43 protein-coding genes (1 of these 43 running past the window's edge) are annotated in these 57,671 nt (G+C 36.8%); 24 read left to right on the forward strand and 19 right to left on the reverse strand.

From position 1 onward, the window contains the following. Positions 1-212: 212 nt before the first annotated feature. The 3 genes from M0051_RS15805 to M0051_RS15815 all read left to right on the forward strand — a co-directional run bounded on the left by M0051_RS15805 (position 213) and on the right by M0051_RS15815 (position 3,296). Positions 213-407, forward strand: a complete 195-nt coding sequence (locus M0051_RS15805; protein WP_306742481.1) for a DUF1289 domain-containing protein — start codon at positions 213-215, stop codon at positions 405-407. Between the two features lie 87 nt (positions 408-494). Then, positions 495-2,228 carry a bifunctional UDP-sugar hydrolase/5'-nucleotidase gene (locus M0051_RS15810; protein ID WP_306742482.1) on the forward strand — a complete coding sequence of 578 codons (1,734 nt, stop codon included), beginning with the start codon at positions 495-497 and terminating at the stop codon, positions 2,226-2,228. 504 nt (positions 2,229-2,732) lie between these two features. After that, positions 2,733-3,296 carry an outer membrane beta-barrel protein gene (locus M0051_RS15815; protein ID WP_306742483.1) on the forward strand — a complete coding sequence of 188 codons (564 nt, stop codon included), beginning with the start codon at positions 2,733-2,735 and terminating at the stop codon, positions 3,294-3,296. Positions 3,297-3,363: 67 nt separating this feature from the next. On the opposite strand, the gene M0051_RS15820 is transcribed toward M0051_RS15815, so the two are convergent. Next, positions 3,364-4,155, reverse strand: coding sequence for an alpha/beta fold hydrolase (locus M0051_RS15820; RefSeq protein ID WP_306742484.1), 792 nt, complete (start codon positions 4,153-4,155; stop codon positions 3,364-3,366). A gap of 388 nt (positions 4,156-4,543) precedes the next feature. Here M0051_RS15820 and M0051_RS15825 point away from each other — a divergent pair, with 388 nt between their 5' ends. From M0051_RS15825 to M0051_RS15835, 3 genes are read left to right on the forward strand one after another with little or no spacing between them, the layout of a single operon-like run. Next, positions 4,544-5,200, forward strand: a complete 657-nt coding sequence (locus M0051_RS15825) for a succinate dehydrogenase cytochrome b subunit (RefSeq protein ID WP_306742485.1) — start codon at positions 4,544-4,546, stop codon at positions 5,198-5,200. Positions 5,201-5,220: 20 nt separating this feature from the next. Further along, complete coding sequence (locus tag M0051_RS15830; RefSeq protein WP_306742486.1) at positions 5,221-7,161, forward strand: fumarate reductase/succinate dehydrogenase flavoprotein subunit; 1,941 nt, start codon at positions 5,221-5,223, stop codon at positions 7,159-7,161. Between the two features lie 3 nt (positions 7,162-7,164). Continuing rightward, on the forward strand, positions 7,165-7,926 hold the full coding sequence (locus M0051_RS15835; RefSeq protein ID WP_306742488.1) for a succinate dehydrogenase/fumarate reductase iron-sulfur subunit: 762 nt from the start codon (positions 7,165-7,167) through the stop codon (positions 7,924-7,926). A gap of 118 nt (positions 7,927-8,044) precedes the next feature. On the opposite strand, the gene M0051_RS15840 is transcribed toward M0051_RS15835, so the two are convergent. From M0051_RS15840 to M0051_RS15850, 3 genes are all read right to left on the reverse strand, one after another. Next, entirely contained in the window at positions 8,045-8,482 is a 438-nt protein-coding gene (locus M0051_RS15840; RefSeq protein WP_306742489.1) for a septal ring lytic transglycosylase RlpA family protein, read from the reverse strand. 85 nt (positions 8,483-8,567) lie between these two features. Beyond that, a complete protein-coding gene (locus tag M0051_RS15845) occupies positions 8,568-9,734 on the reverse strand; it encodes a hypothetical protein (RefSeq protein WP_306742490.1) in 1,167 nt (388 codons plus the stop codon). Positions 9,735-10,104: 370 nt separating this feature from the next. Next, on the reverse strand, positions 10,105-10,908 hold the full coding sequence (locus M0051_RS15850; protein WP_306742491.1) for an energy transducer TonB: 804 nt from the start codon (positions 10,906-10,908) through the stop codon (positions 10,105-10,107). Positions 10,909-11,070: 162 nt separating this feature from the next. Between M0051_RS15850 and M0051_RS15855 the strand changes: the two genes are divergently transcribed. After that, positions 11,071-11,835: a hypothetical protein gene (locus M0051_RS15855; protein ID WP_306742492.1), complete on the forward strand. Its 765-nt coding sequence runs from the start codon at positions 11,071-11,073 to the stop codon at positions 11,833-11,835. Here M0051_RS15855 and M0051_RS15860 read toward each other — a convergent pair. Beyond that, positions 11,797-12,717, reverse strand: coding sequence for a CPBP family intramembrane glutamic endopeptidase (locus M0051_RS15860; RefSeq protein WP_306742493.1), 921 nt, complete (start codon positions 12,715-12,717; stop codon positions 11,797-11,799). The two genes, M0051_RS15855 and M0051_RS15860, sit on opposite strands and share 39 nt — an antisense overlap. Positions 12,718-12,896: 179 nt before the next feature. Between M0051_RS15860 and dusB the strand changes: the two genes are divergently transcribed. Further along, positions 12,897-13,892 (forward strand): tRNA dihydrouridine synthase DusB, encoded by a 996-nt coding sequence (gene dusB / locus M0051_RS15865; protein ID WP_306742494.1) that lies wholly within the window; start codon positions 12,897-12,899, stop codon positions 13,890-13,892. An 84-nt stretch (positions 13,893-13,976) separates the two neighbouring features. Here dusB and M0051_RS15870 read toward each other — a convergent pair whose 3' ends face one another. The 4 genes from M0051_RS15870 to rbfA all read right to left on the reverse strand — a co-directional run bounded on the left by M0051_RS15870 (position 13,977) and on the right by rbfA (position 16,951). Continuing rightward, positions 13,977-14,627: a hypothetical protein gene (locus tag M0051_RS15870; RefSeq protein WP_306742495.1), complete on the reverse strand. Its 651-nt coding sequence runs from the start codon at positions 14,625-14,627 to the stop codon at positions 13,977-13,979. Further along, positions 14,627-15,307 carry a hypothetical protein gene (locus M0051_RS15875; RefSeq protein WP_306742496.1) on the reverse strand — a complete coding sequence of 227 codons (681 nt, stop codon included), beginning with the start codon at positions 15,305-15,307 and terminating at the stop codon, positions 14,627-14,629. The genes M0051_RS15870 and M0051_RS15875 overlap by 1 nt, the downstream gene beginning before the upstream one ends. Positions 15,308-15,385: 78 nt before the next feature. Further along, a complete protein-coding gene (locus M0051_RS15880; RefSeq protein WP_306742497.1) occupies positions 15,386-16,600 on the reverse strand; it encodes an FtsX-like permease family protein in 1,215 nt (404 codons plus the stop codon). A 15-nt stretch (positions 16,601-16,615) separates the two neighbouring features. After that, complete coding sequence (gene rbfA, locus M0051_RS15885; protein ID WP_054715409.1) at positions 16,616-16,951, reverse strand: 30S ribosome-binding factor RbfA; 336 nt, start codon at positions 16,949-16,951, stop codon at positions 16,616-16,618. A gap of 119 nt (positions 16,952-17,070) precedes the next feature. On the opposite strand from rbfA, the gene M0051_RS15890 reads away from it, so the two are divergent. After that, positions 17,071-17,514, forward strand: a complete 444-nt coding sequence (locus tag M0051_RS15890) for a YqaA family protein (RefSeq protein ID WP_306742499.1) — start codon at positions 17,071-17,073, stop codon at positions 17,512-17,514. 155 nt (positions 17,515-17,669) lie between these two features. Further along, positions 17,670-18,659, forward strand: coding sequence for a tryptophan--tRNA ligase (gene trpS, locus M0051_RS15895; RefSeq protein ID WP_306742500.1), 990 nt, complete (start codon positions 17,670-17,672; stop codon positions 18,657-18,659). Between the two features lie 47 nt (positions 18,660-18,706). Here trpS and M0051_RS15900 read toward each other — a convergent pair whose 3' ends face one another. From M0051_RS15900 to M0051_RS15910, 3 genes are read right to left on the reverse strand one after another with little or no spacing between them, the layout of a single operon-like run. After that, entirely contained in the window at positions 18,707-19,204 is a 498-nt protein-coding gene (locus M0051_RS15900; protein WP_306742501.1) for a YqiA/YcfP family alpha/beta fold hydrolase, read from the reverse strand. 24 nt (positions 19,205-19,228) lie between these two features. After that, positions 19,229-20,302 (reverse strand): butyrate kinase, encoded by a 1,074-nt coding sequence (buk, locus tag M0051_RS15905; protein ID WP_306742502.1) that lies wholly within the window; start codon positions 20,300-20,302, stop codon positions 19,229-19,231. Positions 20,303-20,312: 10 nt separating this feature from the next. Then, complete coding sequence (locus tag M0051_RS15910; protein ID WP_306742503.1) at positions 20,313-21,041, reverse strand: DUF169 domain-containing protein; 729 nt, start codon at positions 21,039-21,041, stop codon at positions 20,313-20,315. A gap of 107 nt (positions 21,042-21,148) precedes the next feature. Here M0051_RS15910 and hemN point away from each other — a divergent pair, with 107 nt between their 5' ends. Beyond that, on the forward strand, positions 21,149-22,537 hold the full coding sequence (gene hemN / locus M0051_RS15915) for an oxygen-independent coproporphyrinogen III oxidase (protein WP_306742504.1): 1,389 nt from the start codon (positions 21,149-21,151) through the stop codon (positions 22,535-22,537). Between the two features lie 152 nt (positions 22,538-22,689). Here hemN and M0051_RS15920 read toward each other — a convergent pair whose 3' ends face one another. The 3 genes from M0051_RS15920 to M0051_RS15930 form a co-directional block, all read right to left on the reverse strand. Further along, positions 22,690-23,550 carry a Spy/CpxP family protein refolding chaperone gene (locus M0051_RS15920; protein ID WP_306742505.1) on the reverse strand — a complete coding sequence of 287 codons (861 nt, stop codon included), beginning with the start codon at positions 23,548-23,550 and terminating at the stop codon, positions 22,690-22,692. Positions 23,551-23,742: 192 nt separating this feature from the next. Further along, the gene (locus M0051_RS15925; protein WP_306742506.1) at positions 23,743-25,344 is read right to left on the reverse strand and encodes a S41 family peptidase; all 1,602 of its coding nucleotides are present in this window, start codon (positions 25,342-25,344) and stop codon (positions 23,743-23,745) included. 10 nt (positions 25,345-25,354) lie between these two features. Continuing rightward, positions 25,355-25,810, reverse strand: coding sequence for a dCMP deaminase family protein (locus tag M0051_RS15930; RefSeq protein WP_306742507.1), 456 nt, complete (start codon positions 25,808-25,810; stop codon positions 25,355-25,357). Between the two features lie 432 nt (positions 25,811-26,242). Here M0051_RS15930 and M0051_RS15935 point away from each other — a divergent pair, with 432 nt between their 5' ends. Further along, positions 26,243-30,148: a gliding motility-associated C-terminal domain-containing protein gene (locus tag M0051_RS15935; protein WP_306742508.1), complete on the forward strand. Its 3,906-nt coding sequence runs from the start codon at positions 26,243-26,245 to the stop codon at positions 30,146-30,148. 11 nt (positions 30,149-30,159) lie between these two features. Continuing rightward, on the forward strand, positions 30,160-31,746 hold the full coding sequence (locus M0051_RS15940; protein ID WP_306742509.1) for a PorP/SprF family type IX secretion system membrane protein: 1,587 nt from the start codon (positions 30,160-30,162) through the stop codon (positions 31,744-31,746). Between the two features lie 66 nt (positions 31,747-31,812). Here the strand turns inward: M0051_RS15940 and M0051_RS15945 are convergent, their stop codons facing one another. Both M0051_RS15945 and M0051_RS15950 read right to left on the reverse strand, forming a co-directional pair. Beyond that, a complete protein-coding gene (locus M0051_RS15945) occupies positions 31,813-32,259 on the reverse strand; it encodes a hypothetical protein (RefSeq protein ID WP_306742510.1) in 447 nt (148 codons plus the stop codon). 531 nt (positions 32,260-32,790) lie between these two features. Beyond that, the gene (locus tag M0051_RS15950) at positions 32,791-33,468 is read right to left on the reverse strand and encodes a hypothetical protein (RefSeq protein ID WP_306742511.1); all 678 of its coding nucleotides are present in this window, start codon (positions 33,466-33,468) and stop codon (positions 32,791-32,793) included. Positions 33,469-33,823: 355 nt separating this feature from the next. On the opposite strand from M0051_RS15950, the gene M0051_RS15955 reads away from it, so the two are divergent. Both M0051_RS15955 and M0051_RS15960 read left to right on the forward strand, forming a co-directional pair. Then, the gene (locus tag M0051_RS15955) at positions 33,824-34,360 is read left to right on the forward strand and encodes a TetR/AcrR family transcriptional regulator (protein ID WP_306742512.1); all 537 of its coding nucleotides are present in this window, start codon (positions 33,824-33,826) and stop codon (positions 34,358-34,360) included. Continuing rightward, positions 34,357-34,866, forward strand: coding sequence for an HPP family protein (locus M0051_RS15960; protein ID WP_306742513.1), 510 nt, complete (start codon positions 34,357-34,359; stop codon positions 34,864-34,866). Before M0051_RS15955 ends, M0051_RS15960 begins: the two co-directional genes overlap by 4 nt. A gap of 602 nt (positions 34,867-35,468) precedes the next feature. Here the strand turns inward: M0051_RS15960 and M0051_RS15965 are convergent. Then, a complete protein-coding gene (locus M0051_RS15965; protein ID WP_306742514.1) occupies positions 35,469-36,314 on the reverse strand; it encodes a S24 family peptidase in 846 nt (281 codons plus the stop codon). A 744-nt stretch (positions 36,315-37,058) separates the two neighbouring features. Here M0051_RS15965 and M0051_RS15970 point away from each other — a divergent pair. Then, positions 37,059-37,289 carry a hypothetical protein gene (locus M0051_RS15970; protein ID WP_306742515.1) on the forward strand — a complete coding sequence of 77 codons (231 nt, stop codon included), beginning with the start codon at positions 37,059-37,061 and terminating at the stop codon, positions 37,287-37,289. A gap of 169 nt (positions 37,290-37,458) precedes the next feature. On the opposite strand, the gene M0051_RS15975 is transcribed toward M0051_RS15970, so the two are convergent. After that, on the reverse strand, positions 37,459-37,884 hold the full coding sequence (locus M0051_RS15975; RefSeq protein WP_306742516.1) for a hypothetical protein: 426 nt from the start codon (positions 37,882-37,884) through the stop codon (positions 37,459-37,461). Positions 37,885-38,372: 488 nt separating this feature from the next. Between M0051_RS15975 and M0051_RS15980 the strand changes: the two genes are divergently transcribed. The 8 genes from M0051_RS15980 to M0051_RS16015 form a co-directional block, all read left to right on the forward strand. Next, positions 38,373-38,621 carry a hypothetical protein gene (locus tag M0051_RS15980; protein WP_306742517.1) on the forward strand — a complete coding sequence of 83 codons (249 nt, stop codon included), beginning with the start codon at positions 38,373-38,375 and terminating at the stop codon, positions 38,619-38,621. An 11-nt stretch (positions 38,622-38,632) separates the two neighbouring features. Next, the gene (locus M0051_RS15985; RefSeq protein ID WP_054715353.1) at positions 38,633-38,878 is read left to right on the forward strand and encodes a hypothetical protein; all 246 of its coding nucleotides are present in this window, start codon (positions 38,633-38,635) and stop codon (positions 38,876-38,878) included. 2 nt (positions 38,879-38,880) lie between these two features. Next, positions 38,881-39,285: a M15 family metallopeptidase gene (locus M0051_RS15990; protein WP_306742518.1), complete on the forward strand. Its 405-nt coding sequence runs from the start codon at positions 38,881-38,883 to the stop codon at positions 39,283-39,285. Positions 39,286-39,295: 10 nt separating this feature from the next. Then, the gene (locus M0051_RS15995) at positions 39,296-39,688 is read left to right on the forward strand and encodes a hypothetical protein (protein WP_306742519.1); all 393 of its coding nucleotides are present in this window, start codon (positions 39,296-39,298) and stop codon (positions 39,686-39,688) included. A gap of 346 nt (positions 39,689-40,034) precedes the next feature. Then, on the forward strand, positions 40,035-45,152 hold the full coding sequence (locus M0051_RS16000) for a hypothetical protein (RefSeq protein ID WP_306742520.1): 5,118 nt from the start codon (positions 40,035-40,037) through the stop codon (positions 45,150-45,152). A gap of 252 nt (positions 45,153-45,404) precedes the next feature. After that, entirely contained in the window at positions 45,405-45,911 is a 507-nt protein-coding gene (locus tag M0051_RS16005) for a hypothetical protein (RefSeq protein ID WP_306742522.1), read from the forward strand. 317 nt (positions 45,912-46,228) lie between these two features. Further along, entirely contained in the window at positions 46,229-55,705 is a 9,477-nt protein-coding gene (locus M0051_RS16010; RefSeq protein WP_306742523.1) for a neuraminidase-like domain-containing protein, read from the forward strand. Positions 55,706-55,942: 237 nt separating this feature from the next. Continuing rightward, positions 55,943-57,671 carry the 5' end (the start) of a SpvB/TcaC N-terminal domain-containing protein gene (locus M0051_RS16015; protein ID WP_306742524.1) on the forward strand. It continues 2,549 nt past the right edge of the window, so 1,729 of the gene's 4,278 nt are visible here — the first part of the coding sequence; the start codon lies at positions 55,943-55,945; the stop codon falls past the right edge of the window.

A 57,671-nucleotide genomic window follows, 5' to 3' on the forward strand; every position in this document is an offset into this window, starting at 1 on the left:
AAGCATTTAGCACATTTCTACCCTACATTTGTAATGTACAAAACAGAGAAAGTTTTTTCATAGAATTAGATTTAGGTTAGTAAATAGTGGTTAGAAGAAAATCCCGAACTTGCGAGTTCGGGATTTTTCTTTGGGATAAATTCAAGTTCAGATTTTGAAAAAAAGACTTTTTAATCTTTATTTGTAATGAATTTAAATAAACAAACTAAACTATGGAAGAAGTAAAATCACCATGTATTAAAATCTGTCGCCAAGACAGCAACGGCGTATGTTTTGGATGTCAGCGAACTACAGAAGAAATAGGAAACTGGTCGCTATACAACGATGAAGAGAAAAAAGATGTACTAGAGAAAGCCAGAAAAAGAACCAATGCTCCAGATACATCTTCAGGCGTATTCTTTAGATAGATCCTTATCATACATAAAACATTTTGTTCTTTTTTATAACTTTACGGTCCTTTTCAAATCACATTATCAGAAAATAAGCCAAAACGGATGAAACTAAAATCAATCTTTTATGCTATGATTATCATGCTGATATTTTCGGCATGTGGACCTCAAAAAGCAGAACAGTTACAATTAAAAATATACGGAACCAGTGATGTTCACGGAGCATTGTTTCCATACGATTTGGTAAACGAACAGGAAACTTCCAGCTCGCTGGCTCAGGTATACGAATATGTTAGCAAGCAGAGAAAAAAAGCCGATTCGGAAGTAATCTTGCTGGACAATGGCGACATCCTACAGGGCGATCCTTTGGTTTACTATTCGAACTTCGAAAAAACGGAAACCAAACACATTTGTGCTGATGTAATGAATTACATGGGATACGATGCAGCTACGGTTGGGAATCATGACATTGAGCCAGGACATGCGGTATACGATAAAGTGGTAAATGAGTTGAATTTCCCATGGATGGCTGCTAATGCGGTAAAGAACTCCGATGGCAAACCATATTTCCAACCCTATACCATAATCGAGAAACAAGGTGTAAAAATTGCAGTTTTGGGTTTGATTACTCCTGCAATTCCGAAATGGTTGCCAGAGAAAATTTGGTCGGGAATGCATTTCGAACCTATGGTTGAATCAGCTCAAAAGTGGATAAAAACCATTCAGGAAAAAGAACAGCCTGATTTTGTGATTGGATTATTCCACTCTGGTGCCGGCGAAGAACATGAAAATGAAATGAGCCATGAAAATGCTTCTATTCTGGTGGCCAAACAAGTTCCAGGTATCGATATGGTGATTTGTGGGCACGATCATCATGAGCAAATTGCGTGGTTCGAAAATACGGATAAAGAAAAAGTTTTGGTGATCAATCCTAAAAGTAGAGCTCAATTTTTGGCTGAAGTTGTGGTTGATTTAAAATGGAACAACGAGAAGAACTCCTACGACAAAACTTTAAAACCAAATTTGGTACAAATTTCCGATGTTCAAAAATCGAAAGCATACGTTGAACATTTTACGCCTTTGTTTAAAGAAGTAGAGGCTTATGTATCGCGAAAAGTAGGAAGCTTTAAAACAAGCATATCCACAAAGGATGCCATGTTTGGTGATTCTCCTTTTATCGATTTGATTCAGAACATTCAAATGGATTTGGCTGATGCAGACATTTCTTTTGCTGCTCCCCTATCCTACAATGCTACTATCGATTCGGGTGAACTTCAGGTTCGTGATCTGTTTAAGCTATATCGATTTGAGAATTTGTTGTACACCATGAACCTAACCGGAAAAGAAGTTAAAGATTTCCTGGAGTTTAGTTACAACAACTGGTTTCAGCAAATGAAATCGGCAAATGATCCGATGCTATACATTTCAACAACTGAAAAAGGCAGCCGATTGACCACCATGTTCTTCAATTATGATTCGGCAGAAGGAATTGATTATACTGTTGATGTTTCGAAACCATATGGCAATCGAATCAAGATCTTGGGAATGAGTTCGGGTGAAAAATTCGATGAAAACAAAACCTACCGCGTTGCTCTAAATTCTTATCGTGGAAATGGCGGCGGTAATCACCTGACCGAAGGTTCTGGCTTAACGAAAGAAGAATTAACCAGTCGATTGATTAACTCAACCACCAAAGATCTTCGCTACTACCTAATGAAGTGGATAGAGGAAAAAGGAATGGTTAACATTAAATGTGACAACAACTGGAAAGTAGTTCCTGAAAAATGGCATGCTACAGCAAGTAAAAGGGAATATGAATTGCTTTATGGGAAAAGATAGATTTTAACCACACCCTACTTCGTTAAAACTTCGGAGGGCAAAGAGAAGTACAATAAGGATATCACAAAGTCTCACAAAGGAAGAATTAAATCTTTTGTGAGACTTTTTTATTTTGTGTTTGCATGTCAAGCAACTTGAAAATGCTAGATATGTAATTTACTTCTAGGCCTTGGAGTTCAACATTCGAAATATCTTTCAATATGAAAGTATTATTTTTAAAATAAGATATTAAATGCCAATTAATAAAGCATGCAATACATAGCATGAAAATTTAAAATAATAACTTTACACAAACTCACTAAATAATTATTAATAAAGTTTTTTTGTTATAAAACATTAAATACCATCAATATACACTAAACAATAGTACAATAGCCAATTATACCATTATAACAATCCCAAAATCCTTAACATTCTTATAACTTATAGATAATTTTTTATTTAACTTGTTAATGTTATAAATTTTATTACATTTGATCTTTTAAACAATTAACATATTTGAAAATGAAAAAATTTTTTACTCTAATTTTAGCCTGCCTTACATTTGCAGGTGTTGCTACAGCACAATCAGATTCGTTTAAATCCTTCAGAGTTGATGCAGGTTTACTTTATGCTATGCCAGGTGGTGATGCATTAGATGCTGGAGTTGGTTATTATTTAAATCCAAAGTATCATATTACTGATAACGTATTGTTAGGTGCAAAATTAGAAGGTGCTGTTATGGGTGCTGCTAATGACGATGCTTTTGATGTTTCAGCAGTAGTATCTTACGCTGCTACATTTGATTATTACTTCAACACCAATTCTTTCCGTCCATTTGTAGGTGCAGATGCTGGTATTTATAGCTTAGGTAATGTTGAGTTCAATGGTTCAAATGAATTTGCTACTGTTGAAGGTGAAATTGATCTTGGAACAAAATTTGGTTTTGCTCCGAAAGTAGGGTTTTCATACGGACATTTTGACCTTGCTCTTCAATATAACCTAATCATGGGTCAGGAAGATGGATATGACGAGTATAACTATTTCTCTATTAAAATGGGATTCCATTTTGGTGGTGGAAAAAAATAGTAACAACTTATAGAAACGATAAAGGATGTCATATTATGACATCCTTTTTTATACTACAAAAAGTGAATCAACACTCATAAATAATGCGGAAAATCTCACGCAAGCATTCTTGTCTTTGCTCAATAAAGCCCATGTGTCCTGATGTTTGCAATACAAAAGGAGTTAAATTATTCTCTTTGGCAATTTGCCCAGCTACCTGTAGTGGAATAAAATTGTCCATTTTTCCAATGATACTCACTTTGGGCATATCCAGAGCTTTTACCACATGATTTCGATCAGGACGATTCATCATGGCTTCCAAGGCAGCTATAATTCCTTTATCAGAAGTATTACAAGCAATTTTGGTGATTCTTTCTATTTCGTGTTCAAACTTTTTCAGGTTGTTATTCGAAAAGGTGTTAGGAATGCTGGTTTTACAAATCAGTTCCTTTTTTCCACTTTTCACCAGTTCAATTTCCTTCTTTCTATTGGCTTTTTTCTCTTCGGTATCAGGATTCGGTGTTGAATGAAACAAGCAAAAACTTTCCAGTTTTTCCTTAAATAAATCGGCGTAAGCCAATGCTACATATCCTCCCATGGAGTGTCCTATGATATTAATTCGCTTCAAATTCAAATGCTCAGCCAATTGGTCAACAGCTTCTGCCATCTGATCAATACTGCAAGAATCGCTTTTTAATTCAGAATATCCATGCCCTGGTAAATCAACCGTAATTACTCTGGCCAATCGGGAAAGATCATTGGCAAAAGTTTCGAATGTTTCTACGGATTCAAGATATCCATGAAGAAGAACTACCGTATTTCCCCTCCCATTATCTCTGTATCGTAATCGACAATTTTCCAGTTCTAAATACTGATCCATATGCAAATTTGATATTTTAACAAGTAACACACAGCAAAAGAGCAAATTGTATTCTTATCGGATAAAACAATTTTTTACAAGTTTTAATGACATTCTAAATTAGTAGAATATCAAAAAAGCTTGTTCTATAACATACAAATATTTAATAAATTGCATCGTTTTGAAAAAATACATTACAGAAAATATTCCTTAATTGGTTTATAGTTAGAATTATACCTAGTTTTATGATTCTAATTTTCTAAAAATCTGAATTATAGGATTATCCTAGAATCAATCTAAATAAATTGTATATGTTCCTAAATATTGTTTCAGCCATAGGGAGCGTCTACATTTGCAATGAATTATAGTAAAAGCTTATAATAAACAGTCTAATTAAATCTTTAAACTTATGAGCAGTTTTTTAAGTTCATCTATTGGAAAGAAGTTGATAATGAGTTTATCAGGTCTTTTCCTTGTACTATTTTTATTGGTGCACTTGATCTTGAACTCCTTCTTGATGTTTGATAACACAGGAGAGTTATTTAATGCAGGAGCACACTTTATGGCAATGCCGGTAATCCGCTTTGGTTTACAGCCAGTTTTATTTGGTGGTTTTATCGTGCACATCATCTATGCAATCATCTTGACTTTGCAAAACCAGAAAGCTCGTCCTCAAAAGTATGCTTCGCAGAACTTGAGTAACAGCAGTACTTGGTCTTCAAGAAACATGTTTGTTTTAGGTGGTCTTGTATTGGTTTTCATTGCAATGCACTTGATGCATTTCTTCGTGCCAATTCAGATTCAAGGAAATGTACATGACGATTATCAATTGGTAAAGAACCTATTTACTAATGGATCAACAGGCCTGGTATACACTGGTCTTTATGTAGTTGGTGCAATCTTATTGGGATTACACTTAGCTCACGGTTTCTGGTCAGCATTCCAGTCTATCGGAATGAGTAATATTATTTGGAGAGCTCGTTTGGAAAAAGCGGGTTACATCTACGCAATTATTATTTCTGGCGGATTCATTATTATTCCTTTGTATTTACACTTTTTTGCTTAATTGTTAATATTTAAACGGTTATGACAGTATTAAATTCGAAAATTCCAGCCGGACCATTAGCTGAAAAGTGGTCGAAACACAAAGCTGCTATTAAAGTAGTTAGTCCTGCGAATAAGAGAAAATTAGATATTATCGTTGTAGGAACCGGTTTGGCCGGTGGATCTGCTGCCGCTTCTTTGGCAGAAATGGGATACAACGTAAAAGCATTTTGCTACCAGGATTCAGGCCGTAGAGCTCACTCTATTGCTGCTCAGGGTGGTATTAACGCTGCTAAAAACTATCAAAACGATAATGACTCTATTTATCGTTTGTTCTATGATACAATTAAAGGTGGTGACTACCGTGCACGTGAGGCAAACGTATACCGTTTGGCTGAGGTAAGTGGTGACATCATCGACCAATGTGTTGCTCAAGGTGTACCTTTTGCACGTGAGTATGGTGGAACTCTATCTAACCGTTCATTCGGTGGTGTATTGGTAAGCCGTACTTTCTATGCTCGCGGTCAAACCGGACAGCAGCTATTATTAGGTTGTTACGCTTCTATGAACCGCATGATCGGACAAGGTAAGATCGAAATGCACGAGCGTAACGAAATGTTAGATCTTGTGATTGTTGACGGAAAAGCTCGTGGTATCATCACTCGTAACTTGGTTACTGGTGAAATTGAACGTCACGGTGCACATGCAGTTGTAATTGCAACTGGTGGTTACGGTAACGTATTCTTCCTATCAACCAACGCAATGGGATGTAACGGTGGTGCTGCTTGGCAAGCATACAAAAACGGAGCATTCTTCGGAAACCCATGTTTCGTGCAGATTCACCCAACTTGTATTCCTGTTCACGGTGAGCAGCAATCTAAGTTGACTTTGATGTCTGAATCTCTTCGTAACGATGGACGTGTATGGGTTCCTAAGAAGAAGGAAGACGCAATTAAATTGCAGAAAGGTGAAATGGGACCAAATGATATCGCTGATGAAGATCGTGATTTCTATTTGGAAAGAAGATACCCATCATACGGTAACTTAGTACCACGTGACGTTGCTTCTCGTGCTGCTAAAGAGCGTTGCGATGCTGGATTCGGTGTTAACGCTGAAGGAAAAGCTGTTTACCTTGATTTTAAATATTCAATCGAAAGATTAGGACAGGATGTAATCGAAGCTCGTTATGGAAACTTATTCCAGATGTACGAAAAGATTACTGACGTAGATCCTTACAAAGAGCCAATGCAGATTTATCCTGCAATCCACTATTCAATGGGTGGAACTTGGGTTGATTATAACTTGATGACTTCCGTTCCAGGTTTGTATGCAATTGGTGAGGCTAACTTCTCTGATCATGGTGGTAACCGTCTTGGTGCTTCTGCTTTGATGCAAGGTTTGGCTGATGGTTACTTCGTATTGCCATACACAATTGGTGATTACTTAGCTGACGAAATTCAGACTCCACGTATCGACTTGAATCACCCAGAATTCGACAAGAAAGAGAAAGCTGTTAACGAACGTCTACAGAGACTATACAACGTAAAAGGTAGCAAATCTGTTGACTCATTCCACAAGCGTTTAGGAAACATCATGTGGGATTACGTGGGTATGGCTCGTAACGAAGAAGGTTTGAAATATGCAATTACTGAGATTGCTAAGATCAAAGAAGACTTCTATAAGGATGTTCGCATCCCAGGTGATTTCGATGCAATGAATATCGAACTTGAGAAAGCAGGTCGTGTAGCAGATTTCCTTGAATTGGGTGATTTGATGGCTCGTGATGCTTTGAATCGTAACGAATCTTGTGGTGGTCACTATCGTGAAGAATCAGTAACTGAAGAAGGCGAAGCTAAACGTGACGATGACAACTTTACTTATGTGTCATGCTGGGAGTACAAAGGTGAAAACCAAGAGCCAGTATTGCATAAGGAAGATTTAGTGTTTGAAACTGTAGAATTGACACAACGTTCATACAAGTAAACCATGGCAGATAAAGTAATTAAAGAATTAACTATAAAGGTTTGGCGTCAAAAAAACGCTAAAACTGCAGGTAAGTTTGAAACTTACAAAATCAATGACATTTCTGGAGGTACTTCTTTCCTTGAAATGTTGGATATTTTGAATGAGCAATTGATTAACGATGGACAAGAGCCTATCGCATTTGATCACGATTGTCGTGAGGGTATCTGCGGTATGTGTAGCTTGTTTATCAACGGACGTGCTCATGGACCAGACGATGACATTACAACATGTCAGTTGCACATGCGTAAATTCAACGAAGGCGAAACAATCACTATTGAGCCATGGAGAGCCGGTGCTTTCCCTGTAATCAAAGACTTGATTGTTGACCGTACTGCTTTTGAAAAAGTATTACAAGCTGGTGGTTACATTTCAGTAAATACTGGTGGTGTACCTGATGGTAATGCAATTCCAATCTCACAAGATGATGCAGAAGAAGCAATGGATGCTGCTGCTTGTATCGGTTGTGGTGCTTGTGTTGCAACTTGTAAGAACTCTTCAGCTATGTTGTTCGTTTCTGCTAAAGTTTCTCACTTGGCTAAATTGCCACAAGGACGTGTTGAAGCTTCTCGTCGTGCGAAGAACATGGTAGCGAAAATGGATGAGCTAGGTTTTGGTAACTGTACCAACACTGGTGCTTGTGAGGTGGAATGTCCTAAGGGAATTTCTATCGCAAACATCGCTCGTTTGAATCGCGAATTCTTATCAGCTAAGATTAAAGACTAATTAGACTGAAATCCAAATATGGTGAGCGCTGCCCTTAGGTAGCGCTCTTTTTTTTATTGCACTAATGCATATGATTTTCTCAGACCGAGAATAAGTCTGGATGAAATCGTATTTTTTCCTAATGCAAACTTGAAGATAGAGATTGGTTGGAAACAGGTTTCAAAACTTGTTTGACCTTAATGTAATCCTCATCCTTTGTATAGATTGAAATCCGAACGCGAAAAATTCCCTCATTTAAATTTCCGACTTGTTTTGCTGCTTCTTTGGATAAATCTATAATACGTCCTTTTGCAAAGGGACCTCTATCATTAATTAAGACGATTACAGAGCGTTTATTTTCCAAATTGACCACTTTCACCCAAGTTCCAAAAGGAAGGCTCCTGTGAGCTGCTGTGTACTTCCATTGGTGAAATATCTCGCCAGAACTCGTTTTTCTTCCTTCAAAATAGTCAGAGTAAAAGCTAGCTTTACCTTCTTCAGAATAATCTACTTTCTCCTGAGATTTTACCGAGGAGAAAAAGATACTCAAAAATAAAGCGATACAAATTATCTTCATCTGTCTTTTAATGTGATGATGAAATAAAGATGCATAAAAAAATCCGGCCTATTGACCGGATCTTAATCTATATTTTTAGCCGAATTTATTCTCCAGTATCTTGTTGCATATTCATTTGGTATGCTTCTCTTGCTACTCTGTCAACCAAATTCTTAACAAAGTACATATCGTGCATCGAGCTAAAGATCTCATTAAGTTGTTCTAAGGTTTCTTCTCCAATCAATTCTGATAGGATCACTTCCTCTTGCGTACCGTCTTCATTTGTAAAAGTAATTTGGATATCAAATCCATGACGACAGAATGCATCATCTGATTCATCTTCCTCACCCTCTTCAGTGTTTGCTTTTGGAAGAACTGTAATTACAGCATCCTCTTCCAATTCACCATCACGATATACCATATACTCTTCGCTTGAAGAATTCTTCACAATCTTGATATTGCCTATTGTCAAAGCATATTCGTATTCTGCTTCAGCTTCTTCTGTAGAACGAATATATTCCACTTCTTCCATGAATAATACTTCACCATCTTTCTTCAAATTGTAAGCGAATTCGGTTGTATCGCCAAACTGAAACTCATGACCCACTGAATATCCATTAGGGAAGCTAAACTCTGATTCATAATCCCAGCTCATATTTGTTGACATGTTCATGTTCCAATCAACAAAAATTGCTCCTGCAGCTTCTTCTTCAATTGTAATATCAGCATCTAATAAGTAGTCAAACTCAAACCCTTCGCTATTCATTACTGTTGAAGAGTTGTATTGTGAAGCGGTAATATTAAAATCATTATCTAATTCTGAATCACCATCTTCCCCTACATACAGTTTCCAAGGTCTTGTAGCCTTTTCCTGAGGTAAATTGATTACGAAAAAATCACTATCTCCCACTCTTTCAAATGCTGAATTCCAATAACCATTACCCATTTTAGTACTAGTTCCTTCATCTGGTACAGGAAGAATATAATCATAAACACCTTTAATATCTTCAAGAGTAATGGTGTGACCATATGAAAATCTTTCGTCCGATTCTTCTTCTGTTCCTTCTTTTGTATTATCACTCATGGTGATCAGTCCATATCCTTCTGAGGCAGTAATTTCATCAACAGCAACTGCTAATGATTGAGTCTCTGAAGTAAGATTCTGTTCTAATGATTGATTCTGTTCTGGTGTTTTATCATCAGAACTTGAACAACTCCAAAGTGCGGCTGAAAAAGCCAACAACATTCCTACAGCAACAATGTTTCTTTTCATATCCTTAAATTTTAGTTGATAATCTTTCGAATGTGATTTTCCAGTATTTTACAACTGGTTTCGATTAAAAATTTCGTTTAATTTCTCATCTTAAATCCTTTACAATTAAAATACCGAAATCAAGCGAATATACCCTACTCTATTTCACAATTAAACTAACAATCTATAAACGTAGCAGTTATGCTTTTTATTACAGATGGTCAAAAATACTTGTAAAAGAAAAAGAATTATCAATTGTGGAATTTAATGGACAAGTTCTGTGGAATTGTTCTACAATAATGAAAATCAACAAAAAACCACCTCCAAATAGAGATAGTTTTAAAATTTTAAGCCTAATCAGGTCATTTCTTGTGGACCATTGTATGAAAATTTATCGCAGCAGGAAATTCACAGGAGCTATATTATATAATTTCACTGGTTTTCCATCCTTTATCGCAGGTCTCCATTTATTGCAGGCTTTAATGGCTTCAATTGCTGCTTCATCAAGATAAGGGTCTACTTTTTTCAAAATTTGAATATCAGCAAGCATGCCTGATTCATCAACTGCAAACAAAACCAAAACACATCCAGATATTCCATTTTCCTGACAAATTCTTGGATATTCAATATTGTGTGCCAAATCTTTAGCAAATCCATCATCTCCTCCTTTATATTCGGCAATAGTATCTGCATTTGCATAAATATTGTTAGGCAGATTTCTACCTTTAAAAATAGTGTATGATTGAACCATTAATTCTTCATTAAATACCTCAATACCTACTACATTATTGTCGTATAGGCTCTGCCATTGTCCAACTCTATGCAAAGGAAACATCTTTTTGCTTAAACCCTTTTTCCTTAATTTTCCTTCATAATTATACTCCTCTACCTGATAACCTCCATTTATCTTTTTATAAGATCTGATAATATTATTGGTACCACCACCGATAGCATAACGTCCATTTCTCATTCGCTTTATGATCTCTGTTTTTTCAAGCTTCCATTGGTTGTTTTTTAACTCAAAAGTCATCATAACGGACTTCTTATCATTCTTCCTTTGGAATACCACTTGTCTATCGGCACCATGTATTGTATCGCATGGAGCATGACCTTTGTAATAAACTATTGTGTCGCTCTGGGAATATAAGGTTTGAGTGAAAAACAGAGCAACAATTAAAATCAATGTATATTTCATAATTACAATTTTATTATTGCATAAAAGTATGCATAATTATTCTATGATTCACTTATAATTTTCATTTATATAAAATCTTAACTGCGAACGGTAAAATAGAAACATATATTTTTTGTATATTCGCAAATCACAATACCATTATTGCTTAAACCATATTAATTAATGCCTTACCGCAGATTACCAAATACCGACACGGCACGTGTACGTGCTCTTAAAGCAGCCTTAAGTATCAGTATGAGAGTCAATCGTTTTGACTTGGCTTTCTCCTACTCTTTGTACCAAAGAATCGAAACTTTTGTTCCTCATTACGAGCTTGCCATAAGAAATCACAGGCAGGCATTAAGTCAGCAATCGAGTAAAAGCAAAGAGTACAACGAGAAACTGAGAAAAGCTCGCTTGTATGTATCTCATTTTATACAAGTTTTAAACTTTTGCATCATTCGAGGTGAAATGAAACCTGAGGTACGTGAATTTTACGGCATTCGCAAAAATTCGAAAGCCACTCCTTCCCTATTAAAAGATTCGAAAGTAATTGAGTGGGGAGAAAAATTGATTAAAGGTGAGCAGGAAAGAACCAGAATGGGGGGAAATCCAATTTACAGTCCTTCCATTGCACTGGTGCGCGTTAATTGTGACAATTTTAAACAAGCATTCAATTATCAAAAAACACTACAAAATAATACCCATCGTTTCTCCGAAAAAGTTGCCGAATTTAGGGAAGATGCTGATAAGCTTATTCTTGATCTTTGGAATCAAGTTGAAAAGAAGTTTGGATCGCTAAGTGATGAAGAAAAGCGTGCAAAATGTTCAGAATATGGTGTTGTATATGTTTGGAGAAAAGGTGAACTTGAAAAGTTAGAACAAGTTAAAATAGCCGAGAAAGCATCACTAAGCCTTCCTTTTACAGATGCTTCTGAAAACTCGTAGCAACAACAAAACAATTATCATCGAAATTAAACCTGTGAACCAATAATTTTCGTTGGCTCCTATGGTTTCCATTTCTTTTGGAACATTTCCTTTATCAATATAATATTTGGTAATAACAGCCATTCCATTGTTTACCAAATGTGCGATTATTGGAACCCATAAGCTTCGTGACCAAATCAATAAATATCCGAAAAGTATTCCCATTGCCATACGTGGCAATAAGCCGTAAAATTGCATGTGAAGTGCCGCAAAGAAGAATGCTGTAATAATAATTCCCCAATGAATATTATTTGTAAGCTTTCCGAAAATTCCCTGTAAAACTCCACGAAATAAAAGCTCTTCTCCAATCGCAGGAATCAATGCAATAACCACAAGATTCACCAATAAATCCGAAGTTGAGTTCATAACCAAAAACTTCTCGGTTACAACTTTTGCTTGTTCCTCACTATTTTTCATCCAGGTTTCGATACCCGACATGAATTCTGGTAAACTTAAATGGGAATTCAGCTGTGCCAGAAGATTAATCATAGGAAGTGAAAAAATGATAATAAATGTTGCCAACAATACCTTTGATACATTGGTACTTTCAGCCAAAAACAAATATTCACGCACTTTTTTACTTACCAAAAATGCAATAATAAAAGGAGGAATTATAAACATTCCAACAGAATAAACCGACTGATAAAATTTTAGAACCGAAATATTTACAGTATCACTGTTTATATCAATTGCTTGTAAATCTGTAAAAATGTTAATGTCAAAAAATATTAATGCCAACACAGTACCTACAAACATGGCTAGCAGGAAAGATACAACTACTGCAATTAAACTAATTATCAAATGGGTAAATGGGCTATGATGACTAAAAGATCCTTTTAACATGTTTCTTTTTTTTGGTTGAAACACAAAATTAGCAACAAAAGGCAATTATCAAATTCCAAATCTCAAATCAATACTCCGTTATGAAGCAAATCATGTGTGTGGTAATTTGACAATTCGACTGTTCGAGACTTTATTATATCTTTGTGCACTGATTTTTACCGAATATAAAAAAAGCTGAAGTGAAGATAGGAAATTTGGACTTAGGGAAACAGCCAGTTTTATTGGCTCCAATGGAAGATGTTACCAATCCTCCATTTAGAGTGTTGTGTAAGCGTTATGGTGCCGATTTAATGTACACGGAGTTTATCTCATCGGATGCATTGATTCGTTCGGTAAACAGAACTATGAAAAAGCTTACCATCTTGGAAGAAGAGCGTCCTGTGGCCATTCAGATTTACGGGAAAGAGGTTGATCCAATGGTTGAAGCTGCCAAAATTGTTGAAGAAGCCAAGCCTGATTTTCTTGATTTAAACTTTGGTTGTCCGGTAAGAAAAGTTGCCAGCAAAGGTGCAGGATCGGGAATGCTTCGAAACATTCCACAGCTTCTAAAAATTACTGAAGAAGTTGTAAAAGCAGTAGATATTCCCGTAACGGTTAAAACCAGATTGGGTTGGGATGCTGATTCAAAAATTATTGTTGAGCTTGCAGAACAACTTCAGGACGTTGGTATTGCAGGCCTTACCATTCACGGAAGAACCCGTTGCCAAATGTATAAAGGTGAAGCAGATTGGACCTTAATTGGTGAGGTAAAAAACAATCCAAGAATGCACATTCCGATTATTGGAAATGGTGATATTACCAATCCTGTAAAGGCAAAAGAGGCCTTTGATAAATATGGTGTTGATGCCATTATGATTGGACGTGCTGCCGTTGGAAAACCATGGATTTTTAGGGATGTGAAACACTATCTGAAAACTGGAGAATTGCTTCCTCCCGCAACCGTTGCTCAACAGGTAGACATGCTAAAAGAACAAATCGATGCTGCTATTGACTGGATTGATGAAAGAAGAGGAATCTTACACATGCGCAGACATATGGCAGGCATGTTTAAAGGATTGTACAATTTTAAGCAAACTCGTATCGATATGCTTCGTGCGGATCACTATGATGATTTAATGGTAATTCTGAATAAAATTACATCAGAATGGGGCGAACTACAAATAGAAGAAGATTAAAAAAATCACATACTAAACGACACAAAAAACGCAAAGACATCTCATCTTTGCGTTTTTTGTGTTTTTTGCTCTCTTAACCAAGCACTATTTTAAAATCTTAGGAAGCTCTTTAATAAAATAATCAGGGTTAAAAACATCGTATTCTTCAACTCTCCTGCTCCATTGCATACTTGATTTTGTGATGTATCCTTTCTGTAATGCTCTAATTTGATCTTCATTTAAAGTAAGTTCAGCTTTAAATATCGTAAAACCGTAATTCGGATATTCTTTGGGCTCAAAATCTCTTGAATAATTCAGGCTTACAATTTCTCCATTAGACAATTCTAAATCGATTTTTGACCTCTTTGTGATAAAACCAAAAAATCGAAAACCTTCCTCATCCATTATCTTCCATTCAGTTTTAAGAATCACTTTTTCTTCATCTGCTACCAACTGAAAATCACATTTTACAATATTCTTGTTTTCCGAAAACTTTTTGAGTTTTAAACTAACTCCTTTTATAACTGTTTCAGGTGTTAATTCCACCTTTTTCAGTACAATTGGTTTAGATAGTTCAAAGTCTGATTTAACTGGAGCCTTTGGTTTAAGATCAGCTTTTTTTACTTCTTCATACTTCCAGGTTCCATTGTCATAGAGCAATACAACTCTTCCATCAGGAGTTCTCAATCTCATTTGTGCATCTACTGTATAGATGCTACAAAAAAGAAGTACTGCAACAAGCAATAAGTTCTTCATTATTCAATAATTTGAGGTAATGATTTTATAAAATATGAAGGAGCAACAACTTTATATTCTTCTGTTCTTCTGCTCCAAGTCATATGTGCTTTATAAACTATAGAGTTTCTCAACAAACGAATTTGTTCTTCGTTTAATTCCAGTTCTGCTGAGTAAGTCGAAAATCCATATTTCTCATATTCTTTAGGCTCAAACTCTTTGGTATAAACCAAATCAATTATTTTGCCGCCTATTAATTCCAAAGAGATCTTGTTTCCTTCTTTTATGAATCCAAAATACGAATAGGCTTCACCGTTCATAATTTTCCAGTCTGTTTTCAATACGGCTTTTCCATCTTTCGATATTAAAGTAAAATCGCAACGAACGATATTTTTGTGTTTAAAATATTTTGAGAGTTTTTCACTTTGTCCCTCAATAAATGCCATTTTTTCAAGGGTAGCATCTTTCAAACTAATAGGAGAATTGTCTACACCAGATACATTGGTTGGTACTGCAACTTCTCCTGCTTTCTTTTGAATCTCCTTAGTATCTGTATTGGGAAGTTTTACATCGACATAAGTCCAGGTTCCATTGTCGTAAAGAATAACAACTTTTCCATCGGAAGTTAAGGCTGTTTGCTGAGCATTTACAAAGATTGAAATTCCAAATGCTAGCACACAGAATACAAAAATCTTCTTCATTTCGGTAATTTTTAATAAGTTATTGCCATTAGAAATCAACTTGATTCCTATTCATTAATCGGTAGTGGGAAATACTTATCAGTTAAACTGCAAGTATCTTTTGGTAATGTATTGTACAGGAAAACGCGATGCGAAATACCCAATCAGTACAACCGTTATAAAGATGATAAAAATATCAGAAAGATGCACATTTACAGGATAAGAGTTCATAAAGAAACTTCCAGCGGCCAATTTTACAAATCCGAATTTGATTTGTAGAAAACAAACTATTATGCCCAAAATTACCCCTAAAAGCGCACCTGAAATAGAAATCAAACAACCCTCGATTAGAAACAATTGTCTTATGGTTTTCTCATTGGCACCCAAACTTCTTAAGGTGCTAACATCCTCTTTTTTATCCAATATCAGCATGGTTAACGAACCTATGATATTAAAAGAAGCTATCACCAAAATAAAAGATAAAATGAAGAAGACTGCGGTCTTTTCTGTCTTCATCATTTTATAAATAACATCATGCAATTCGAAACGATTTTTTACCTGAAAATCATCACCGATTATTTCTTGTATTTCAGATTTTACCTCATCAATATCTTCAGAATCATTTATTCCGAGCTCGATGGCACTTACTTCGTTTTGATAACTGAATAATTTTCGTGCAAAACTTAAAGGAACCAAGGTATATTGTGTATCAAAATCGGCTTGAATCTGAAAAAAACCCGATGGCCATATGATCTCAGAATTAAATGCATTCATTGGATTGTGTCCGACCGTAGCATTACGTTTTGGCACATAAAACTTTATTGGATCAACAAAGGTTAATCCTACACCCAAATCTAATGCTACACCATACCCCAACACGGCAAACTGATACTTTTTTGTATCCAACACAAAACTCCCATCCGTTATCATGGTATCAATTCCCGTCATCAGGCTAAAGTTTTCATCAACTCCTTTTACAATTGCAGGTCGTTGACGATTGCCATATTTGAGAAGTGCATTTTCTTCCAAAACTTCGGAATAGAATGCCACTTGTTCCATGTCTTTAATTTGTCTGAAAATTGAATCGGGAACAAATGTTTTGCCTTTTGCAGGAAGTATTTTTAAATCGGGATCAAAACTACTAAACTGCTTATCAATAAATTGATTCAAACCATTAAAGGCAGACAGCACAATCACCAAAGCCATGGTACCAACCGTAACACCAACTACTGAAATTAGTGAAATGATATTGATAACATTCTGTTTTTTCTTGGAAAACAGGTATCGCCTGGCTATGTGAAAAGGTAGATTCAAATTCGGTGGAAGAGTTTATGACAATAGGTTGTCGATATTCTCAATATAATCCAAAGAATCATCAATATAGAATGCCAATTCGGGAACCACTCTTAATTGTTTACCAACTTTGGTTCCTAGAATTCTACGGATGTTTTTGGTGTTCATTCTAACCACCTCAAGCGTTTCTTCCGACTTGTCTGAAGGGAAAATACTAAGATACACCTTTGCAAGTCCCAAATCCGGGCTAATTCTTACAGTGGTAACCGATATCATTTTTCCTCCAAATAGATTTCGTCCTTCCTGCTGAAAAATCAATCCTAAATCCTTTTGTAATAATCTTGAAACTTTGCTTTGTCTTGTGGTCTCCATATATACTTTTCTAAATTTTATACAAAGATATAATAAAGTCTTGAAAAGTCTTGAAAAGTAGAAGAGCGGAAAAGTTAAAGTTCTTTAATAAAAGCATTTGCTTTTTATACATTTGCAGCATGCTTGAATTCATCGAATATGGATATTGGGGATTGTTTCTGGCAAGTTTTTTGGCAGCAACCATTCTTCCTTTTAGCTCAGAGGCAATTCTTAGCCTTTGTGTTTATTCTGGTTTTGATATCAGCTTGACTATAGCAATTGCAAGTTTAGGCAATTGGTTAGGTGGCTTAACGGGTTACTATTTAGGATACTTGGGTAAATTGGAGAGAATCGAAAAATGGTTAAAAATTAAACCTGATAAAGCGATTAAATCCAAAGAGTTTCTCAGAAATAAAGGAAATGCGCTTGCCTTTTTTGCTTTTCTTCCTTTTATAGGGGATATGATTCCAATCGGATTAGGATTATTACGCACCAATCCATACTGGATGGCACTTTTTATGGCAGCCGGTAAAGTTTGCAGATATGTGGTTTGGGCCTGGCTAACAGTGCAAGCTCTGTCTTAAAATCCCAAACATCAAATCTCAAAAATCAAATTAAATTTTCAATAACGATAGAATTACCTAATACTATTTTATTTATCGGATAGGTTTCATAATTTTGTCGAACTAAAATTTTTAAGTATAAACAGCTCATATTTGAGCGATTAATGAATTGAATAATGAAGACAGTAGTAAGTGGAATTCGATCTACAGGTAACTTACACCTGGGAAATTACTTCGGAGCGGTGAAGAACTTTGTGCAAATGCAAAACGATAACAATTGCTTTTTCTTTATTGCTGATTGGCATTCCCTGACTACGCACCCAACTCCTGCAGATCTTCACATCAACGTAAAGCGCGTATTGGCAGAATACCTGGCTTGTGGAATTGATCCTGAAAAAGCAACAGTTTACGTACAAAGTGATGTACCAGAAATTCCTGAATTGTATTTGTTGATGAACATGAATGCATATTTGGGTGAGTTGGAAAGAACAACTTCTTTTAAGGATAAAGCTCGTAAACAACCAGAAAATGTTAATGCAGGTTTGTTAACGTATCCTGTACTGATGGCTGCGGATATTTTGATTCACAAAGCTCATCAGGTTCCAGTAGGAAAAGATCAGGAGCAAAATTTGGAAATGGCACGTAAATTTGCACGTCGTTTCAACAACATTTATGGCGAAGAAACTTTCCCAATTCCTCAACCTTATTCATACACAGGCGAGTTTATTAAAGTTCCTGGATTAGATGGATCGGGTAAAATGGGTAAATCGGAAGGAAATGCAATTTGTTTGGTTGATGATCCAAAAGATATCCGTAAGAAAGTAATGAAAGCCGTTTCGGACAGTGGTCCAACTGAAATGAACCAGGAAAAACCTGAAGCAATTCAGAACCTGTTTACACTAATGGATATTGTTTCTGCAAAGGATACTTACGATTTCTTTAACGACAAGTACAACAATTGTGAAATTCGCTATGGCGATATGAAAAAACAGTTGGCTGAAGATATTATCAACTTTACAAGCCCGATTCGCGAGCGTATTTTAGACATCATGCAAGATGATGCATACTTACACAAGGTAACCAAATTGGGAGCTGAAAAAGCACGTGAAAGTGCTGTTAAAACAATTGAAGAAGTTCGCAGATTAATTGGTTTTAGAAAATTCTAAACTCAGTATATTTAAAAGAAAAAGCCAGTTTTTAAGCTGGCTTTTTTTTAATTCAAAATTTTCTCCAGAAAACTCTCAAAAATACTTTCCACTTTCTCTAAAGATGCATTCAATCGATGATCACCTTCAATCAAATGCAGTGTACATTTCGACTCTTTGGCATATCGAACCGAATGTTCGTAAGGTATAACTTCATCCGATTTTCCGTGAACAATTTGAATATTCTTACAATTCATCGGATACTCCTGTTTTGCATATCCTTCTAAATATAAAGCCGGAGCCATTAGAAAAATGGCTTTCGGATTAATCTTCTCTGAAGCTACCAAAGAAACATATCCGCCCATACTTGAACCAACCAATATAAAATCCTTCTTTTCTCCCTTTAAATAGTTTAAAAGCTGACTTGCACGATCATCGGGATTAGAATATGCCCGATAATCCAAACTATCTATTTCGAATCCTTTTTTCTTAGCGATTTCGCTTAATCTCTTTATTTTGGTTCCCCAAGGGCCACTTTCTTTGCCATGTGAAAAAACAACTTTCATTTTATGTTTCTACTTTAAGTTTTTCTAATATTCCAATGCCAATTCTTTGCCATCAATTACGCGGAATGCACCTTCGGCCAGTGCTTCCATTTCATTTTCTCCGGGGTATACAAAGAATTCCGTTAAACAGCCAACATAATCCTTTAAATCTGCAATAAAACGATCGGAATAAGCAATGCCTCCTGTAATAATAATTCCATTGGCTTTGCATTTCATTGCTGCATGGTAAGCACCAATTTCCTTGGCAATCTGGTACACAAAGGCATCATAAACCAACTTAGCTTTTTCATTCCCTTCTTCAATCAATTCGAAAACATCGCGCAAATCATCAACTCCCAAATAAGCTTTTAATCCACTGTTTTTGCTTAAAAGAGTTTCCACCTCTTTTCTTGGTTTCGAGTAGCACAAATCCATAATTCCGCGCGTAGGAATTGCACCTGCACGATTCGGAGAAAATGGCCCCATTCCCATCAAAGCATCATTTACGTCGGTAATTTTTCCACCTTCAACCGAGGCAATGGAAATTCCTCCTCCCAAATGAGCAATCACATACTTGGCATCTTCATAGGCAATTCCTTGCTGAGCTGCAATTTTTCTTGCTGTCATTTTCATATTTAAGGGATGTCCCCTACGATTCCTTTCAATACCAGGAACCCCTGAAATTTGAGCTTTTTCTATAATGTTTCCAGCCGAAACAGGATCTACCGTATAACTTTCATCTAAACCAAGGTGTTCGGCCAATTTGTTGGCCAGCATACTTCCTAAATTCGATGCATGATCTCCATATTTTCCGGTACGTGCATCTTCTAAAAACTCATTACTAATGCGATATGTTCCTCCTTCCAAAGGTTTTACAATTCCACCCCTCCCTACAATACCAACCACTGAAAAATCTTTTTCAGTCAGCATACCATTCAAACAGTCTTTTAACATTTCAAATCTGTATTCAAACTGATCGGCAACTCGATGAAACTGATCCAAATCCTTTTGCAAATGTCTTGCAACAAAATCTTCAACCAGTCCTTCTCTGTTGTATAGGGCAATTTTTGTTGAGGTTGATCCTGGATTAATTACAACCACTATTTCATTTACATTCATAGTTAAAGTATTATCTTCTTATTCTATTTTTTACTTTCCCCCATTCATCAGTTGACAAAAAACTTTCATCCATATTGGTAATCATATCCTGCATTTTTTTCATGGGAATGGCCAAACTCAATGTATTTTCAGGTACATATGGACGTGCAGAAACATCAAACATTCCCAGAACCGCCTTCGGTTTTTCTTTTTTACTTTCCTGATAGGGAAAAGTAACTATCGAACCACAACCCGATGAAAAAGGTACAATTGTACTCTGCAAATCAGTTTGATCGTAATTGGCTAATGTAAACAAACCTGACAAAACATCGGGTTTAGCAAAAAAGATTACCACTTCGGGCTCATCTTCTTCTGACAATTGATCCCACCTTTTAAAACTGATGTATTTCGCTGGAGCAGGATAAACTGGAAACTGATTGATCACTTTTTGGGCAATATCACTATTCTTAAGATATCTTTCCTTTCCTGTAGAAAGAAAGTTAGCCAATCCCGGCACAAATTCTGCAAATCCGCAATAGGTTTTTCCTCCACCACAACTTACCGAATCAGCAGAAAAACTTAAGCTTTCTCCTTTTCTTATCTTGTTTAGCTGACCAATAATACACATCCAGTTTTTCGGTCTGATTTCTTCATCTTGCAATCGATCGTTTCCGTACCAAAAAGCAATGGGAAGATTGGTTTCTTCACCAAAATAGTTCTTAAACTTTTCAATAAAATTTTCTTTTACGTTGATATCCATATCTTTTGGTTTTAGGCTTATATAAAAATATTAAATTTGAGTTCAATATCATCAAACAAGAAGAATTAAATACAATAACAGAAATTGACAAAAAAAGATATCTTTGTATGAATAAGGCAAAAGAATTTTCCATGAACAAAGAGCTCTTAATCGAAAAGTACAACGTTCCTGTACCACGATACACAAGTTATCCAACCGTACCATTTTGGGGAGATGAAAGACCAGATGCAAAAGAATGGTTGAAAATAGTTAAACGCACTTTTGATGAATCGAATTCGACAAAAGGAATTAGTATTTACGTGCACCTTCCCTATTGCGAACGTCTTTGTACTTATTGCGCCTGCACAAAAGTCATCACACGCGATCATGGCGTTGAAGACAAATATATAGATGCATTACTGCAGGAGTGGAAAATCTATCTGAATACTTTTGGTGAAAAGCCTGTTCTAAGAGAATTGCATTTGGGTGGAGGTACTCCAACTTTCTTTAGTCCGGAAAACCTTAAAAAACTGATTAATGGCATTAAAGAACATGCCGTTTTGCATCCTGAATATGAATTCAGTTTCGAAGGGCATCCAAACAATACCACAAGAAAGCATTTGCAAGCTTTGTATGATGTTGGATTTAGAAGAGTAAGCTTTGGAGTTCAGGATTTCGACCCAGAAGTACAGCGTGTGATTAACCGCAAGCAAAGTTTCGAAATTGTAAAAGAGGTAACCGAAACTGCCAGAGAAATTGGCTATAAATCAGTAAATTTTGATTTGATTTACGGATTGCCTAAACAACAAATTTCATCGGTTCGAGACACGTTCGAGAAAGTTTCGGAGCTGAAACCTGATAGAATTGCTTACTATTCTTACGCACATGTACCTTGGAAAACCAAAGGTCAGCGAATGTTTACCGATGCCGATATTCCGGATAGTGCAGGAAAAAGAGCTTTGTACGATCTAGGAAAAGAAAAACTGGCAGAACTAAACTACAGCGATATTGGAATGGATCACTTCTCCTTGCCGCACGACGAGTTGTTCGTGGCCAGGGAAGAAAAACGCTTGCATCGAAATTTTATGGGATACAATACTTCCCATACTGAATTGTTGATTGGATTAGGCGCCTCGTCTATTTCTGATGCAAAATATGCTTACGCACAAAACCCAAAAGAAATTCACCTGTACAAAGCAGCTTGTGAAAAAGGTGAATTGGATTTGGTGAAAGGTTATTATCTTACAGATGAAGATTTGACGGTAAAAAGAGCCATACTAGACATTACCTGTCGTCGTGAGTTGTTCTTTACCGATGAACTAAAGAAATACCTTCCTGAGAGCATTACCGAAGAATTGACGGTAATGAAGGAAGAAGGCATTATTGAACTGGACGAGGAAAAACTAGTGGTTACCGATTTAGGTATGATTTTCTTGAGAAACATTGCCAAACCATTCGACAACAAACTGCGCTACTCACAAAAAGGTGGCGATAAAATGTTTTCGAAAGCGATATAAAAGATTAATACTCCCAAATAATAAAAGCTTTAAGTCCAATTGCAAAAATGTAGTTGGACTTTTCTGCCTTTTTATTTTTCCAACAATTCAAGACTTTTACAAAAAAAAGAGGTCCCAAAAAAGAACCTCTCCTAAGCTAATTATATCCAGTGTTACCATCTGCCGTGGCCTCTATGAAAACCTTTGCCTTTGCATGCTCTACTCATAAAGATCACCAACTGATCCTCATCAAGGATTTCGCGAACTTCCATTTGATGTTCATATTTCTTTTTCGCCAAAGTGTTTTGGATATCCGCCAAGCGGTTTACGTTGGCAATTAATACTTTTTTATCCGGATTTTCATCCGTCATTAAATTTCTTTGCTTCAATCTTAGCTCTTCGGCCTCATCGCGTAAAGATTTGGTATCTTTCATATGAGCCAAACGCAATTCTTTCATTTTTGCCTGCTGATCATCACTCAAATCAAGCATATTTCCTTTGCCAGCTTGCATGCCTTTTTGTGCACCCATGCCTCTTTTAGCTTGCATTTGTCCATGTCCATGCTTACCATGCATTCTACCCTGTGCCATTCCTTTCTTTCCACCACGGCCTTGTTTCATTCCCATTCGGTGATTTGGTCGGGCATCAGCGCGCAATAATTGCTCCTCGGTTAAAAACGAACGCATTTCCATTCGCATATCTAATTTCTGAAGGTGCAATTCCTTCTTCAAAGCAGTCATCTTATCGATATTGGCATAAACTTGCGATTGATTTGGTTTCTCAGCCGAAACCAAAGTTTGTTGCTTTGCCTGTAACTCATTTAATTCATTCTTGATATCAAGAGTTTGCTTGGCGTACTTGGTACGCGCCTCTTTCATCTGTTCTTTTTGTGCATCGCTAAGATTACAACGCATCCCTTTTCTGCATTGTTCGCTTCTTTGTCCGCGTTGCCCTCTATTTTGTTGTGCATATAGGTTCGACATTCCAGCCACCACAAACATGCAAATCATTCCAACTATTACTGACTTTTTCATCTATCTAAAATTTTAATGTTCTCATTTACTAATTTCAGCGCTTTTTAAAATCGAATTCGGTTCTTTGACTTTTGAAAAGTTGGAAGGTTTAATTGGCTTTGATTTTTTTGAATTTTTAAAACCATCTGATAACAAAAAAAGAGACTCACTTTGCAGCAAGTCCCTTCTTCTATTTTATTTTAAAATCTTATTCTAAAAATGTGTTTCGGCTTCTATTAAGGTTTTATCCAACTCCCTAATGATTGGGTAAAATCCGATATCATCAATTAAATCCCGAGCTATATAAGCTTTCAGTTGTGTTTCTATCACTTTACGCGATTGTCTTAATCCTTTCGAATCTGGTTTTACTCCCTTTTTATCAGCGTAAGCTACCAGGTTCTTAATAATGGCTTTGTCCTTCACAAAATTTAATACATCCTTGTGAGTTTTTAAACCTTGCATTTGTTCTCTATACTGATCTACAAAAGAGAATGCATACTGGTAGATGATGCCTTTTCTTCTCAAATCACGGAAATAATTTGAATATCCCGAAGTATCAACAGGAATGAAAACATCTGGCATGATACCACCGCCTCCGTAAACGGTATTTCCGCCTGGAGTTGTAAATTTTAATGAATCATTAAAGTGGATAGAATCTTTTTTCTCAAACTCTCCATGAATGAATCGAAGATTCAAATCATTGTAATACTCTTCTTTGCCGTTATTGTATGGTTTCTGAATACATCGGCCTGTTGGTGTATAGTAACGAGCAACTGTTAAACGCAATGCAGAACCATCAGGCAATCGTCTTTGTTCTTGCACCAAACCTTTACCAAACGAACGGCGTCCAACAATTTTACCTCTGTCGTTATCCTGTATTGCACCAGCAAAAATTTCACTTGCCGAAGCCGAAACCTCATCAATCAACACGATAACCGGTAAATCCTGAAATCTACCATTTCCATTTGATTTATAATCGGTTCTAGGCTGTGATTTGCCTTCAGTATAAACCATCATTTGATTCTCAGAAAGGAACTCGTTGATCATGTTGGTAGCCTCAGACAAATAACCTCCTGTATTTCCTCGAAGATCAACAATCAATTTCTTCACTCCTTCGGATTCCAACCTCTCTAATCCTTCTGAAAACTCGAAATAAGTTGTTGCTGCAAAACGGCTCACTTTAATGTATCCAACTTCATCATTAATCATATAAGCAACATCAACACTTGGAACTGGTATTGATCCTCTTAACAACTCCATTTCTAAAGTTTCATTGCTGCTTCTGCGATAAACACCAACTTTTACGGGAGTACCTTTGGGTCCCTTTAGTCGACCAATAATATCACTATCTTTTAATTCTTTACCAACAATGGAAGTGTCATTAACGGTAACCAATCTGTCACCAGCTTTAATGCCTGCCAATTCAGAAGGTCCACCTGGAATAACGCGTACAATTGCTACTGTATCCTGATAACGAATAAATTGTACGCCAATCCCACCAAAATTTCCTTTCAAATCTTCATTTACTCTCTGTAAATCCTTAGCTGGAATGTATACGGTATGCGGATCCAGATCTTTCAGCAGGGCAGGAATTGCCTGCTCTACCAAATCTGCAGAACTAATGGTATCTACATAATCCGATTCAACCATATCCAACACAACCTCCAGCTTACTACCCGCTTTAGGCAGTTGGAAAATTGTTGATTCTCCTTTACTGTTTCCTTGAAACAGGGAGTTAATAAACATACCAACTACAATGGCTAAGGTTATTAGAATTGGTAGGAATATTGCACTTCTTTTATTGTTGTAACTCATGTATTTTATTTTAATTCTCTTCGTTCAAATTGATATATTTTGTTTCAATACCTGCTCTTTTCAACAAATCAATTCCATCAGAGCTATGATACTCTTCTGAATAAATCACACGAACAATTCCGGCTTGAATAATCAACTTTGCACACTCAATACAAGGGGAAGCGGTAACATATAAAGTAGCATTCTCACTACTGTTACCCGATTTTGCCACTTTGGTAATAGCATTGGCTTCTGCATGTAGTACGTAAGGTTTGGTCTTAAAGTTGTCATCTTCGCATACATTTTCGAAGCCAGAAGGTGTTCCATTGTAACCGTCAGAGATGATCATTTTATCTTTTACGATTAAAGCTCCCACCTGTCTTCTTTTACAATATGAATTTTCAGCCCACACCAGAGCCATTCTCAAATATCTCCTGTCTAACTTATCTTGCTTACTTAGCACACTAACTGATTCTTTATTCATCATATTTTCAATCCATATTATGTAATTCTAACAAATGTATAAAAATATATTGGTAGTTCATCCTGATAGTTTAGGAATCCTCAAAACTCACCATAATCTATTGACCACGAATTAAAATACATTTACCTCCATTTTTTGCCTATTTGTCAATTTTTTAGTTATTTTTAGTGCAAGCTGTCAAACACAATAGTTTAGGTAGAATTATTGGTTTTTGTTTATAATTTAAGCTTTTGCCCACAACACCCATAACAAACTAAATACCAGTTAGATTAAACAAACAAATATACTTATTCATCCTATTAAAGAATTGTTTAAAATCTTAAAAAAATCAAAAATTTAAAAAAGATATATTGAATTCATTTCTCATTCAACTATTTTTTCGAAAATCCAATTAATTACAAGCTGTATAAATCTACTATAACCAAAATCTATTGAATGAAGCATTTCTACCCCTATTTACATACTACTCTATTATTTGTTTTCTTGTTATTCTCCAATCACTTCATTGCAATTGGAGCCCAGGTACCACCTGACAGTTCGATTGATTTAAGCATTGATAAATCAGCAATCTGCGAAGGAGAAACCATAAGCATTTTTTTAGCTAGTAGTGAAGTTGGTGTTGAATACCAGCTAAAAGCCAATGGTGCGAACGAGGGTACTCCAATTAACGGAACCGGCTCTCAAATATCGTTTAGCTCACAGCCAAATGTAACAACTACATATAGTGTTACAGCTACCAATACAAATACAAGCGAAAGTGTTGATCTGACAGAAACTGTTGCTGTAACGGTTAACGCTGGGCCAAATTTAAATTTGGTGGTTACAGCATCTGAAACACAGATCTGTAAAGACGAAGGCGTAATCATTTCGGTTGAAAGTACTGAATCTGGCTACAGTTACCTTTTAAATAACGGACCAGATGACTTTCCTCCAGCAATAGTTGGAAATGGAGGAACAATTCAATTCCCACAAGTTTTTCCGGCCAGTAACACAACCTACCAGGTATTTGTAAGTGGCGGTTCCTGTTACGATCAAATCATGCTAAACAATACTGCCTCAATTAATGTGGCAGCTGCTCCTAAAATTGATCTGGCTGCTTACGCAGATAACAATCAAATTTGTATTGGCGAATCGGTAAACATTACCATAGAAAATTCGGAGATTGGAATTGACTACCAAATATTTGATGGAAGTACATATGTTGCAGGACCATTAACGGGAAATAGCAGTAATCTGATTTTTACATTAACACCAACCAGTACAGAGCTATATACCATAAGAGCTTTTGGTGCTAATTGTTTGAACTATTACAATCTGGATCAAAAAATATTGGTAACAGTCGGAACAACTCCAAGAACAGATATCAATTTGAATGCCGATGATACTGAGCTTTGTCTTGGTGAAACTGCTGTGATTAGTTTAGAGGAATCAGAAAATGGAGTGGAATATCAACTTACCAATGGCACTAATCCGGTAGGAACTCCAATAACAGGCGATGGAAATTCAATTTCTTTTGCAGGAGTAAGCCCTAATGCAACTACCACCTACCATGTTAAAATTAACTCAACAGAGTGTTCTGAAACCAAAAACCTGGATAACACCATTGAGATTAAAGTTAAGCCTCAAGCCGATATCACGCTTAATGTAACACCAAACTTTGCTGATATTTGCGAAGGCGAGAACATTTCCATATTCGTAGAGGGAAGTGAAAATGATGTAGATTATCAATTGTATGATGGAAGTTCAACAATTGGATCGAGCATAACAGGAAACGGAGGAAGTATTGAGTTTAATCTTTCGCCAAGTTCTTCGAAAACTTACGAAGTTAAGGCAATCAAAAACAATTGTAGTACAGTAAATACTTTAAATCAGAATGCCACAATTACTGTAAATCCAAAACCTGAATTGGATCTTGTTGTAAAAGCGAGTCCAGCTGAAATTTGCGAAGGTGAATCTACAGTTATCAGTATTGAAAACACAGAGAACGATGTACAATATCAATTGAAGGATGCATCTGGAAATATTGGTTCTCCTATTGCTGGCAATGGCAGTCAAATCGATTTTCCGGCAGTTAGTCCGCTTAGCTCAACCAATTACCTGGTAGATGCTATAAAATCTACCTGTTCAACCGCATACGAATTCACCAATCAAGCTACGGTTACCGTTCATCCGCAACCAGCAGGTACAATCAATTATTCTGTTAATCCCGCTGCAATTTGTGAAAGTGAAATTATTGCAGTTACCATTACTGGAAGTGAAAATACAATCAAGTATGAAGTGATTGGTAGTACTGAAGGTAAATTAGGAGAAGTTGAAGGCAATGGCACTGACATTAGCATCTTTATTAAGCCCAAACAATCGCAAACACTAAGTATTCAAGCGCAAAACTTACTGTGTGCCTCTTCTGTTGTTTATCCTAACACCAGTAACATTACTGTAAACACAGGACCAAAACTCGATTTAGCAGTTACAGCAGATCACAATCAGATTTGTGAAAGTTTAAATACTCCTGTGGTAATTTCAGTTGAAAATTCTGAATCAGGATTATCTTATTGGTTAAAGGATCAAACCGGATTGGTTTTGGACATGGCAACTGGAAACAGCGGAACACTTAACTTCACCTCGGTTTCGCCAACAACAAGCACAACCTACATTGTGGAAACAACCATGTCTGGATGTAATGACAGACTTGATTTACAAAACACATATGATCTAGCAGTGATTCCATTGCCAGTTACAACCATGGATGTTAGCATTTCAGAACCTGAAATTTGTGTTGGAGAAAACACCATTATCTCCATTGATTCAAGTGAGGTAGGCGTACAATATCAACTTTTTGATGGTACTTATTTGGAAGGAGATCCTGTTGATGGAACAGGCTCAGCCTTATCATTTCCAGAATTCTCACCATTCCGTTCCGTAACCTACCAGGTAATTGCCACAAACGAAGCCTGTGGTACTCAGCAAACCCTTGATAAAAGCATAAAAGTTAACGTAGGTTTACAACCTGAAATTCATCTTCATCCTACAATCGACAAACATACCATTTGCGAAGGAGAGCAAGTTGTTGTTTCACTAACTCCTACCGACACGAGAGTTCAATATCAGCTTTGGGAAGGAAACACAGCCATTGGATCTCCTATAACAGGTAACAACGAAACAGTCAACTTCGAACCAACAGCTCCTGCCAATTCAGCTACCTATAGGATTGAAGCATTAGGAGAAAGATGTTTGGCTCCGGTTGACATACGATACACAGTAGATGTTGATGTTCACCATTCTCCTGAAATCAGTAAAACCATTTTAAGCAGTCGTGATACCATTTGTGCAGGCGAAGAGGTCGTTATTTCAGTAGAAAACAGTCAAGCTGATATTTTTTATCAATTGCATGATGGTAGCAAGCTAATCGAACCCAATGTTGTTGGAAATGGTGGCACCATTCAATTTCCAGAACAATATCCGAGCACTAGCAGTACATACACAGTGTATGCTCACGAAACAGTTTGTACCGATCCGCTTGCTCTTGACAATACCAAATTGATCACAGTTCCGGATATCAGTACCAATTCCATTGAAAACTTTGCTACTCCGGAAGATTTTTGCGAAGGAGAAGCCATTGATATTGAATTAACCAGTACAATTTCTGGCATAGAATACGTACTTCAGGATGGTGACAACATTCTTTCAGAGATTGTTGGAGATGGAGGTCCAATAGTATTTGAAGATATCGTTCCAAACATCAACTCCAACTTGTATGTAAGCGTTGGAAACTGTAACGATGAACTAATCGCAGCTAAACCTAATTACACATTGCAAAGCAATCCAAAACTGCAGATTGTTAGCACCGATGTGCACACAGGATACGATGGCAACCTTGTAATTTCGGTTTCGGAAGGTGTTGCTCCTTATACCTACATCATTAATCCGGGAGAAACTACCACAAGTGATAATCCAGTTTATGAACTTACCAATCTTGAATCTGGTACTTACCAGGTTTTGGTAGTTGATGGAAATGCCTGTCGCTCTTCTGATGCCGGACAATTGGTTGAAATAAAGCTGGATGAAGATCAGCAAATCATTGTTAACAACGCTTTAACTCCTAATGGAGATGGAATAAATGATACCTGGAAAATTCATTACGATCTGAGTCTTGGAAGCCCGGAAGTATACGTTTTTAATATCTACGGTCAGGAAGTTTACCACTCCAAATCATATCAAAACGATTGGAAAGGAAGCTTTAATGGTTCAATTCTACCTAATGGTGCATACTATTATCTAATCGAATTTGAATCAGAAGAAATTAAACCTGTAAAAGGAAGCTTATCAATTCTGGGAAATTAAAACCATTCACAATGAAACCATTTTACGCTACTAAATATATTCCGATATTCATTTTTATTTTGGTTTGTTTCTGCGGAAGTAAGCTACAGGCGCAGCAGGTTCCCTTGCTCGACCAATACTATATCAATCCTACAGTGTACAACCCTGCTGCTACAGGAGCCAACAACCTGTTTAATGCATACTTGTTAAGGAATCAGAAATTTGCTGATTTTGATGGTGGGCAGGTTACACATGTTTTTACTGCCGATGCTGCTCTGAAAGAAGCAAAATACGGACTTGGTTTTAGTTTGGTAAACGACAATGTTGGAATTTTTGACAACACACAAGCACTGGCAAGCTATTCTTATAGACTTGAGATTGCTACCGATCACTTTTTAAGGTTTGGTCTGTCGGCCGGAATATCTGATTTTAGGGTAAACATGAACGATTTAAGAGCAAATCCCGACGATCCTTACCTGATTAATACAGATTTTAAAAATACCGAACTCATGGCAAATATGGGTTTGTATTACACCTTTAAAAATGTAGTGGTAGGCTTAACCATTCCGCAACTTTTAAACAACTCGGTAAGTGAAAGCAGAGATGGATCTGAATCATCCTACAATCTGGTTCGTCATGCCATGCTAAGCGGAGGTTACGAGTTTAAAATTCCGCGCATAAAAGATTTAAGTGTTACGCCATACCTTATGATGAGATATGCAGATAGCTCTCCTGTTCAGTTTGATGTAAATGTTATTGCCAAACTTGCAGACAAAGGCTGGTTCGCAGTAAATTACAGAGACGATTTTTCGGTTGGACTAAATGTGGGTGTGAATGTATTAAAGAACTTTGTAATTGGATATTCCTACGATATTGGCATACAAAAAACAGGAAGGTATTCATCCAATAATCATGAGTTCCTTATCGGATATCGATTAAAATCAAAAAAGAAAAGAGAACCAGAAAGGATTCTAGACAATGATGTAAGTACCTTAAAATCATTATTGGCTGAGAAATACAAAAAGATTGACCGCTTGCGCCACGAACTGGAACAAATGGAGAAAGAAGAGAAAATGAGCGATGAAGATCGGGATGGTGTACCTGATGAAAAAGACGATTGTCCGGGAACTCCACCTTTCTATATCGTTGATGAAAATGGTTGTCCTGTAGATTCTGATCAGGATGGAGTGGTAGATAGTGAAGATTACTGTCCTGAAATTCCTGGTATTGCAGCAAACAATGGCTGTCCTGAACAAAAGGAGGAAAGAATTGAAATGGAAGAGCGTTTGGAAAACATCTATTTTGCCTTCGGTAAGTATGAATTAACCGAATATTCTCGCAGGAAACTGGTTACTGTTATCAAAATGATGGTAGAAAACAATTCTTACATTCTTAAAATGCATGGCCATACTGATGATATTGGATCCGATGATTCGAATATCGAATTGGCCTATAAACGTCTTACAACGGTTAAAAACTATTTAATTTTAAATGGTGTTCCCGACAATCGAATTATCATTATTCCGCACGGAGAAAGCAATCCGGTTGTAGCAAATACCGACAAACAAAGCAGGGCCAACAACAGACGTGTAACTTTCGAAATTTACGACTATCAATAATAACCTGATTTCGATTAAAAAGCCCGATATGAATTCATATCGGGCTTTTTAACTATTTCGATTTCTTTATTTAAAAAGAAAAACTTTTCTTTCCTGAGATCCCGGACGACCAATAATGTTTTTGATATAGTCATTCTTTTCGTTCAAAACTCCAGCTTTCTGAATATATCCTTTTCCCATTGGCATGCTTGCTCCCCAAGCACCACTTGGACTGCAATTCTCAAAATCGGTAATTTTTACAATGGTATGTACACCTACAGTAATAATACAGGTTTTGTAAGTTTTAGCAAGCTCTAATGTTTCATTGATATTGTCTTTGGTCAATTCAATTGTTTTATCCGCTTGTTTTTCAGCTAATTTATTGATGGTAACAATTGGCTGCCCCAAATCTGCAAATTCATCATTAAAACTAATTGAACCTGCAACAAATTCTTTCAATACTTCAAGTTTCGTATTCTGTGCACTTAATGAAAATCCAATCAGCACAAATAGTATAACTATTGATTTTTTCATGGTTGGGATTTTATATTAATAAAGATTAAACTGTTAATTGATATACAAATCTACAAAATATGTTCACTTAATTCTATATTTTATTTAAAATAAATTCCATCCTAGCCAAAATTCCTTACGCATGGAGCAGTTTACAAGTACTTGTTACAAACGAAAAAAAGCCTACACCTCACCCCAAGCTTTCTTTTACTAACCACTATTTACTAACCTACGAGAAACTACTTGTTTCTTTTCTCTATTGTAAAACTATCTTATTTAATCGTTATACCTCGATTATTTTGAAATTTAAATGGTATAAATTGATCTCAATGGAAGTTAAAGAAACTTAAGCTTCGTTTTCTTGAAATGCATACAAAATAAAAAACCCGGCTGGTAAGCCGGGTAATCTATTTAAACTCCTAATCTATTATTCTATGAAAAAACCTAATCTATCTCTTTTGTCTGTAACAAATGTATTTAACATTTTGGTTAACAAATGAGAAGAAGTGTTAAAGAATGTGAAAATTTACAGATCCTTGGATTTATTTGAGTTTAACTTGCACAAGTTTTTAGAATGCATTCAACCTGTCCTCCAACCCCTGGCTTGTTGGCAGGGAATGATTGTTCAAAGGCTGCCGTTCCTACTGTAAAGGCAGCAGCATCGGTAGCTTTTACTGCTTCTATCCTCGATACACTATCAATACTTCCTGCTACAATAATCGGTTTTTTTGATAGTTTACATACTTCTTTAATTAAACTCGGAATATCTTCCTCTACGTGTCGGTAAGCCAATAAATCCAACCCATCTACTCCATCAAGACTGGTTATTTCTTCGGCTTGTGTAGCTATTTCAGTAATACTTCCCTTCAAAATACTTGGATGATCTTCAACCCGACCTACAAAAGGATAATATTTTAATGAATGATCTTTCACCAAAGGAGCAATTAGTTCTGGTCTTGTACCGCCTAACAGATAATCTACATTTAAATCCATCGCTACCTTTGCAGAGTTAATTTCACTCTCCGAATCTAAACTTACCACTTCCAGATAAACCGTGGCTCCTTCCTGTTTCAAATCTTGTGTTAACTCTTTTAGCTCTTCAAAAGGCAATCCAACATCCTTAAAACCGATATGTTTTGCTCCCTCTGCCACAATTTCCTTCACATACTTTCTGGCATCTTGTACAGTTTTATCATCCCTGGTTAGCATGAATATAAGATCTATGCTCATCTCTCTCATCAATTGTTTATTGTTAGTATTAGTGTTGTGTGTTTTAATGAGTGCAAATATACTTTATCCATTCATTTCCAAAGAATTTATATTGAAGGAAGTATTCTTTATGAGGTTGATTTCCTCTTTTGATTGGTTATTTCATGATTCAAACTACGGATAGCTCGAAATCAATTATAAAATACCAGATACAGCCTGGAAGAAATGTCAGGCTTTTTTGTATTCATGAATTGAGAATAATTAAACACTCTAGCTTTTATCGAACTTCCTTTCATGAATTAGCGGGGATCAATCTTTTTTAGATATTTTTTGCAACAACAGACAGACTTTTCTGTTTTTTATATACATTTGCATCATGGAAAAACTAAAACCGAAAGAAAGAATAATGAATGTTGCCATTGAACTATTCCATAGGCAAGGTTACAACTCAACTGGTATTAATCAAATTATAAAAGAATCAAAAGTAGCTAAAGCAAGCTTTTATGACCATTTCGAATCAAAAGAAAAGTTAGCTATTGAATACCTAAAACGAAGACATTTGGTATGGTTTGGTGGCTTAACTGAATTTACCAGTAAAGCTAAAAATTCTAGGGAGATAATATTGAAATCATTTGAATATCTTAAATCTATGAATGAGAAGGAGGAATTTAGTGGCTGTGTCTTTTTGAATATGCTTTCTGAACTTAAAAGTGAAAATGAAGAGATATCTGAAATTATCAAAAATCACAAGTTTGATCTGCAACAATTCTTTTCAGAAAATATTGCCGATAATTTGAAAGCCTTTCAAATATATATGCTTTTTGAAGCTTGTTTAATTACAAGTCAAGTTTATCGAAATCAAAATCAGGTTGATAAGACAATTGACTTATTAAAATCGGAAATTCTACCATGAGAGATTATCTATTAAAAATAAAAACCAACTCATCAAGTCCAAGCAGTCTGGGATTCAAGTTCTCAATATTCTCAGGACTGGGAGGGTTTATTGCTATAATGACCGTTTCACTCCTAACCTATCATTTTAATGCTCCGTTTTTAATGGCGCCATTTGGAGCAACCTGTGTGCTTGCCTTTGGGGTACCCAATAGTCCGTTAGCACAGCCAAGAAACATTATTGGTGGGCATTTATTATCAACAGTAATTGGTATTGGCTGTTTTTACTTATTGGGGGACGAATGGTATTCACTAGCCCTTGGTGTTGGCTTAGCTATTGGAGTAATGCAATTAACAGGCACAACACATCCACCTGCTGGGGCTGACCCAATTGTGGTTATTCTTGGGGCAAAAGGACTTGCGTTTATTTTTAATCCCGTCCTTTCAGGAGCCATTGTTATAACAATTATTGCAATACTTTTTAATAACTTGAGCAAAAACAGATCCTATCCATCCTATTGGATTTAATTCTAAAGTAAGAACATATTGTTCTTGATAATTTTAAGAGTATTAGACATGATTCTATGATAGAGCCCCCATCACACGAAACAAAGTTCGCTGAAATCAATCCTTTCGTGTGCTTATATCTAAAGTAAAAACAAATACAGCCTGGCAGAAATGTCAGGCTTTTTGTATTCAAGAACAACAATACTTTAAAATTACCAGTAACTCAATTTTGTCTACTTTACACCGAGCTTTTCTATAATACCTATTTCTAGAGGGGTGTGGCATTATTTTTCTCCAGCCAGACTCTCGCCGAGCAAAAAGTTGATCATCTGGCTCTCCCCAGAGGGTCAAAAAATCAAAAATTGAACTCCTAAATTGCGCCAGAGGGTCTCCGAGCAATTTTTTGAGCTGCTGACTGACGCCAGCACACGACCGAGGGAAAAATTGACTTCCTGGCTGGCCACAGGCAATCAATTTGCAAAAATTGAGATCCTGAATTGCGCCAGAGGCTGAATTTTCAAATTCTTGATAGACTGGCGCAAGAAAAATATCCTAGCCCAACAATATCCATAAAAAAATCCTTCCGAATATCATCGAAAGGATTTGTAGCACCATGTATCTTATCAGTTATTCTCAAAATTTTCAATAATGTGAGTTAATCGTTCAATTTTATTTTCAAAATCTAACTGCTTTATTTCTAAATTATTTATCATTTGATACAAATTAGCCGAATGATTACCTAAATCAAAACTCATGTATGATTTTACCGCCCAAACTTCTAAAATATCTTCCTGATTTATGGTTTTTATTGGATAACTAGTATTATCACTCTTCAGAATTAATTGATTACGTTCCTTCAAGCGATTTAAAACCCTTTTCACCACCACACCCGACTTAAGCACAACAACATATACTAATCCATCCTTTATTAATTCGACATCATCAACTGCCATAGCAAAAACCCACGAACTATTTGTTAAAGTGGGTTCCATACTATCGCCAGAAACTTGGAATCCTCTAAAAGTGGCTCCTTGAAATTCAGGGCGTGGTATAGAAAATGCAGGTTGTTGTTCCAGATATTGGGCGTTATCAATATTTTCAGGATATCCCGCAGATGCTCTTACATCCAACATTAAAATATTCTCCCTGTCATTACTATCAACTGTAATACACTTAGGAATTACAGACTGATTGTGCTGATTACTTAAATCATATTTTGCTTCTATTCTCGATTTATTCTTGAAGGGTTCACCTTTGCCTGTCAATAGCCATTCAATGCTTACACATTCAAACTTTCTTGTAATATCAGAAAGAATATCAAAGCTTGGTTTATTTTTGGCGTTAAGTACATTATATATTTTATCAGCACGAGAGTAGCCTAGAAGCCTTGAAAATGCCAGTGGACTATAGCCAAGTCTGGTTATAATCAATTCAAATCTTTGACTGTAATCATTATTATTATGACTCATGAAATTTATTTTGATTTTGCACAATACAATTTTTATTGTATGTTTGTACTAGTTTATTGAGCAAATATAGTAAAAATAAAGACCTTTATCAAGAAAAATAAGTGTATAATCAATAGTGAATCAGGCAGTAAGATTCCTATTAGATTATATAAACAACTGATTAGCAAGGAATGAAACAATTTTATTCGATTACAATAATTATCGTAACCGAACACAATAATAATGCATAATTAAGTGAAATTAAAAAATGTCAAGTATATTTTTTCGCTAGTTATTTATAGTAACGAATACATATTTATTAACAATAAGAAATAAAACAAATGACTACAAACAGATTAAGTATTTAAAAGAAGAAGCATATTGTGAAGGTTATTATAGAAATGCTTATTCATAGACTGATGTTTATAATCTACCTGAAGGAGCACAAGGAAAAAATATAACATTCGAGATTTTTCAATCAAAACACCCTATGGTTTGTTAAAAAAACGGATAACCCAATTTAAGAAACTTAATCCTAAAGGTTATGACCTTTTATGACTTTCTTTCGAGCTCATTATATTCCAGATAGAATCACGATTAACATTAATCTAAATTATTTTATGAATATTGTTACAATAGTAATATATCAAAAAAATCTAATGCGGCTAGCTTTATTCTTAAAATAAGATTAATAAACTCACCTATATCGCTACAATAAATTAAAACCTAAAGACTGATTTACAACTATTTAAACTTACATTGAACATGGGATACAATAAACGAAATTTACTAATAAAGATAATCGAAGTACAAAATATTTATGTAGAGCATTCCAAGAGAGGAGCAACAGGAAAATGGATTTTTAATGAACTAATTCATCCAAAGTTCAGGATTAGCAGAGCTACATTTTACAATTACCTTGGAACAAATGCAAAAAAGGAACTAAAGGAATTAGATGCAAACAATAAAGGGAAGCTTGTTTCTAAAATTAGCTAAAGTATTAGGTTTAAAATTGTGGAATTCCGGTTATTGATCTAATCATTAGCCGGGATTTAAAGGCTCATCAGAATTGTCCTTAATTTTAATATCTCAACAAATATCTTATTGATTTTTCTATGTCCATCAATACTTAAGTTTGAATTAAGTATAAAGCAAGAATGGCATACTAATATAAGGCTGGATAATATGGTGTTGAGATTATATACTGAAAAGCAAGGATTTTTTTATCTGAATCCAAAGCCTCCAATCTATTAATTGTAATCGGACCTGTCTCTTCACTTACAACATTACGAAGAAGTACAGGTAACTTTTTCAATAACTTGAAATCCGTACAATCCGAATCTTCCTTTTCATCTATTTTTTTCTCAAAAATCACCTTTAAGGTAAAAACCATTTCTCCTATTGGATACTTGTCATTCGGACAAGGATAATCTATCGATCTAAGTTTGAATAAAACAAGTGGCAAGACATTGTTTTTATAATCACTTCTTTCAAACTGATTAAGATCCCACTCATAGTTTAATTGAGGTAGGAAACCTTCTTCTACAAACTTTTCAATAGATTTTTTAATTGATAAATACAACTCTTCCATAATTATTAACTTTTTAATTTATTAATGCACATTAACTCCTAACCCATACGCGAGTAAAATCAAAAAAAACAAACATCTATTTTTTATTATGATTTTTATTTATTCCTCTTGGCACATTATTACCTTTTGCCGAAACTAAAAACTATACCAACTATTTTATTGAATAAATATGATAAAACTAATAGAAGCTTCAAGAAAATAGTCTAATGATTAGACTATTACATACAACTGTTATATAGTTTTTTGGAGCTACTCAAAATGATTCACAACTTTGAAATCGAAACAAGGAAAAAGTATTTTATTTATCTAGAGTTTGCCTTATAAATTTAAAGAAACAAATTCAACCTCTATAAAGGATAATGGGATTCAAGAAAATCAATTCTTATTTTATGTATATATTATCTTGAGTTTACACTCTAAATAAACCCAGAATAAAAATATAGAACCAATACATAAAACAAAGGCAAACCAATTAAATCAAATCAAAAATGGACAGAAATATTATTGCCAAAATAATTAACGAAACAGCAAACAAATCGGAAGAAGATTTACTACGTAGCCTGGAAAAAAAAATTAAGGCCGCAGATAGTGCCGGTGACTTCAAGGCACAGGCAGATTATTGGAAAGAACAATATCAAAACTTACGAAAACAATGTATTCGTGCCTTAAACGGCAAAAATGGCTTAAAACGACTAAGCGAGATTCTTGAGGAAGATGTGTACACATTAACAATTTAAAAATATAGCCAATGGAAAAAAAAGTAAACATTACACTTGGTCAGGTTTTGTCAATGGCTTTAACTGTTTTTATTATCACCCTTGGGGGTTGGATTAACATGAGCGGAAGAGTAAAAGCTCTTGAAGTAGAAACAGATATTCGCATTAGGCAATTAGAGACACAAGTGCAGAAAAACAGGGACTATTTTCACAAAATTCTGGATGAAGTACAGCAGGTGAAAATTGTTCTTGAGAACAAAAAAGACAGGGAGAAATAACAATGACATTCACTTTTAGCAAGAGGTCATTGAATCGACTTGGGAAAGTTGATCAGCGATTACAGCAACTAATGCATAACACGATTACCTTAAGTCCCATTGATTTTGGAATACCTGAATATGGCGGCTTAAGAACCGAAGAAGAACAACAACAATTGTATCAAAAAGGCCTGTCGAAATGCGATGGCTACAAGATCAAAAGCTATCACCAAACAGGAAATGCAATTGACATCTATGCCTATGTAAATGGCAAGGCCTCCTGGGACAAGATTCACCTGGCAATTATCGCCGGAGTAATTCTGGGAGAAGCAAATCGAATGAAGCTGAATATTAAGTGGGGTGGCACATTTGGTAGTGACACATTTAAAGGCTGGGACATGCCACATTTCGAGCTAAGTACAGTTTAAATTATCAATCATGGGATTTTTATCAAGCAAACGATCAGAAAAAATAATTGACGGAGCCATTAAAGGCATCGATGCCCTTTTCTTTACCAAAGAGGAGAAAGCGCAGCAATCGTTAAAAGTTGCCGATGCTCAAATGCAATTCCTCAAGACAACTCTAAGTGAAAACTCGGCAAGATCATTAACCCGCAGATACCTTGCCCTGGCAATAGTTGGTGTATTTCTGCTCCTTATACTGGGAGCAGGCCTTGCCTACCCTATGAACCAGGAATACGCAAAATTTCTGTTCCAGCTGGTTGGTGCATTAAACACACTGGTAATGATGGTGGCCGGATTCTTTTTCGGAGCTTACATGATTGGTTCGCACATTTGGGGAAATGGGCGAGCAAGAGAAAAAACAAAGTAATCACCAAAGGCTAAGTTCTTAGCAACAATGGCACAACAAATTCATTAAAAATTGAATCCCTCCCTTCTTCGATGAAATGATTTCATCAGTGCCATTACTTGCATGCCACTCAAGCCAATACCAAATTATATTGGTATTCAACCAAAAATGTGGCATGCAAGAAACAATTAAATATCTACTGGAAAAAGTACATACCACTTTCGGCTAAAAAAATAGAATAATGCAAAATGCAGGTAGCGACGGAAAGTTGTATGTTTTTTTCCTAAGTGGATATGATCCGGATATTCAAAAATCTTCAGATAAGGGATTATTAATTAAATGCAAGTAGCATTAAAAGATATTAATTATGGATATAAAAAATTTAATAACAAACAACGCCATTTTAGCCTTGCTCCTGGAACAACAGGAGATTGAACAAGTAAAGCAAGAAGTTGGCCTTGTTCCTGGTGAAGATGGGTATGAAACACATGCCGGAAAATTCTATACCTCTGCCGATGTCATTACCTTAAGAGAAAATGCAGACTTTGGCCTTGGTTCAACCAGTTTTACCGGGTTGGTAGCTAAAAAATACGATGGAATTAATGATGGGCAATTGGTATTTGATGCCGATGGATATGCTCGTGTAGGTGATAAAGGTAGCCTGCAAATGATTGCCACTCGTGAGGATGCTCCTTTAAGCAATGGAATTGCATTCTATGACAACGATACCCGTAAATTTAAAACCAAAGCAGAATCTATCTTATCGGTAGCACAATCGGTAAATGCCAATAAGTTGGATAACATTGAATCATTCCGTTACTTAAGAAATGACATCAATAATCCAAAACTAAGGGTAAGTGGCGGATTAACATTTACCTTAGAGGCTGATTCCGACAACTCAAACGAATCTGATAATGTTTCATTCATACTATCTCAGGATGGTGGCGGAACAACAGCCACTCTAGGCTTAAACAGTTCAAACGACCTTTACCTTAATCATGGTAGCAAGCAGGTGTTCAAATATGACGAAGGCAATGAAGATGTAATATTCAATTCAACCATTCATTCCTCGGCAAAGTTCAACAAAACAGTATTGTATTCGCCAGAAAGTACAACTGATATCATGAATATCCGCAGGTATGGAAAAGATCATACGGTACTAAACGTGTGGAGTCCTCCTCAAGAAGCATGGGGAGGTGCCAAAGAATCTACTTTATCATTGGTGCGAGGTAATCTCAACGAGTATTTTATGGACATCTACAATATGGATTACGGATTGTCCGATCATGGGAATTATCTGGATTATGGAAAGCCGGAAATGGGAATTAGACTCCAGAAAAGAGGAAGCGGAACCTATACCCCATTCTATATTGAGTATGGAGATGGAACCAAAGAGTTTAAAGCAATTACAATCCTGCCAAATGGTACAGATACAGTTAACCATACTTCGGTAGAACTAAATAGATTAATTGCTAATTACGATGGAAACAGAAAATTCGAAACGACTTCAGAAGGCACTAAAACAACTGGTAATCACACCATTTTCAACAACAATGGACTTGGCGAAATAGGTTGTAAAAATAGCTCCTGGTTTCATTTTGAAACAGACAGACCAGCCTTTTATTTCAATAAAAGTATACATGCAACAGACCGTTTTGCTGTTTATGGCACGAACACCTACCTGGCTAACGGAATGTTAAAATTGAATTCAAACGATTGGATCAAACATACCGATGCTGTAAACGAAGGTTGGGAAATTGTTACTGACGGAACAAAAGATTTTGAAATTCTTAGAAATATAGGAATCATATCGCATAGAGATACTACATTTAAAGGTACTATAGGAACAGCTCCGTTTATCTCTGGAATTGGAGGCAAAGGAACCTGGAGAATATCACAAAATGCAAACGCTGAATTTGATAACCTCGATTTAAGAGAAGGCCTAACATGCAATACTTTCACCAATAATAAAATTAATATCTCAAATGGTGATTTAATTGTATCAGATACGGATACAATTGAGTATGTAGCTAGTAATATATTATATTTTTCAAAAGAGCAACCATTTCGAGTAGGTGATATTTTAAGATGCCAGGGCTCAAGCTCTCCCGGCAACATTAAATCCTACTACATTACAGTAGAAAGTGAAGGGACATCCCAGAGTCGAACCGATGATGAAGGTGAATTGATGAAGTATATCACATTCACGGAAAAAACCGGTTCTGGTACAATTGAAATTGGAGACATTCTACTAAGATGGAACAGTTCAGATACGGATGGAAAAGGATTACTTTATTTGAGTTCCAGCTCTAATTACGCTCCATTTTATGATGTGATATATGACGGACAAACGAAAGCCAGATTCGGACGTTTGGATGGAATTACCAGTTCAACAGGTAAGGTTCTTTCAGGCTATGGCTTGTGGGCACAAAACGGATACTTTGAAGGTTGGCTGAATGCCAAGGAAGGTTTAATTGCAAATTGTACCATTAATTCTGATTCTGTTTCTACTCCTGGATGGACTTTACATTCCAATGGTTCAGGAAATTTAGCCAATGGTGCTATTGTGTGGGATAAAGATGGAAAAACTACACTGGGATCAGGTGTTACGCTTCAGTGGGAACATCTTAGTGCAGAATCACAAGCCAATCTTGTTGGACCACAAGGAGTAAAAGGTGATCCGGGTAATGATGGAGTGACTACATACACCTGGATAAAGTATGCTGATAGTGCGTCAGGTTCAGGTTTGTCAAATTCACCTATTGGTAAAGAATACATTGGTTTTGCATATAATAAAACATCAGCCACTGAATCAAATAACGCTGCTGATTATTCATGGTCTTTAGTTAAAGGAGACAAAGGGGATACAGGAGTGAAAGGTGACTCTGGTGCAGATGGTGTCACAACCTATACATGGATTAAATATTCTGATTTTGCTGATGGAACAAACCTTTATGATACGCCAAATTCAAACACCCTATACATCGGAATTGCCACTAATAAAACATCTTCGACTGAAAGCACCAATAAAGCAGACTACAAATGGTCTTTGTTTAAGGGTGATAAAGGCGACAAAGGAGATCCCGGAACCAATGGTGTAAATGGACAAGATGGTAGAGATGGAAAAGACTCCCCAGTACTATATTTCAATACTGAATCCAGAACCTTCCCTACGCGGACTAATTATGCCGGTGGTACCAAATATACATTTACTTCTGCCTGGGCTGGTCCTGCTACCATTTGGGTAAGAGCAAGAGATGCTGAAGGTGCCGTACATTGTGGTTTAAATTCAGCTGACATTGGTACCATGAACGGTCCGAATGAGACAATATTGTGGTATAAATTTGATTGCACCTTATTAGCCGGGTCAAATGAAATTTCAATCTGGTCAACTACAGAAGATGCAGGTTCAATCTATGAACTTATCGTTAAAGCTGAGCCAATAAAGAACACCTATATTGATGCTACTGGCTTATATACTGGTACGATCTCAGCAAATAAAATCAATGCAGGAACTTTAAGCGCTGACAGAATTGGTGCAAACTCAATAAGCGCAACAAAAATCAAAACCAATGAGTTGGTTGTTGGCGATAATATTGCTATGGGTTCTAACGCTACAATAAGCTGGAATAATATAACAGATACATCTAGTTTAACTACTGGAATATCTAACGCCCAGGATGCAGCAGATAGTGCAAATTCTTTAGCAATTACTCTTAGAGATACTCAAGGAATGGCATACTCTAAAACAATTACTGTTGGAGGAGATGCAAGATATTTCTATCCTGTTATCATTAAACACGGTAATCAATATGTACAAAGACGTATCGTTGTTAGAAGAGGCTATAATGAAACTGCTCCTCATAATAATACATACTGGAATAACTCCACGACTCACTTTGGAGCTTTAGGACTTGACATTAGAGCTAACTTTGGAGGTTGGGGTGGCACTACATATGGTTGGACTGTCGACGACTTGAAACAACAGTATAACACTGGTTATGGTGGTTGTTTCGGCGGAGCAGAAAATTGCATGCACCAGATGGGTTTTGCTATTTTCCTTAGAGGTGGTGGAGCTGTGTACCATTTATATTCAGAACAGACAGTAGATAATGCACAGGTATGTTTAAGTCAGGATAAAATCTATGACCATTCTAATGACAGTTATGATGCTTATGCCCCAGCACCTAAGGATAGCTCCAGTTTAAGCGTTAGAAGTGCGATTACAGCCTTGATTACAGCACACAGAAATGTGGATGGTAATCTAGCGACAACAATTACTAATGACACGCTCACAACCACTAATGTTATTGCTACTAACTTAAAAGTAAAAGCTGCGAACATTCAAGACAAGCTGTCAGCAGATAAAATAGATGTGAGTACATTATATGTAGGTACAGGTGGTATTAGACTAGATAATTCAGCTATTATAAGTTGGAATAATATATCAAGTAAACCAAGTATACCTACAGTCACATCAGTAACTAACGCACAAAACAAAGCCAATGACGCTTACATTAAAGCTGTAGCAGCGCAGAGCGAATTAGACGATAAAAATGATACTTGGGTAACTACTTTGACAAGAAACACTATTACTACATCTTATCTAAATGCTCAAGAGATAACATCATTAGGAGCTGTAAATGCAGGTAGTTTTAACATCAATAATAAATTTAAGGTAGATGCTAATGGTTATTTAACGTCGACTTCTGGTACTATTGGTGGCTTTACCATTGGTGTAAACAACTTAGTTGGAAATGGAGAAAGAGACATCTATTATACATCAGGATCTGGTTCGACAGCAGGATCAACAAAAAAAGTACAAACGAAAATTGATATTAATAAAAATGAAGCAAATATCAGATTAACTCATTCATCTACAAGTGGTGTTTTATCTGGAGTTGCGGAGTTAGGATCAGATGGAATACTATGTAATAGTGCTGGTAAGAGATGTGTAAGTGCCACAACTGGACTTGATTATCGTGCATCCGTTGTAGGATTAGGTTTTGGTTCGATGAGTTCTAGAACCTATGGTAGTCAAGAGTATAATATGATGTGCGGTGTGTTCGGACTTGGAAGTAATTCTGCCTCTTCACCTTGCCCTACATACGGAGGATATTTTACTGGAGGTGGAGTTTATGCAAGCCGATTAGTAGTTGGTTCATATACTAGTACAGGTAGTACTTCTTCTGGTAGTCCAAGTACACTAGATGCCAGCAAATATAGCTCATTTATATTAGGCTACTCATCATCCAGACGATACTACAAATTAACCAATGGTGTTGAAGGGCAAATCGTATACCTATTCAACCGTAATGATAGCGCAAGTGCTTATATACAAACTGGAGTGCTAGCAGATAATTGGGAATATGAAGTACAAGGTGGTGTTGGACTTACCCTAATGTATGTTACAGACACATTCTATGGAGGTACTGTTTCTGGTGATCGCTGGGTAATTGTTGGAAGATACGATCAAAATTGGTAACAGATTTATCAACACAAAAAAATCTAAAGTTATTCTCTATCAACGATTTTATTGATACACACAAACTACCGAATTCAATCAATTAGAAACATTTTACAATATGCTAGCTCCAATATGTTAATGTGCTGGCTTAACCCAGAAATTTAAAAAAATGAACCGAACAAGTATATTTTAATCATGCATATTACACAGCGAAGAATGATTAAAATTTCTTGGTAGGTCCATGTAACAATTAAAAGAAAATTTAAACACATGAAAAACAAAAATTTGTACGAGTTAAAAGAGGTAATCAACCGTGTTAACAAGAAGGGAAACAACAAGTTCAAATTGGCCTTGCTATTGAATGAAAAGATGATTGATGAACGCATTGAGTCCATTGACAAATTGCGTGAACAATCGGAAGAATACAAAGCTTTTGAGCAAAAGAGACATGAATTGATTGCATCTCATGCTGAATTAGATGAAAATGGACAAGTGATCGTTTATTCACAACCTGATGGAAAAGGAAGTATTACAAATGATGGTTATGGCTACCCAAACATTGTAAAAGAGAAAAAGAAGTACGAAAAACAATTGACTGAATTGCAAGAAGAAAACAAAGAGGTAGTTGAAGCAGAAATTAAAAAACAATCCGATTTTGTAGAAACCCTTGATCAGGAAATAGATCCTGCCATTGAATTCAGCTCAATTCCTTTCGATGCTGTACCGGAAATCGAATATGAAGAAATGAAAGTCTTAATGCCTTTCATCGAAAAGTAAAAACAAACTAATGTGTTAACAACTAACACAACTTTACTATCCCTTAAATGAAGAAATGAATATCCGGATCTGAAATTTGAAATTACTTTTTCTTCTTTTCCCCAACAAGAAAGTAATACCATCTCATAAGCCTCTAACAAGGGATACAACTCAAACAAAATAGCATACCCTTAATTTTCAATAAATAAAATTGAAAATTGGCGGACCGACAGAACTGTATGCTGGCGGCCTGCCCGGGGTATCCTATGCTATAAATTGAAACATCAAATACTGCTTTTACATTGATCCTCAGCAGTATTTAATAAACAAATATCAATATGATACATGAAAAAGATATATTTGACGATTTAGGTCCAGGAGGAGAACCTGAAAGACTTGAACCTGAATCAGGTAAACAACACAGTTCGTTCATGATTACCGGTCGCGTGTTCGATCATTCCACTTCAGGCTTGGGCAAAGGCTTGTATGTGTATGCCTATCAACACGATTCAGATAAAAACCTGATCTACAGAAAAAAAACTGCCTGTAGAGCTGATGGTAGCTTTAGCATTCAGTTTCTTGCAAGCGAACTGATTATTAATAACAATCCAGACATCAACAATCCTGTTGAACTTTTCGTTTACCAGGGAGGCACACAACTTGGCCTGGTTGGAAATGGTAATGTAGAAATTAGAACCATACAACCCCTTTATCTAAAGAATCTGTTTATTGCTTCAAGATCATCGGTAAGTGGTGTTGTTAAGCGCCAGAACTATGTGAATGCAGCAGGTTGTCTTATTGAATTATACAGAGATGCTGACAACGACAGCTCTACTGCTACTTTAATTGATGGAGCAAAAGCTTTTACCAACATTAATGGAGAATATAAAATTCCCTATTATGGTAATGAAAAAAATGCTTTACGATTAAAATTCTATAATAATGAGGATGTTTTATCGGAATTCGCAAGTACCAATCCTTCTATTTTAGGCGATACCGCAACTGAAATTACGACAGAAGTAGTTAACGCAAGCGGCAATTACTCCGAAGGTGAGTGGTTCGAAGTAATCACAGAGACAAATAGTAAAATTTACGAATACGTTTCGAATACTTCTGAAAGTGGTAAGGTAAACGCAAGCTTGGTTTCATGGGTAGATGAAAGTACTCCATTGGAAAAGCTTTTTTACAGAAGAGTGTTCAATGACAGTAATCATAAATATTACCGGGTACTCGATAAAAAGGTAGTTTACCACTCCGATGGAAAAGCACGGGAAACCTACATTCGCATTCCGGAAAGTGTTACCTCCGGACAGATTACATTACACAATCATTATATCGAAACCTACAATTCCTACTGGTCTCCACAATTGGTAACAAGCAATCAAGAAGAGGAGATTAATTACTTATTTGAAACCAATACTCTGGACGAATACTCACGAATCATTAACCGTGAGGAAGAATTAATTCCTGCAAGCAATACAGCAGACAGCACCACCCCTACTCGTAGCTTAATTAAAGGATACAGTGCAGAAGAGACTCCATTTGTAGCCTCACTAATTGGTGTAAGCGAAGAGGATGTGCAGAACCTGAGCCAGGCTCGCGATTTTAAAAATCAGATGAAGTTGGAAGATTACGAAGCAATTCTGTTTGGCCTGGTCAACAAGGGTGTAAAACTGGATGTTGCAGTTTTCTTTAGCATGTCTGACAATACTTTACGTGCAAAAATTCAGGAAGCTATTGATGATCGTACGATTCCAACAAAGGACATTACAAAAGCTCTGGAAGACATTAGAACCAGACTACTTGCTGTGGTAGCCAAAGAGTTCACCGAGGTGTTCACAGGCATTGAAAGTGACGCTGTAAAAGCTGTTATGGCTGATGCTACAAAGAAAGATGCCTTCATCAAAACAATGGCCCAATTCTCTTATGAGAATACCGATTTAACAGAAGAATTAGAGGGTGATTTTTGGCAGGCATTGCCTTTTGATGCAAATGAAGAAGCACAATTGGAACTTGCCATTCAATACAGTGAGGTTTGCAATGCCAATGAGAAGTTTGTGAACCAGTTTTTAGTATTAAACGCAACATCTAATCTTAAAGAATTACTGCCTTTCAGTAATTTACTAAAGATGACTCGAACTGAAATTAAAAATAAAATAACTGCTGATGTATTGGCTTCTGATGATATGCCAGAAGGAATAACAACAGCAGAAGCTTACGCTAATTTTATTTACAATCAGATTGAGGATAAATTTGCTACTGAATCTCTTCTTTTTGATTTGGCACAACCGAATGTAGATTTCGCAATTGAAGGAGAGACCAATTTAACAACAATGTTCAATGCCTTAAGAGTCAAATTAATTGATGAAAGCATGATTAGCAGCGCTCATTTCTATGGCATTGTTGATACTGCCGGTTCCACATTTGACATTGAAAAAGGACCTGTTCGTGATTTCCTTAAAACCACCACAGTAGATAATGCTCTAAGTACATTCTATTCAAGTTTAGGTGCATACACTAAAGAAGACTTTATTAACTTCTTGACTACTATTCAGCGTGTGTACAGCATTACGTCTGAAGGTAAGTATGATACCATTAAAGCTTTAATAGATAATGCTTACCTATCGGCTTACGACATCGTAAAAGCTGGCAGAAAAAATTTCATCAATAAAATGAATGCTGTTTTAGAGGATGAAGTATGCCTTAAGTTATACAGCACTGCCGAGTACAAAGTAAATAAAGCACTTGCCATTTTAAACAAATATTCAGGAAGCGCCAATTCGGGAATGCCTGTTATAGTTAAAGACAAGAAACTTTCATCCGACAATAAAAGTGAGGTTCAATTGTTGAGCTTGCCTGAAATGTCAATTCTTTTTGGTGATCAGGATGTAACAGATACCAAACATGGTGAATCAGTATTAGGACCGGCTGCTTATTTAGTAGATGTACTAAATGTATTGAAACAATTCAAAGTAAGTGATACCGAGAATGAAATCACTTTATACGAAAAGCTGATCAAACGTCGTCCGGATATTGCAGAAGTTCCATTGAACTGCACCAATGCATTAACTCCTTTACCATACATCGATTTGGTAATGGAAATATTGGAAAATGCAATATATCATCATGAAAATGGAAACTATTCAATTGATAAATGGGACACCACAAAAACCGAAGAACAGCTAAAAACCGATCCTGAATACACACAGTATTCCGTGTATGATAAAATCAAGAAAAACACCATCAATTCATGGCTATCGAAACCTTTCGATTTGTTTAGTGAAGAGCTAAAGCTGTTTGGCAAAGCCTTGGGAATTAATAGAACCAAACTGGCCGAACCATACTACAAAATGGTTGAAAATGCGGTAAATCCATATTTCGACGTTTTGGGAATGACCAGTGAAGAACAGGTACTTTTCCCTGAAAACCCAACAAATACAAACACTGTACTTGACTTTGTTTTCGATACTGTTTTTGGAGAAAATCCTAATCCTGCAGCACCTACTAAATTACCTGTAAAAGAATTTATTGAAAAGTCAGTAATGACACTTGATGAATTCTATGCCTTGATTGCCTCCTACTACGTAAATCCATACGTAACAGATGGTGAAAACGATCAACGCTTTACCATCCACTACAGTGGAAAACAGGAATTGAGTACAGCTTTTCTTGATTTTGGCTCAACCGACAGGTTGAAGGCATTCTTAATGCGCATGTTCCAATTCCGCAGATTAATGATGCTTACCGAATGGTCGACTCCTGTATTGGATGCAATTTTACTATTGAATCCGGCATACAAAGCCTACTACAAAACCATTAACAGCAACAATCAACTGATTACTTTAGCAGCAGCAGAAAGAATCGGTTATGCGAAAATGCAACAGGAATATCTTGGATTGTCCGACAATCAGATTGCATGTATATTCGGTAAGGCTGTTGTATTGGAATACAATAATACCACATCTTTCATCAACCAAAACTTTATTGACAATGATTTGCCAAAAGAGCATAAAGAAACATTAAAAGAGTGGTTAACCATTGGCGATGAAAGCGGAGCTCCTTTAAATGCTGCAGCTTACAATTCTGAAGGCGAAGCCCATGTATTTATGGAATATCTGCAGGAAGCAATGAACCTAACTGAAGAAGAGCTATTGGCCCTTTCAAACTTCCTGGAGCAAAATACCGACAAAAAGCCAAAATTAACTGCAAAAGGTATTCAAAATATGATCACTGCCTGGCAGTTAGCCGAAGGATATGGTTTAAAAATTGAGGAATTCCTGGCATACTGTAAACTCATTCAGTTTGATGTTACAACAGATTTAGTTAAAAGCGTAGAAACACTAAGCAATGTTCAAAAAACCGTAATTGCCAACCAAACGAATGTAATGGAATTATTGTTCCTTTTGCAACATTTCGGAAGTGCAGACGAGTTAGAGGAATTTGAGAAGAAAGCAAAGAAAATTGTTGCTAATATTCTTGACAAAAAAGATGAGTTAAAACCAGAACTTGAAGAAGGTAATGATAAATTAACCTCAGATCAGAAAAAAGACTGGGCAAATGCCTTAAAGCCTGTAATTGAAGAACAATTGAATCTTACCACAAAATTGGAATTAGCATTCGTCTCAAAGGTACTGGAACAAAAATCCATTGATGGTAAGGATCTTGCCAACTATACAGCAGATCCGGGAATTGATGAGGCTTCCGTTGTAGAAACCAAGCTGCTTTCTGCTATCAAGTCTTGCCTTAAAAGTTTGTCTCTTTCCGAGGAAATGAACATTAACCTGGAAGATTTGGCTCACATAGATAGCAGTCCTGTAAACATCTTTAACTTGCCTATGGATTCTGCGCAGCCAGTTTCCTACGAAGATTTCGCAAAACTTGCTGCGATTTGCCAGGCCAAGCAATTTCTTTTGGATGGGAAGAATGGATTTGACTTTTACAATCAAATTCTTTCAACTGATAAAGCGAACCTTACTCTTTCAAATTATATCGGCTGGCATGCTATTCTAACAGACTGGCAACACAATGACGAGTTGGAAACCAACAAGTACAACAGCAACCTGAAATGGTTCCTGCAAGCTGGAGAAATCAATCAGTTTTTAAACAGATATGGCATTCAATCTGCCGATGCACTGAAACTGATTAAATGGAACTGGACCGATCTTGCGGAAGCAGAACAATCAGTTAAAAGCATTGCCAAACTTGCTCAGGAAAAAGCCAATACTGCTGTTTACAAGGCAGAAATGAGTACAGGACGCGACCAGCTTAGAATGAAGCAGCGAGATGCACTGGTACACTACCTGTTTGAGAAAAAGAGTGAACAGTTTACAGATATCTACGATCTGTATTCCTACTTCATGATTGATACTCAAATGACACCAGCTGTTGCAAGCAGCCGTATTCTTCAGGCAACATTAACAGTGCAGTCCTTTATTCAACGTATTCAACTGGGACTTGAAACCGACATTGCATTCACCAAAGAAGATGCCAAGAAATGGGAATGGATGAGCTTGTATCGTGTGTGGGAAGCCAATCGTAAAATCTTCCTGTATCCTGAAAACTGGCTGGAACCTGAGTTGCGCGACAACAAAACCCCATTCTTTAAGGATTTGGAAAAAGACCTTACCGGGAAAGAAATTACCAAGGAAACGGTTAACGATTCCTACATGGATTACATTTCCAAATTCGAACAAGTGGCCAATATTGAAATCTGCCAGTTGTACAACGAGGAGCACAATAACTTCACTGTGCTGCATGTAATTGGTCGTTCTCGATTCGAACCTCGTGAGTATTTCTACCGCAAGCTGGTGAATGAATCCTACTGGACACCATGGGAGAAAATGGGCATTGAGATCAACAGTGAGCACATTGCTCCTGCCATTATTAAAGATCGTTTGGTAGCTTTCTGGCTGGAATGTAACGATGTAGCCAAGGAACCTAGCGATGATGATTTATCTGTAAAAAATCCATCGGAAGGATCAACCATTACTCCAAAACGTGCACAAAAGCAGTTGGAGATGAAGCTTTGCTGGAGTGAACTTATCGACAACAAATGGACTCGCAAACGTACTTGTGAAGACAAAGTATTGGTTGACAATTCAGGAACAGATCAGAAATATGATTACCGTCTGGTTTATGACAACGGCGATAGCAAGTACTTACACATTTTGAATGACCCAAAAACTTTCTTAGGCGAAAACAAAGGCCATAGCTTCTCCGTGGAGTGTTTCAATCATATTCACCTTACAAAGCAAGGAAGTTTTGTAGGCAAGGACTATGTAATGCCTCAAGGTATGAGTACCTATGGGCAAAAAGTGCAGATGAAGAATTCCAAAAAATGGTTGTCATTACCGGTAGCTGCTACCAATGGCATTGCCTATACCAACAATGTGGTTGAAAATAGTAAAGGACGCACCCGTTTGGTTTATCCTCATCAATACAAGCATTTCATCAGCAACGCTCCTTTTGTTGTAGAAACCAATCTACAATCAGTGGTATTCATTCCAAGAGTTAAAGCAGAACGAAGCTCAGTACTTTTGAAAAAAGTGATTCGATATACCTATACAGAACCTAAGTTCAGACCAATCAGAAGGTACTATCATCCTGAGCATTCATGTCGTAACCACGAAGACAGATATTATCGTGAAGACAGATACTATCGTGAAGAGAGAAATCATGACAGGTGGAGAAGAGATGAGCGTTGTGACTACAGAATGCCTCATTACTTCACCCATGAGCATGAGTTCATGTGCGTAATTAAAGAACCACAAATTAATAAGGAAGTTATTTATGAACCAGTGAATGCTGATCTGCTAATGGCAGAACCATTGACCTTCAAGCCTGAGATGATTGCCGGACTGGCTTATCATCCATACATGGAGAACTTACGTTCCAACCTGCAACGATATGGTATTGATGGAATTCTTGATCCTTTAGGCATTGCCCATAAAGATCACCAGCTATTGCCACAGCAAGCCAATACAGATCTTTTAAAAGATTTTGAATTGAACAACGAAGTGGTGAAAAATACACTGGAAGTTACAGAACCTGAAGACAACAAGAAGTACATCGCAGAGAAATTCGAATATGATTTAGCTGGTGCCTACTCCATTTACAATTGGGAGCTGTTTTTCCATATTCCATTCCTGTTGGCAAACCGTTTCTTGATTGAAGGCAATTATGAAGAAGCATTAAGATGGATGCATTACATTTTTGACCCGCGAGAAACTGAAGGTGAAGATGCTTCCAGATACTGGAAATTTAAGCCGTTTGCCGATTACAATGCTACAACTGGTATTGAGGATCTGTTATTCGACTTGAACATGAAAGAAGATCAGGATCCTTCGAATATAGAGTTGAACAAGCAGATTGAAATGTGGAGCAGCGATCCGTTTAAACCTCACAATGTAGCTCAGATGCGACCTGGTGCTTATATGAAAGCAGTAATCATGCGTTACCTGGATATTATTATTGCTCATGGCGATAACCAGTTCCGCATTGATACCACGGAATCCATCAACGAAGCCATGCAGTATTATATGATTGCAGCCCAGTTATTAGGTCGTAAACCTGAAGTTCTTGAAACGGAAATATTGGTACCTAAAACCTATGGTGAAATGAACAGCGATGGCATGGGCAATGCCATTGAGTACTTTGAGGAAGGATTGATTAAACCAGAAAATGCAGCCTACTTTGAAAAGTACGTAGAGTCAAATGAATTGGAAATTGCTTCGAAACCATTTAGCAAAGAGAAGGATCAAAAAGGAATGCTAACCGATGTATACGGAGCAATGGAACACGATGGTAATGTGGCCAAGCTTTACTTTGGCATTCCAAAGAATGACAAAATGCTTGCCTACTGGGATCGAGTAGCCGACAGATTATTCAAGATTCGTCATAGCCTGAATATTGATGGAATTAAGCGAACCGTTGCCTTGTTTGCTCCTCCAATCGATCCGGCATTATTGATCCGTGCACGAATGGCAGGCATTAAAATTGGTGAACTTTTGAATCCAGGCAAAGCCAACTCTACTGACTACCGATTCCAAACTCTTCTGCAACGTGCTTTGGAAATTTGTGGAGAAGTAAAATCATTGGGATCACAATTGTTATCGGCTCTCGAAAAAGGAGAAACGGAAAAGATTAGCGTACTTCGCACTCAGCACGAAAACAAACTGATTGATGAGATTACAAGTATCAAGACCAAAAGTGTAGAAGAATCCGAAGAGGCCATTGAACAACTGAAATTGCAACAGGAAAATACCCAGTTTAGGGAAAAATACTATCGCAAGAAGAAAAAGATTAGCGGTAGAGAGCAGCAGCAGTTGAATTATATGAATCAGGCAATGAAACTACAGATTCAATCTCAGGCTCTTCAACTTGCAGCTTCAAGCGCTTCCTTATTGCCAGATGTAGAAGCTGGTGCCAATGGCTTTGGAGGTTCACCATTATTTTCAATAAAATGGGGTGGAGAAAAGCTTTCTCGTGGAATGGCAATTATTTCGTCTTCTTTAAGTGTGCTAAGTTCAATTTCTAGTCAAAAAGGTACGAAAGCAGGTATCATTGCCGGCTACGAACGCCGTAAGCAAGACTGGAACTTCCAGGCTGATATGGCAAAGCGCGAATTGGAGCAATTGAAGCAACAGGAGTTATCGGCTGAAATTCGAAAGGCAATTGCCATTAAAGATTTGGAAAATCATGAGCTACAGGTAAAGCAAAATCAAGAATATTTTGATGTATTGAGCAACAAATTCACCAATAAGGATTTGTATTTCAGAATGGCAGATGCTATTACAGTTGTATATCGCGATGCCTTTAACCTGGCATTCGAAATGGCCAAGCAGGCAGAAGGAGCTTACCATTACGAGCTGACTCCTGACAAAGTAAGACAGCCATTAACCAATAACTTTTTCAATGCACAGGATAAAGGCTTACTTGCCGGTGAAAAATTGTATACAGAGCTTAAGAAAATGGAGGCCGATTACCTGGCCAATAACAAGCGCAAGTATGAATTGACCAAGCATGTATCACTAGCCATGTTGGATCCACAACAAATTTTAGATTTAAGAAGCAGTGGAACCTGTCAGATTGTAATTCCTGAAGTACTTTACGATTTAGATCATCCAGGACATGTAAAACGCCGAATCAAAAGCGTATCCTTAAGCATTCCTTGTGTGGCTGGGGCTTACACTTCCATATCAGCGAATTTAAGCATTGCCGATCAGAATGTGAAAGTGAAGAACATGGCAACCAGCAGCGCAGTTAGCGATAGCGGATTGTTTGAGTTGAATTTCAACGATGCCCGATACCTGCCATTTGAAGGAGCCGATGCAGCCAACGTTTGGAACCTGTCCTTGCCTACTGCCATGCGTCAGTTTGACTACAGTAGCATTAACGATGTTATCATGCATATCAATTATACTGCTGAAGAAGGATCTGCACAAGACAAAACCAATGCAGAAAACAATCTGATTACCAGTTTAAATCAGCTTACCGAAGGCAACAGCCTGGCTTCTATGTTCAGTCTGAAAGCACAATACCCTGAAGCTTGGGCTAAAGTAGGAAGTGAGAATGTAAGCATTGAGATTAAGAGGTCGCAATTGCCATTCTACTTGCAAGGCAAAACCATTGAAGTTGAAGCTGTACAAGGCATCAAATTGAAAGGTGAAACTCAGGATGATCCTATCATTTTAACAACAAATGGTTTAAACAGCAGCAAAGAATTGGCTGATAAGCTAACTGTAGACATATCAAGCAATGCAAACATTCCTGTCAGCGATGACTTTATGATTGTTATGAAATATACCATTGCATAGAGTAAGAATTCATTCTAGCAGCGGAATTTGAACTTCTCATTCTTGAATCAAATCATGCTGTAAGAAGTGTTTCCTTCCGGAAGTCCCGTCACCTAATTATACCGATAAATAATAATTGGTCTTACGAATCGCAAGGGCAACCTGCCCTTGCAACGGGACTTCCCTTTTAATTATGCAAGCAATTAGAGACTTGAATCATTTTTCATTACACATTACTAATTGATAATTAATTTTCTTATGAACTTCAATCAATCGGAACAATCCGAACAACATAGCAATTCTCAAACATCAGCATTACCACAATCAAATATAAAACCGATTGGGCAGGCCGCTGATGCTGAGAAAAATGATGGGGCTCAAAAAGGGCCTCAATCTTTGATTAACCTCCCCAAGGGAGGTGGTGCAATTCAAGGGATTGGCGAAAAGTTCGAAACCAATCCAGTCACTGGAACCTTCTCGATGAGCGCTCCCCTGTCCATTAGTCCTGGACGAAATGGCTTTACCCCACAACTGGGACTATCCTACAATTCGGGTGGTGGAAATTCCGCTTTTGGTTTGGGCTGGAGTGTTGGCATTCCTAACATTACTCGCAAAACTGACAAAGGCTTGCCTCAATACGATGACAACAACGAATCGGATACCTTCATTCTTTCAGGAGCCGAAGATTTGGTGCCTGTTGATGAAGCAACACAAAGCCAAGGTGATTATGTGATTAAACGCTACAGACCTCGTACCGAAGGTTTGTTTGCCCAAATAGAACAATGGCGCAACACCACAAATGGCGAAGTACACTGGCGCACCATCTCCAAAGAAAATCTTACATCCATATATGGAAAAGATGCATCCGCCAGAATTGCCCATCCCAATGATTCCACAAAAATATTCAGCTGGTATTTGCAAGAGTCTTACGACGCATTGGGGAACCTGATGCGATATACCTACCTGAAGGAAAACAGCGACAATGTTTCACCTGATGAATACGAAAAACATCGCCTGGCAAGCAACAAAGCCTTTACCAACATCTATCCCAACCAGGTGCTATATGGCAACACCAATATGTACGAGCCTGTTGATGGAAATTATGCAGGCAATTGGCTTTTTACCCTGGCCTTCGACTATGGCAACTACAGCACTTACAACAGCAATGGAAGTACTGTAACACCAACGGCAAGCTGGAACAAACGTCAGGATCCTTTCTCGGTGTACCGGGCAGGATTCGAAATGCGTACCTATCGTTTGTGCGAACGTGTCCTCATGTTTCATCATTTCACAAACGACCTGGGAGCCAATGCCCAATTGGTAAAATCTACCAAACTACAGTACAGCAAGGATGAACACATGGCACAACTCATGCAGGTGGAACATGTTGCTCACGATGGTGCACAAACTGCATCAATGCCTCCTTTAAGTTTTACCTACAGCAAAGCACAGGTAAGCGGCAAATTACATAGCGTCAAGCAAGATGCGATGGACAACCTACCCAATGCTTTGGCAACATCAGGTTGGCAATGGGCCGATTTGCATGGTGAAGGCATTAGCTCTCTGCTAAAAACCGAAAATGAAGCCTGGTATTACAAGCCGAACCTGGGCGATGCCCACTGGACCGACAGCAGCGAAACCATAACCGATCCAACTCCTGTTTTTGGAGAAGTACAACAGCTAGACCTAAAGCCCAATGTAAAACAAGCTCGTGCTGCTTCTTTTTACCTGGGCGATGTAAACAGCGATTCGCAAGCCGAAATGATTGTTCACGCTCCCGGCATTCATGGATATTACAGCTATGAGGATGGTGAGTGGCAAAATTTTCAGTCATTCAACAACATGCCCAATGTTGACATGAACCATCCGGATGTGAAGCAAATTGATCTTTCGGGCGATGGTTTGGGCGACTTGCTAATTAGTCGTGGCAATTACTTCGAACTCTACCTTTCGGCAGGGAAAGAAGGATACAAAGGCTATCGTAAGA

This window comes from Marinifilum sp. D714, assembly GCF_030851345.1.
GTDB lineage: Bacteria > Bacteroidota > Bacteroidia > Bacteroidales > Marinifilaceae > Marinifilum.

What these genes read in the sequence shown, in the direction of transcription:
- M0051_RS15835 (WP_306742488.1), top strand. Translation starts at nt 7,165, where the DNA reads ATGGCAGATAAAGTAATTAAAGAATTAACTATAAAGGTTTGGCGTCAA.
- M0051_RS16005 (WP_306742522.1), top strand. Translation starts at nt 45,405, where the DNA reads ATGAAAAACAAAAATTTGTACGAGTTAAAAGAGGTAATCAACCGTGTT.
- M0051_RS15910 (WP_306742503.1), bottom strand. Translation starts at nt 21,041, where the DNA reads ATGGATATCAACGTAAAAGAAAATTTTATTGAAAAGTTTAAGAACTAT.
- buk (WP_306742502.1), bottom strand. Translation starts at nt 20,302, where the DNA reads ATGAATGTAAATGAAATAGTGGTTGTAATTAATCCAGGATCAACCTCA.
- M0051_RS15945 (WP_306742510.1), bottom strand. Translation starts at nt 32,259, where the DNA reads ATGAAAAAATCAATAGTTATACTATTTGTGCTGATTGGATTTTCATTA.
- M0051_RS15990 (WP_306742518.1), top strand. Translation starts at nt 38,881, where the DNA reads ATGACATTCACTTTTAGCAAGAGGTCATTGAATCGACTTGGGAAAGTT.
- M0051_RS15840 (WP_306742489.1), bottom strand. Translation starts at nt 8,482, where the DNA reads ATGAAGATAATTTGTATCGCTTTATTTTTGAGTATCTTTTTCTCCTCG.
- M0051_RS16010 (WP_306742523.1), top strand. Translation starts at nt 46,229, where the DNA reads ATGATACATGAAAAAGATATATTTGACGATTTAGGTCCAGGAGGAGAA.
- M0051_RS15975 (WP_306742516.1), bottom strand. Translation starts at nt 37,884, where the DNA reads ATGGAAGAGTTGTATTTATCAATTAAAAAATCTATTGAAAAGTTTGTA.
- trpS (WP_306742500.1), top strand. Translation starts at nt 17,670, where the DNA reads ATGAAGACAGTAGTAAGTGGAATTCGATCTACAGGTAACTTACACCTG.
- M0051_RS15950 (WP_306742511.1), bottom strand. Translation starts at nt 33,468, where the DNA reads ATGAGCATAGATCTTATATTCATGCTAACCAGGGATGATAAAACTGTA.
- M0051_RS15830 (WP_306742486.1), top strand. Translation starts at nt 5,221, where the DNA reads ATGACAGTATTAAATTCGAAAATTCCAGCCGGACCATTAGCTGAAAAG.
- M0051_RS15930 (WP_306742507.1), bottom strand. Translation starts at nt 25,810, where the DNA reads ATGATGAATAAAGAATCAGTTAGTGTGCTAAGTAAGCAAGATAAGTTA.
- M0051_RS15825 (WP_306742485.1), top strand. Translation starts at nt 4,544, where the DNA reads ATGAGCAGTTTTTTAAGTTCATCTATTGGAAAGAAGTTGATAATGAGT.
- M0051_RS15855 (WP_306742492.1), top strand. Translation starts at nt 11,071, where the DNA reads ATGCCTTACCGCAGATTACCAAATACCGACACGGCACGTGTACGTGCT.
- M0051_RS15980 (WP_306742517.1), top strand. Translation starts at nt 38,373, where the DNA reads ATGGACAGAAATATTATTGCCAAAATAATTAACGAAACAGCAAACAAA.
- M0051_RS15860 (WP_306742493.1), bottom strand. Translation starts at nt 12,717, where the DNA reads ATGTTAAAAGGATCTTTTAGTCATCATAGCCCATTTACCCATTTGATA.
- M0051_RS15845 (WP_306742490.1), bottom strand. Translation starts at nt 9,734, where the DNA reads ATGAAAAGAAACATTGTTGCTGTAGGAATGTTGTTGGCTTTTTCAGCC.
- M0051_RS16000 (WP_306742520.1), top strand. Translation starts at nt 40,035, where the DNA reads ATGGATATAAAAAATTTAATAACAAACAACGCCATTTTAGCCTTGCTC.
- M0051_RS15995 (WP_306742519.1), top strand. Translation starts at nt 39,296, where the DNA reads ATGGGATTTTTATCAAGCAAACGATCAGAAAAAATAATTGACGGAGCC.
- M0051_RS15810 (WP_306742482.1), top strand. Translation starts at nt 495, where the DNA reads ATGAAACTAAAATCAATCTTTTATGCTATGATTATCATGCTGATATTT.
- M0051_RS15850 (WP_306742491.1), bottom strand. Translation starts at nt 10,908, where the DNA reads ATGAAATATACATTGATTTTAATTGTTGCTCTGTTTTTCACTCAAACC.
- hemN (WP_306742504.1), top strand. Translation starts at nt 21,149, where the DNA reads ATGAATAAGGCAAAAGAATTTTCCATGAACAAAGAGCTCTTAATCGAA.
- M0051_RS15955 (WP_306742512.1), top strand. Translation starts at nt 33,824, where the DNA reads ATGGAAAAACTAAAACCGAAAGAAAGAATAATGAATGTTGCCATTGAA.
- M0051_RS15815 (WP_306742483.1), top strand. Translation starts at nt 2,733, where the DNA reads ATGAAAAAATTTTTTACTCTAATTTTAGCCTGCCTTACATTTGCAGGT.
- M0051_RS15985 (WP_054715353.1), top strand. Translation starts at nt 38,633, where the DNA reads ATGGAAAAAAAAGTAAACATTACACTTGGTCAGGTTTTGTCAATGGCT.
- M0051_RS15805 (WP_306742481.1), top strand. Translation starts at nt 213, where the DNA reads ATGGAAGAAGTAAAATCACCATGTATTAAAATCTGTCGCCAAGACAGC.
- M0051_RS15940 (WP_306742509.1), top strand. Translation starts at nt 30,160, where the DNA reads ATGAAACCATTTTACGCTACTAAATATATTCCGATATTCATTTTTATT.
- M0051_RS15965 (WP_306742514.1), bottom strand. Translation starts at nt 36,314, where the DNA reads ATGAGTCATAATAATAATGATTACAGTCAAAGATTTGAATTGATTATA.
- M0051_RS15870 (WP_306742495.1), bottom strand. Translation starts at nt 14,627, where the DNA reads ATGAAGAACTTATTGCTTGTTGCAGTACTTCTTTTTTGTAGCATCTAT.
- M0051_RS15875 (WP_306742496.1), bottom strand. Translation starts at nt 15,307, where the DNA reads ATGAAGAAGATTTTTGTATTCTGTGTGCTAGCATTTGGAATTTCAATC.
- M0051_RS15890 (WP_306742499.1), top strand. Translation starts at nt 17,071, where the DNA reads ATGCTTGAATTCATCGAATATGGATATTGGGGATTGTTTCTGGCAAGT.
- M0051_RS15820 (WP_306742484.1), bottom strand. Translation starts at nt 4,155, where the DNA reads ATGGATCAGTATTTAGAACTGGAAAATTGTCGATTACGATACAGAGAT.
- M0051_RS15900 (WP_306742501.1), bottom strand. Translation starts at nt 19,204, where the DNA reads ATGAAAGTTGTTTTTTCACATGGCAAAGAAAGTGGCCCTTGGGGAACC.
- M0051_RS15970 (WP_306742515.1), top strand. Translation starts at nt 37,059, where the DNA reads ATGGGATACAATAAACGAAATTTACTAATAAAGATAATCGAAGTACAA.
- rbfA (WP_054715409.1), bottom strand. Translation starts at nt 16,951, where the DNA reads ATGGAGACCACAAGACAAAGCAAAGTTTCAAGATTATTACAAAAGGAT.
- M0051_RS15925 (WP_306742506.1), bottom strand. Translation starts at nt 25,344, where the DNA reads ATGAGTTACAACAATAAAAGAAGTGCAATATTCCTACCAATTCTAATA.
- M0051_RS15960 (WP_306742513.1), top strand. Translation starts at nt 34,357, where the DNA reads ATGAGAGATTATCTATTAAAAATAAAAACCAACTCATCAAGTCCAAGC.
- M0051_RS15935 (WP_306742508.1), top strand. Translation starts at nt 26,243, where the DNA reads ATGAAGCATTTCTACCCCTATTTACATACTACTCTATTATTTGTTTTC.
- M0051_RS15920 (WP_306742505.1), bottom strand. Translation starts at nt 23,550, where the DNA reads ATGAAAAAGTCAGTAATAGTTGGAATGATTTGCATGTTTGTGGTGGCT.